Here is a 57,201-nt window from a genome sequence, read left to right on the forward strand (position 1 = left end):
GGCCGGGCCGGGCCGGGCCGGGCCGGGCCGGGCCGGGCCGGGCCGGGCCGGGCCGGGCCGGGCCGGGCCGGGCTGGCAACCGGCTCGGTACCGGCCGCTCAGTCGTGCGGCGGCAGCCCGCTGATCTGGTGGTCGGCGACATTGAGCGCCTCGTTGACCAGCCGGCGCAGATGCCCGTGCCGCAGGGCGTAGACCACGCGGCGCCCGTCCTTGCGGGTGGTGACCAGGCCCGCCAGCCGGAGCTTGCCCAGGTGCTGGCTGACCGACGGCCGCGCGGCGCCGCACGCCTCGGTCAGCGTCGTCACGTCCGCCTCGCCCTCTCCGAGGCGCTGCATCAGCGCGAGCCGGGTGCGGTCGGCGAGCAGTGCGAGGATGGCGGCCGCCGTCTCCAGCCGCTCGTCGTTCCCCGGCTGTCCGGTGCCACCGGGCCGCCCGTCGTCGCCGGGCCGCGACTCAGTGCCAGGCGGCTGCTCAGCACCAGGCAGCTGCTCGTCGCCCGGCCGCTGCTGGTCGCCCGGCCGCTGCTGGTCGCCCGGCCGCTGCTGGTCGCCCGGCTGCTGCGACCGATGTGCACCTGATAGCCGAAGGCTCCCGCTCATGGCCACATCGTAGAGGGCTCACCCGTACGGGCACGGCGCCGATCTCCGGTCGCGCGCCCCCGCCGCACCTCCGCACGCGTCGCGGCACCCGAATGCATCGCCGCCGGTCACCGGACCGGTTCGGGCCCGGAGCAACAATGAGTGCCCCATCACCCACCTTCCGGAGGCAACCCGTGCCCATGCTGGCGATCAAGGGAACGTACCGGCTCATCGGCAGCGAGCCCGACGGGGACACCGTGCACTTCCTTCCGCAGGATCCGGGCTTCTGGTGCGACGTGCCCGGCAAGAACCGGGTCGAACGCAACAGCCGCGGCGGCGGCAAGATCCGCATGGAGGGCATCGACGCCCTGGAGACCCACTACCCGGGTGTCAGCCCCGACCCCGTCCACCAGCCGATGGACCTGGGCGCCGCCGGCGCCCGCGACGAGCTGATCTCCTGGCTGGGCTTCAGCGACGTGGTCCGGGGCGAGGACGGGAAGGTCACCGGCTCGACCCCCGAGACCGTCCGCGGATTCGTCCTCGCCAGCGGTGCCGACACCTACGGCCGCTGTGTCGCGCTGGTCGGCCGGGGCGACCTCCCGGCGAACGTCCCGAACGGCCGGCGGATCGACGTGCCCCCGGCCCTGCTGCACCAGACCGCCAACCACCACCTGCTGGAACTCGGCCTGGTCTACCCGACCTTCTACAACAACCTCCCCGACGAGCTGCGCCTCGACATGACCGCCACCTCCCAGCAGGCGCGGGCGACGAAGGCGCCCACCAGCGTCTGGGCCCACGACGTCACCACCGACGGCGCCACCATCGACGACCTCGCCTCGATCACCGACCACCAGGTGATCCTGCCGAAGCTCTTCCGCCGCCTCGCGGACTACATCCGCCTCTTCGGGCCCTCCCTCACCTGCTTCCCCGCCTATCTGGCCGGTGCGGGCGAGGAGTTCTTCCTCCCCGAGCAGACCACCTCCGTCACCGGGCTCCAGCACGTCGTCGAGATCAACGGCAACACGATCAGGATGACCCGCAAGATCGAGGACATCGTCCTCGTCGAGAAGTGAGCGACGGCCTCCGACCGCGCCCGCGCGCCTGCGCCGCGACGCCCCCGCCGCACGCGCCCGCCCCGCTCACCGCTCCCGCAGGTCCGTCACCCGGCGGATCTTGCCCACCGAGCGCTCCAGCGTGTACGGGTCCACCACCTCGACCTCCACGGTGACGCCGACGCCGTCCTTCACGCCCCGGGCGATCGCCGACGCGGCGGCCTCCCGCTGCTCGGGCGCGGCGTCGGGGCGGGCCTCGACGCGGACCGCCATGTGGTCCAGCCGGCCCCGGCGGGTGAGGCGGAGCTGGAAGTGCGGCGCCACGGCGGGGGTGCGGAGCAGGATCTCCTCGATCTGGGTGGGGAAGACGTTCACCCCGCGCAGGATGATCATGTCGTCGCAGCGGCCGGTGACCTTCGCCATCCGCCGGAAGGCGGGCCGGGCCGTCCCGGGCAGCAGGCGGGTGAGGTCGCCGGTGCGGTACCGGATGACGGGCAGCGCCTCCTTGGTCAGCGAGGTGAACACGATCTCGCCGCTCTCGCCGTCCGGTAGCACCCGGTCCGTGAGCGGGTCCACCACCTCCGGGTAGAAGTGGTCCTCCCAGATGTGCAGCCCGTCCTTGGTCTCCACGCACTCCTGGGCCACACCCGGGCCCATCACCTCGGAGAGGCCGTAGATGTCGACGGCGTGGATGTCCATCCGCTCCTCGATCTCGCGGCGCATCGCCTCCGTCCACGGCTCGGCGCCGAAGATGCCGACCCGCAGCGAAGTACCGCGCGGATCGACGCCCTGCTTCTCGAACTCGTCGAGGAGGGTGAGCAGATAGGAGGGGGTGACCATGATGATCTCGGGCCGGAAGTCCTGGATGATCTGCACCTGCCGGGCCGTCATGCCGCCCGAGGCGGGGATCACGGTGCAGCCCGCCCGCTCGGCGCCGTAGTGCGCGCCCAGGCCGCCGGTGAACAGCCCGTACCCGTAGGCGACGTGCACCTTGTGGCCGCGCCGGCCGCCGGCCGCCCGGATGGAACGGGCCACGACATCGGCCCAGACCGAGAGGTCGTGGTCGGTGTACCCGACCACGGTGGGCCGGCCGGTGGTGCCGCTGGAGGCGTGGATCCGCCGGACCTCCTCCATCGGGACGGCGAACATCCCGAAGGGGTAGCCCTCCCGCAGGTCGGCCTTGGTGGTGAAGGGGAACCGGGCCAGGTCGGCGAGGGTCCGGCAGTCCTCGGGAGCCACCCCGGCCGCGTCGAACTTCCGCCGGTAGAGCTCGACCTGGTCGTACGCGTGGCGCAGGGTGGCCCGGAGGTGCTTCAGCTGGTGCTCCGCCAGCTCCTCGCCGGTCATCCGCTCCCCGGCGTCGAGCAGCTCGGCCGGGAGCGGCTCCCCCCGGCGCACATCCGAGCGGGCCGGTCCGGTCGCTCCAGCGCTCATCGCGTCTCCTTCGCCGTCTCCGCCCCACCTCAGGCACCGACCGATCATTCGGTCAGCGTTCGACAGGCCAAGTAATCCAGCACCCGAACCACCTGTCAAGGGACGCGGCCCTGGTCCGACCCCTGGTCCGGGGCCCGGTCCGGGGCTCTCGCAGCCTCCGGCGAACCGGCGGGCGGGGCCGGGCCGTCACCACGTCCGGGCGGCCGCCAGCAGGTGGTCACGGACCCGGGTCAGCTGCGGGCCCGCCTCCGCGCCGGGGCGCTGGACGAGGTAGCCGGTGTTGATCGGCGGGTCCTCCGGGTCCTCCAGCAGGACCAGCCCGCCGTCGGCCAGCCGGTCCGCGCAGAGGTAGCGCGGGACGACCGCGAAGCCCGCCCCGGCGGCGACGGCGGCGACGACGCCACGCAGATCGGGCACGGTGAGGGCGGCCCGGCAGCTGAGCCGGCGGCCGTACACGTGCCGCCAGTAGCGGCGGACGATCGGCAGGTCCTCGGCGTACGCGACCAGCGGCACCTCGTGCAGGGCGGCCGGGCCCTCCGCCGCGAGCCGCCCGCGCACGCGCTCGGCCCAGACCGGCGCGGCGACCAGCACGAACTCCTCGTCCCCCAGCGGCACGGCCGACAGGGTGCGCCCGCGCGGTCGGCTCGTCGCGATGACCAGGTCGTACCGGCCCGCGCGCAGCTCCTCCAGCAGCGGATCGGTCAGGCCCGCGGTCACCCGCAGCCGCACGCCCTCGGCGACCAGCGGGGCGAGCGCGGGCAGCACGAGCGTGCCGAGCAGTTCGGCGGGCCCGGCCAGGTGGACGGGTTCGGCCCCGGCCCCGGGGTGGACGCCGGTACCGGTGGCGGCCGCGAGCGCGTCGAGCGGCCCGGCGATCCGGGCGGCGAGCTCGTCCGCCACCGGAGTCGGGGCCACCCCGCGCGGCAGCCGTTCGAACAGCTCGCGCCCGCCCTGACGCTCCAGGGCGCGGATCTGGGTGGTCACCGTGGGCTGGGAGAGGCCCAGCACCTGGGCGGCGGCGGTGAACGACCCGGCCCGGTGGACGGCCAGGAAGGTGCGCAGCAGGTTGAGGTCGGCGGGCCCGGACGGCAGTGCCGGAGGAGGTGCGGGCCGCTCGGCGTCGGGGTGGTTCACCCGACCAGCCTAGTCCCCGAGACCCATTGGAATGCCTATGGCACTCATCGGATCTGCCATTGGTGACCGTCGGGGCGCCCGGCCTATCGTCGGGTCCATCGCCGAACTGACGGTCCGCACTCGGAACGTCAGTGGTTCCAGGGCGTCAGACCGTACTCCCGGGCCCGTCGGGCCCGCCCGCAGAGAAGAGCCCCCGCATGTCGAAGATCCTCTTCGTCGTCACCGGCGCCACCTACTGGACGCTCGCCGACGGCACCCGGCACCCCACCGGCTTCTGGGCCGAGGAGGCCGTCGCCCCCTACCGGGCGTTCAAGGCCGCCGGCCACGACGTCACCGTCGCCACGCCGGGCGGGGTCGTCCCGACCGTCGACCAGGGCAGCCTGGCCCCCGAGTTCAACGGCGGCCAGGAGGGCGCCGACGACATCGCGGCCGGCCTGGAGGCCTTCACCGAGCTCCGGCACCCCGTGCGACTGGAGGACGTGGACCTCGCCGAGTACGACGCCGTCTTCTACCCGGGCGGCCACGGCCCGATGGAGGACCTCGCCGTCGACCCCGTCTCCGGCCGCCTGCTGGTCGACGCCCTGGCCTCCGGCAAGCCGCTCGGGGTGGTCTGCCACGCCCCGGCCGCGCTGCTGGCCGCCGAGCTGCCGGACGGCGGCAACGCCTTCGCGGGCTACCGGCTGACCGGCTTCACCAACGCCGAGGAGATCCAGGCCGGCCTCGCCGACAAGGCGAAGTGGCTGCTCCAGGACCGCCTGGTCGCGGCCGGCGCCGACTTCCAGGAGGGCGAGCCGTGGGCCCCGAAGGTGGTCGTCGACCGCAACCTGGTCACCGGCCAGAACCCGTCCTCCTCCGCGCCGCTCGCCACCGAGCTGCTCAAGAAGCTGGCCTGACGGCCGTGGCCGCCGACCGGCTCGACGAGGTCCTCGACGCCGCCTACACCTGCCTCACCCGGTACGGCGTACGGCGCACGACGATGGACGACATCGCCGGCACCATGGGCGTGTCCCGGTCGGCGGTCTACCAGTACGTCCGCGGCAAGGACGACGCCTTCCGGCAGCTCGGCGAGCGCCTGCACCGGCAGGCGCTCGCGCGGGCCCGGCGGGCCGCCGCCGCACCGGGCGTCCCGCACGCCGAGCGCGTCCGCGGCGTCCTCGCCGCCAAGCTCGACCTCGCCCTGACCCTCGCCGGGGACTCCCCGCACACCGCCGAACTGCTGGACGGCGGGGCCCGGTTGTTCGCACCCGCGTGTGCCGCCTTCGGCAGCGAACTGCGGGAGCTGCTCACCGGGCTGTTCGCCGGCCTGTTCGGGGAGGCTGGCCCGCTCGGGGAGGCGGAGCGGGCCACCGGGGCGGGGCGGGCCGGGTGCGTCGGCCCGGGCGAGGCCGCCGAGATCGGTATCGCCCTGGTGCGCGGTCTGGAGCCGTCCCCCGGCGCCCGGGACCTCCTCGGGCCCGCCGCCGACGCACTCGTCACCGGCCTGCTGCACGCCCGCGCCGAGGCGGGCGCCCGCGCCTGAGCGGCACCGCAGCCGGCCCGCTCAGGCCCAGGCCCCGCTCAGACCCAGGCCCAGGTCCACGTCCAGCTCAGCTCAGGCGACCGCCGGGGCCCCGAACTCCCGGACGGCATCGGCCACGATGGCCTCCAGGGTGGCATGGTGCGCGCCCCGCCAGTAGGCCTGCCCGCAGTCGGTGCACTGCGCGAACGCGTCGTACGACCGCTCGGTACCGTCCTGGAGCTGGTCCTGCACCGAGGTCTTGGTGACGGTCCGGAGCGTCCCGTTGCAGGTGGTGCAGCGGCTCCACGGGGCGAGCGGGGGCGCGAACCGCGACAGGACGTCCCGCAGCTGGTCGGCGGGCCGGTGGCTGTAGACATAGGCGCCCGCCCAGATCTCGCGCCGCCGCAGCAGGCCCCGGTCGCGCGAGAGCAGCACCCGCTGCTCGGCGGCCGAGCGCGCGGCGAGCGCCGCGTCGCCGATGTCCGGGTTCTCGTAGGCGGCGTCGACGCCCAGCAGCCGCAGCCGGCGCGCGAGCGTCCCGAGGTGGACGTCGAGCAGGAACCGCGGCGGCTCGGCGAACGGTTGGGGCCTGCGCACGGCCTGCACCGAGATCAGCTCGCCGTCCACGGGAATGTGGGAGCCGGCCACCGGCCGGCCGTCCGCGAGCAGGGTGCCGACCTCGGTGAGCGGAACGCCGAGGGACTCCACCACGTGTCCGAGCGTCGAGGCCCCGTCGGTTCGCAGCGCGATCCGCTCCGACCTCCGCCCGGCGGCGAGGAAGACGTGCAGGTCGGGGGCGATGCTCAGCCAGATCTCCGGTCTCTCCACCCGGCCAGCATGCCAGCGGGAGCCTCGCCGCGGCCAGCACTTTTCCACGCCCGCGCGGGTGGCCCTCCGCGTCCTCCACGGGGGCCACCGCCGCGCGTGGCACCCCTGCTCGTCGTTCAGTCCGCCCGTACGGCGTGGATCGTGGTGAAGGCCAGCAGGGGCGCGGCGGTCCGGGGCGGATCCTCGAGGAGGGGTGAGTGTCCGAGACCGGGCAGCAACGCGACCGTCGCGCCCGGAACGGCGCGGTAGTCGGCGGGGCGACCCCGGCGACCGTGGCGGGCGAGCCGTTCCTCGCCGTCGACGACCTCGCCTGGCCCGGCCGCGGAACTCCCGGCGAGCCCCCTCGGTGGCCGGCGGCGACGCGGGCCTCGCGATCGGGTCCTGCCCGGCCGACCACGGCCTGAACGCCTCGGGTCCTGCCGGGCCGGATCGGCCGGACAGGACCCGGGGCGTGCTGGTCGTGCGCGGTCAGCGCTCGGCGAAGAACCGCTCGACCGTGCCGCGCCGCGCGGCGAAGGCGTCGAGCGGCTCGCCGACGATCCGGCCGGCCAGCTCGGTGGCGAGTTCGCCGACGTTCGCCTGGAGGGAGACCGCTGCCAGCGCCTGGTCCACGGCGAGTTGGGCGTGCGCGGTGGCGAGGAGTCCGGCCCGCTCGCGCTGGCCCTCCTCGCGGGCCGCGGCGAGCAGCGCGGCGCCCTGCTCGGCGGCCTCCTGGCGGATCCGGGCGGCCTCGTGGTGGGCGGCGGCGAGCTCCTGCTTGTACTCCAGGAAGGTGCGTTCCGCCTCGGCCCGAGCTGCCTCCGCGCGTTCGACCCCGCCCTCGATGGCGTCCCGTCGGCGGGCGAGGGTGCGTTCGAGGCGGGGCAGCAGGATCCGACCGAGAACGCCGAAGAGGAGGAAGAAGCAGATCAGGCCGACGGCCATCTCGGGATAGTCGGGCTTCAAGGGTCCCATACGCCTCATCGTACAATCCGCATGAATCCGGCCGAGATCTGGCTGTCCGTCAAGTCACTTTCCGGGCAAGGGTGATGGTCGATCCGGTCACCACCGCCGGACGACCCCGCAGTGCACCGGGAAGCGGAGCCACGGGCTCCGATCACCGGCACCCGATCGCGTCCACCGGCTCCGGCCGGGTCCGCCGCCGGCCCGGCGACGCCGGCCGTTCGCCGGCCGGCTTCACGCAGCGGCTACGGTCGTCGCCATGAGCGACTCCCCGTTCCACGAGGTCGTGGCCCGGCCCCGGACCGCCGCCGGCGTGCTCTTCTTCGACCCGGACCACCGCGTCCTCCTGGTGAAGCCGACCTACAAGCCCGGCTGGGAGATCCCCGGCGGCTACCTCCACGCCGGAGAGACCCCGAGCGAGGGCGCGGCCCGCGAGGTCGGGGAGGAGCTCGGCATCACCCCGCCGCTCGGCCGCCTGCTCGTCGCCGACTGGGCACCCCACCCCGACGAGGGCGACAAGCTCCTCCTCGTCTTCGACGGCGGCGTCCTCCCGCCCGACGAGCTGGACCGCATCGCCGTCGACCGGGTGGAGATCGGCGAGTACGCCTTCCACCCCACCGGCCGGCTCGACGAACTCCTCGTTCCGCGCCTCGCCCGACGCGTCCACGCCGCCTGCGCCGCCAGGACGCGGTCCGCGACCGTCTACCTGGAGCACGGAGCGGTCCGCCCGTAGCCGCTCCGGCCCCATCCCCGCCAGGACGGACGAAGCCCCCGGGCGGGGACCGGTCCGGCACGCCGTCGGCCTCCGTCCTCGCCGGGCGGGAGCCGGGGCGGGGGCGGAGGCCGACGGGGTGGCTCAGGAGGAGCGGCGGGGGCGGCCCTTGCGGGCGGCGCCGGCCTTGCCGCCGCCCGACTTCCCGGCGGCGGGCTTGCCGCCGCCGGACTTCCCGCCCCCGGACCTGCCGCCGGCGGCCGCCTTGCCCCCGGCGCCCGCCCTGCCCCCCGCCGCGGCCTTGCCGGAGCCGGCGCGCGGCCGGCCGGCCGCCGCGCCGGGCTTCTGCTTCGGCTGGTCGGCCGCGGGAGCCGTCTGGCCCCGTCCGCGCGAGCTGTTGACCGTCCGGCCCCGGACGATGCCGATGAACTCCTCGATCAGGTCGGTCGTCCGGTCCAGCTGCCAGGCCAGGGCGATCTGCGACTGCGGTGCGTCCGCCACCGTCCGGAAGGTGAGGTCCCGGCGGTGGTGCAGCCGGGCGAGCGACTGCGGGACGAGGAGGACGCCGACCCCCGCCGCCACCAGTTCGATCGCGTCCGCCGTGGTGGCCGGGCGCTCGATCGCCGGGCGTCCGGGCAGGCCCTGCCAGTCCAGGGTGTCGTCCAGCGGGTGGAAGACGACCTCCTCGGCGAGGTCGGTGACGGCCACCTCGTCGGCCGCCGCCAGCCAGTGGTCCTTCGGGAAGACGATCACCGTGGTCTCGGTGTAGAGCGGGATCGCGCTCAGGCTGTCCCGGTCGACCGGGAGCCGGACCAGCCCGGCGTCGGCGGCGTCCTCCAGCAGCGTCCGCGCGCCGTCCTCCACCGGTACCGCGACCAGGGTGAGCGGGACGTCGGGCAGCCGCTCCTCCCAGACGCGCACCCACTTACCGGGTGTCACGCCCGGAACGTATACCAGCCGGAACGAGGGGTTCGCCTGCATCTCTGTCACGCTGCAAGGCTACCGACCGTGATCGGGGCCGCCACTCACTCGCTTACCCTTATGACCATGACACCGCTCAAGTCGAAGACGACCCAGACCATGAAGCCGGCCACGGCCGCCAAGAAGCTGGGCATCTACCTCAACGCCGCCCCCGCCGAGTTCCAGGAGGGCGTGATCTCCCGCGAGGAGCTCAACACCCTGCAGGCCGACCCGCCCGCATGGCTCCAGGACCTGCGCCGCAACGGCCCGCACCCCCGCCCGGTCGTCGCGGCCAAGCTCGGCGTCTCCGTCTCGGGCCTGGCCCGCGGCGGCGTCACCGAGGCGCTCACCACCGAGCAGATCGAGGCCCTGAAGACGGAGAACCCCACCTGGCTGGAGCGCGAGCGCACCGTCCAGGCCGAGGTCCGCAAGGAGGCCGTGCGGATCAAGGAGAAGAACGAGCAGCAGGCCGCGACCCCGCCCGCCAAGACCGCCTGACCGGGAGAGCACGCTCCCGCTCGGCGGGGAACCCGGCCCCCGGTACCGAGGGGCGGGACACCCCCGCAGGGCAACCGGTGCGACGGGCGCAGCCGGGGAGCCGGTGGGTGACCTCGCCGTCCTCGCCGCCCTCGGGACGCCGCGGACCCCGGTGGCGTTCACACCCGACCGGAAGCGCGTCGTCACCGGCGGCCCCGGGAGGGACGGGCTCCGGCTGACGGGCCCCGTCGGACGCACGACCGCGGTGTTCGGCGGTGACAGCAGCGGTCCGGTGGTGCCGAGCCCCGCCGGGGCCACGATCGCCGTCGTCGCCTCCCCGCCCACCGACCTCGTCACCCGGACCGTGTCGCGGTCCGCGCGACCCGCGCCGCCGGCGCCACGCCGAGCCTCGCCGGGGACGGCGCGCACCGGGACCCCGCCCCGACCGCCCGGGCCCCGACCGCCCAACGCGCGGGCCGGCCCCGCCTCGGACCCGGCCCCCGGCCCGTCACGGCCCCGGCCGTCCGTGGTCGAGCAGGCGGCGCACCAGGCCGTCCAGGTCGACGTACTCGTGCTCCCGGCCGGGCGGGACGAGGCCGTCCGCGCGCCGGAGGAAGGACATGACCTCGGCGGCCCGGGCCCGCAGCACGACGCTGCCCTCGTCCCCGCCGAGCGCGACCAGGACGGTGCCGGCGTCCTCCCCGGTGCCCGGGCGGATCGACACGTCGCCGATGCCCACCTCCCGCGTCACCCCCGCCGCCAGCAGCTCCCGCGCGAACATCCAGGTGATCGGCTCGGCCCGGTCGACGTGGCTGTCCAGGTAGACCGCGTACGGCTCGGTCACGTCGTAGCGCAGGCGCGCCTTCACGCAGACGCTGAGCCCGGGGCAGACGACCGCCCGCAGGTCGAGGTCCAGGGCCGTCGCCTCCGCGCCGGAGCGCTGCGGGGGGACGTGCGGCGTCTCCCGCCCGGTCATTCCGGCTGCCCCGGGGCGACGAGGACGGGCGGGGAGAACCGGGGCGGCTGCACCAGCCGGTGCCATTCGTGGTCGACGTGGCCGGGCACCGTCCGCCCGTAGCCGATCCAGAGCGCGACAAGGTGCGTGAAGATCGGGGCCTGCTCATGAGGAATCGTTTCTTCACCCGCGATGGCGAAGGCCTGGAGGTCGTTTCTCATGCCTGGACAACGACGCGCCCCACCTGCGGTAACCCTCCACCGGCAGCGGACTCGTCCCCGCCACCGGCGCGAAGCGCCCCGAACCCGCGCCCCCGGCCCGCCCGGCCGACCCGCGTGCCCGGGGCCCGGGAGCGGCCGGATAGATTGCCGGGACCAGCCACCCCGCCGCCCCGGGAGCCCCTCGTGCTCGACACCACGGACGCCGCCCTCGTACGCGAACTCCAGCGCGACGGCCGCGTCAGCTACCAGCGGCTCGCCGAGTTGCTGGAGATCTCCCGGGAGGCCGCGCGGGCCCGGGTGCAGCGGCTGCTGACCCGGGGCGAGGTGCGGATCGTCGGCATCGTGCCGCCGGCCGTCGCCGGGATCACCACCGTCGCCCACGTCTCCCTGGACGTCGCCGGCCCGGCCTGGCCGGTGGCCGCGGCGGCGGCCGGGCGGCGGGCGGCCAGCTTCGTCTCCTGCACCGCCGGTCCGCAGGGCGTGGTGGCCGAGCTCAGGGTGGCCGACGACGCGGCGCTGGAGCGCGAGTTCGCCGCGCTGCGCGCGGTCGCGGGGGTGCGCGGCGTGGAGGTGTTCCGTTGCACCGAGCTGGTCCGGGACGCGTACGCGCAGGCCGCCCCGGCCCCGCGGACGGGCACGCTGCCCGCACTGGACGAGGCCGACCGCCGGCTGCTCGGGCTGCTCCAGGCGGACGGGCGGGCCAGCTTCGCCGCGCTGGCGGAGCGGATCGGCCTCTCCCAGCCGGCCACCCGGGCGCGGGTGCTGCGCCTGCTGGAGGTCGGCGCGGTGCACGTGACCGGCCTGGTGGAGTCGCGCGCGCTCGGCGTCCGGGAGGCCGCCGGGGTGGGGCTCGGGGTGCACGGGCCGGTGCGGGAGGTCGCGGAGGCCGCCGCCGCGCTGCCGGGCGTCAACTACGTGGCGTCCGGCTACGGCCGGTTCGACCTGGTCTGCGGGCTGGACGCCCCGGACCGCCCGGCGCTGCTGCGCGGCCTGGAGACGCTGCGCGCGCTGCCCGGTGTGACGCGCTCGGAGTCCTGGGTGCACCTCGACATCGTCAAGGAGTCCTACACCTACGATCTGCCCATCCGATAGGCATTCAGTAGGCTCCATGCAAGATCAGCAAATGATTCGCAGGCACCAGTCGATTCCTTGGGCGAAATGACAGCCCAAAGGCCTTGACGCCTTCTTTTCACCCACCCTTCAATGGTCGGACACCTTCCCCGTGAGAGAGTCCGGTCCCCCGATGGTCTCTTCCCCTCCCCCACAGCCCGCCGGCTCCCCCCGGCCCGCGGTCGAGGCGCTCCCCCGTTCACTGGGCGTCTTCGGCGGGGTCCTGCTGACCCTGTCCTGCGTCACCCCGGCCTCGTCGCTCTTCATCGTGGTGCCCCCGCTGCTGATGTCGCAGGGCAGCGGCGCCGTGATCAGCCTGCTGCTGGCCGCCGTGCTCTCGCTGGGCGTCGGCCTCTGCTACGCCGAACTCGGCACCCTGGTGCCCAGCGCCGGCGGCGAGTACTCGATCGTCGGCCAGGTGCTCGGACGGCTGGCCGGCTGGCTGGTCTTCATGATCTCGATCGTCTCGCTGCTGGTCATCCCGCCGATCATCGCGCTCGGCACCGCCGACTACCTCGGCTCGGTGCTCTCGCTGGACCCGGCGGTCGCCGGCGCCGCCGTGATGGCGCTGGCCGTCGCGGTCGGCGTCCTGGACATCAAGTCCAACGCCCTGATCACCGGCGTCTTCCTCGGGCTCGAAGTGCTCGCCGCCGGCATCGTCGCGGTGCTCGGCTTCACCCACGTCCACCAGCCGGTGTCCTCGCTGGTGCACGCCGTCGTCCCGGACGGGCAGGGCGGGACCGGGCCGTTCACCCTCGGGCTGCTGATCTCCGGGCTCGCGGTGGCGATGTTCACCTACAACGGCTTCGGCACCGCCGTCTACCTCTCCGAGGACCTGCGCGACCCGCGCCGCTCGGTCGCCCGTACGGTGCTCTGGTCGTTGCTGGCCGGGGTCGTGGTGATCACCGTCCCGGTCGTGGCGATCTGCCTCGGGGTCGACTCGCCCGACCGGCTGGCGGCCGGCGACCTGGTCGCCATCGTCGACTCCTGGGCCGGCAGCACCGTGGGCACCTTCGTCAGCCTCTGCATCGCCGCCGCCATCCTCAACGCCGTCATCGTCATGGTGATCCAGAACGGCCGGGTGCTGTACGCGTCGGCCCGTGACCGCACCTGGCCCGACCCGGTCAACCGGGCGCTCGGCACGCTGCACCCGCGCTGGGGCTCCCCGTGGGTCGCCACGCTCGCGATCGGCGCGCCCGGCGCCGTCCTGGCCCTGACCGTGCCGATCGACGCGCTGCTCGGCTTCACCGGGGTCGTCGTCGCCGTCATCTACCTGCTGCTCGGCGTCGCCGCGCTGCTCGCCCGGCGCGGCCGCCACCGGGGCGCCGCCGCCTGGCGGATGCCGCTGTGGCCCGTCGCCCCCGTGCTCACCACCGTGGTGCTCGGCTACGCGCTCACCCAGCAGGCCCCGCGGGACCTGCTGATCACCCTCGCCGTGCTGCTCGTCGGGGTCCTGTACTGGTTCCTCTACCTGCGCCCGCGCAGCGCGACCCACTGGGTGCTCAGCCTCCCGGCCGACCAGGCCGACGCCGGCCGCACCGACGCCGGCGGGCCCGACGCTCCCGCCGCGCCCGCCGACCGCACCCCCGCTCCCGCTTCCGCTTCCGCTTCCGCTTCCGCCACCGTTTCGGAGACCCCGTGAACCGCCCCGCCGACCTGATCGTCCACAACGCCCACGTTCACACCGTGGACGACCGCCGCCCGCGCGCCGAGGCGGTCGCCGTCCGCGACGGCCGGATCGTCCACGTCGGCGACGGCGAGGACTGGCGCGCCCTGGCCGGCCCGGACACCGAGGTGGTGGACGGCCGGGGGCGGCTGCTGGTGCCCGGCTTCGTCGACAGCCACAACCACGTCCGGCTCGGCTCCGACGCCGCCTGCGTCCAACTCGCCGGCGCCACCGACCTGCCCGAGATCGGCCGCCGGATCACCGAGTGGCTGGACCGCAACCCCGGCGCCGACTGGATCGAGGCCGAGGCCTTCGACTACACCGCCGTACCCGGCGGCCGGATGCCCACCGCCGCCGACCTCGACCCGTTCACCGGCGACCGCCCCGCCCTGGTCCTCAGCTACGACGTGCACACCGCCTGGCTCAACACCGCCGCGCTGCGCCGCCTCGGCATCACCGCCGACACCCGCGAACTCGCCTTCGGCACCGTCCGGAAGGACCCGGCCACCGGCGAACCCACCGGCTTCCTCACCGACTTCGCGGTGCGCGGCCTCTCCCGCGACGGGCACCGCGCGCTGCGCGCGGCCGGCGTGCCGTGGGCCGACCCGGACCGGCAGTACGGACGCCTCACCGCCAGCCTCGACCTGGCCGCCCGCTACGGCATCACCACCGTCGTCGAACCGCAGAACTCGCTCGACGACCTCGCCCTGTTCGAGCGGGCCATCGCCGAGGGCCGGCTGCGCTCGCGCCTGGTCGCCGCGCTGTTCCACCCGCGCGGCACCACCGGGGCGGAGCTCGCCGAGTTCGCCGCGGCCGCCCGCCGCCACACCGGCGACCGCTTCCGGGTCGGCCCGCTGAAGCTGTACATCGACGACGTGGTGGAGCCGCACACCGCCGCGCTGCTGGAGCCCTACGCGGGCCACCACAGCCACCGGGGCGAGACCTTCTACCCCGCCGAGGAGTTCGCCGAGCTGCTGACGGCGCTCGACGCGGCCGGCTTCCAGGCCTTCGTGCACGCGACCGGGGACCGCGGCATCCGCACCGTGCTGGACGCCGTCGAGCACGCCCGCCGGGTCAACGGCCCGCGCGACGCCCGGCACCAGGTCGTCCACGTCGAGTGCCTCGACCCGGCCGACGTGCCCCGCTTCGCCGAACTCGGCGTGGTCGCCTGCATGCAGCCCCGGCACTGCTCCCCCGACATCGCCGGCCCCGGCAAGGACTGGGCCGAGGCGGTGGGCGAGCGGCGCTGGTCCAAGGCGTGGCCGATGCGCAGCCTCCAGGAGGCCGGTGCGACGCTCGCCTTCTCCAGCGACTGGAACGTCGCCGAGATGGACCCGCTGGTCGGCCTCTACACCGCCGTCACCCGCCGGGGCCTGGCCGGCGGCGACCCGTGGATGGACGGTGAGACCGTCTCGCTGGCCACCGCCCTGCGCGGGTACACCCTCGGCAGCGCCTACGCCAACTTCCTGGACGACCGCCTCGGGTCGCTCACCCCCGGCAAGCTCGCCGACCTCGTCCTGCTCTCCGAGGACCTGTTCACCCTCGACCCGAAGGCGATCCTGGAGGCCCGGGTCGAGCTGAGCGTCGTCGACGGGGAGGTCGTGCACCGGGCGTCCTAGCCACCGGCACCGGCCCGGGTCTCGTAGCCACCGGCGCGGGCCCGGGCCTCGCGGCCGCCGGCGCGGGCCGCGCCACCGGCGGTCCGGCACGGTCAGCGGCCGACCTCCCGGGCCCGGTAGTCCTCGACGGTCTCACGGCGGATCAGCAGCCGGGCCCGGCCGTCCCGGACGGCCGCGACGGCCGGGCGCCCGACCAGGTTGTAGCCGGAGGCCATCGAGAGCTGGTAGGCCCCGGCCGCCGGGACGGCCAGCAGGTCCCCGGCCCGCAGGTCGGCCGGGAGGGCGGCGTCGCGGACCAGCACGTCGCCGGCCTCGCAGTGCCGGCCGACCACGTCCGCCCGGGCCGTCGGGGCGTCGGAGCGCCGGCCGACCAGCCGCACGGTGTACGGGGAGCCGTAGAGCGCGGGCCGCGGGTTGTCGCTCATGCCGCCGTCGACGGCGGCGAAGACCCGCCCGTCGGCGCCGTGCTTCACGGACAGCACCCGGTAGAGGGCCACCCCGGCCGGCCCGGCGACGGCCCGGCCTGGCTCGACCACCAGGCGCGGCACCGCGAGCCCGGCCCCGGCGCAGCGGTCGGCGAGCCGCTGCGGCACCCGGGCGGCGAAGTCGGCGAGGTCGAAGGCGTCGTCCCCGGGCAGGTAGCGGATGCCGTGGCCGCCACCGAGGTCCAGTTCGGGCAGCTCGACGCCGTGCCGGTCGCGCAGCTCGGTCAGGAACGCCACCACGGTGTCCACGGCGGCCAGGTAGGGCTCGGTCCCGGTGATCTGGGAGCCCAGGTGGCAGTGCAGGCCGACCAGTTCGAGCCCGGGCTGGGCCAGCACCCGGGCGATCGCGTCGGCCGCGTCCCCGCCCTCGATCGGGAAGCCGAACTTCTGGCCGCCGACGCCCGTGCGCACCGCCGCGTGGTGGCCGGCCGCGATGCCCGGGACGACCCGGACCAGCACCCGTTGCGGCGTGTCGGCGGCCACCAGGGCGGCCAGCCGGGCGATCTCCCCCGGCCCGTCGATGACGATCCGGCCGACCCGCAGCCGCCGGGCGAGCCGGAGCTCCTCCGGCGTCTTGGCGTTGCCGTGCAGCACGATCCGCTGCGCCGGGAACCCGGCCGAGGCGGCCAGCCAGAGCTCGCCGGAGGAGCAGACGTCCAGGCCGAGGCCCTCCTCGGCGACCCAGTCGGCCATCGCGCTGCAGAGGAACGCCTTGGCCGCGTAGAGCACGTCGGCGTGCGGCAGGGCCTGCCGGTAGGCGCGGGCGCGGGCCCGCACCTCGTCCTCGTCCAGGACGTACAGCGGGGTGCCGAACCGGTCGGCGGCCTCGGCGAGGCCGACCCCGCCGACCAGCAGCTCCCCGCCGGGGGCGGCGTGCGCCGAGGCCGGCCAGGGGGCGCCGAGCGGCTCGGCGGCCGCCGGCGGTGCGGCGACCGGTGCGGCGCTCGGCGCGGCGCTCGGCACGGCGGCGTGCGCCGAGGCCGGCCCGGCGCCCGGTACGGGGTCGGCCCGGCGGGCGGGGGCAACGGCGGGGGCGGGGACGGGGACGGGAAGGACGGCGAGCGGGGTGGCGGACGGCTTCGTCATGGCGTGCTGCTCCTGCGGGGAGGTCGGGGAGGGCGTCGCGCCGGCGGTGTCGCGCGCGGCGGGGGCGGCGTCAGTCGAGGTACTGCAGGGCGATCCGGCAGTGCGCGGCCCGACCGCGCGGCTGCCGGGCGGCGGCGCCGGACGGCTCGTCGTCGTCCTCGTCCCCCTCGGGCCGGACGGCGGCGACCGGCGCGAGACCGCGGCGGCGCGGCGGCAGGGCGTTGCGCTCGACGGCGGCGAGCGGCCGGGCTTCAGCGGCGCCTGCGGCGAGCGGCCGGGCTTCGGCGGCGCCTGCGGCGAAGGTGAAGAGGACCTGGGTGTCGCTCATGGCGGACGTTCCTTCCGGGTGACCGCGGGCCGCCGGTGCGGGCCCGCAGCTCCAGTGGAGCCCCGGTCCGCCGATGCCGCAGCCGGCCTTGACGCGGGGCCTACGCCCAACGGTCCCTCCTTGACGGCTTCCTGACGTCCGCCGGCGCGAACGGGTGCCTTCCCCGGGCCCTCCCGGCCGGCGCCGCCCGGGCCCGGACCGGGCCCGTGGTGGACGCCGGACCACAGCCCACTGGCGCCCGGGACCGTCCATCGGACAAGATATGTCGGCCGACTGCATATACTTTTGCTCGGCAGGTGCGATATACATACGGGGTATGCAAGCCAGGCCGGCCCGGAGGCGTCCCGCCCCGTCGGCCGAGGGCTTTCCACGCCCTATCTCTCCAAGGGGGACCCATGATCAAGAGCAGTCCGTCCAGGAACGGCACCGGCCCGGTGCTGCACCTGGACAACGTCACCCGGGTGCACGGCCGGGGCGCGGCCGAGGTGCACGCGCTGCGCGGGGTGGACCTCAAGGTGCAGGCCGGCGAGTTCGTCGCGGTGATGGGCCCGTCCGGCTCCGGCAAGTCGACCCTGCTCACGCTCGCCGGCGGCCTGGACGCACCGAGCACCGGCCAGGTCCTGGTCGAGGGCGTCGCACTGGGCGGCCTCAGCCGCAAGAAGCTCGCCGCCGCGCGGCGCCGCTCGATCGGCTACGTCTTCCAGGACTACAACCTGATACCGGCCCTCACCGCCGTCGAGAACATCTCCCTGCCGCGGGAACTCGACGGCGCCCCGGGGCGGGTGACGCGCCGCGAGGCACTGGCCGCGCTGGAGGAGCTCGGCATCCCCGAACTGGCCTCCCGCTTCCCCGACGACATGTCCGGCGGCCAGCAGCAGCGCGTCGCGATCGCCCGCGCCCTGATCGGCGACCGCCGCCTCGTCCTCGCCGACGAGCCCACCGGCGCCCTCGACTCCACCACCGGCGAGGCCGTCCTCGGCGTCCTGCGCGCCCGCTGCGACGCCGGCGCCGCCGCGATGATGGTCACCCACGAACCCCGGCACGCCGCCTGGGCCGACCGCGTGGTCTTCCTCCGCGACGGGCTGATCGTCGACGAGGGCTTCGGCCGCAGCGCCGAGAGCCTGCACACGATGGCCGCCCGCCACGGGAACCGGATCGAGGCCACCGGATGAAGCTCGGACCCCTGAAGGTCGCGCTGCGGATCGCCCGCCGCGACGCCCTGCGCGCCAAGGGCCGCAGCGCCCTCGTCATCGCCATGATCTCGCTGCCCGTCCTCGGCGTGGCCGGCGCCGACATCGTCTACCGCAGCGGCCAACTCGCCCCGGTGGAGCGGGTCGAGCGGCTGCTCGGCGGGGCCGACGCACTCGTCACCGCCTACCAGCCCGGCAGCACGGTCGAGCAGCTCCCCTTCGCCGAGGACGGCGCACTGGCCCTCGGCGTCAAGCCCGGCCAGGCACCGACTCCGGAGCAGGCCCGCAGCGCCGGCGCCGACCCGGCCGCCCTGCTGCGGGAGCTGCTGCCCGGCGCCACCCTGCTGCCGGCCGCCGCCGGCCTCAACGCGAGCGCCGCCTCGCCCACCGGCCTGCTGCGGACGGAGACCTCCGAGGCCGACCTCACCGACCCGGTCTGGAAGGGCCGGCTCGACCTGGTCGAGGGCCGCACCCCGACCGCCGCCCACGAAGCGGCCGTCACCCGGGAGTTCCTCGCCGAGTCCGGTCTGCGTCTCGGCGACACCACCACCCTCAAGGGGCTGGAGAAGACGCCGTTCACCGTGACCGGTGTCGTCGAGAACCCCGGTGATCTCGCCAAGGTCGAGTTCGTCGGCCGCCCCGGCGAGGTCGTCGCCCAGCTCGCCGCGGCCGCGCCGGCCGCCGCCAAGCCCCCGACCGGGGCCGGCGAGCGCTCGACCCCGGGCAAGCCGGCCTGGCTGATCCGGCTGCCTGGCGGGGCGTCCCTCGACTGGGAGGGCGTCAAGAAGCTCAACACGTACGGCTTCAGCGCGACCTCGCGCGCGGTGGCCCTCGACCCGCCACCCGCGTCCCAGGTGTCGTACAAGCGGCTGGACTTCGGCTCCACCAGCACGCTGCGCTCCGACAGCGCCGTCGTGGTGGCCACCGTCGCGGGCATGGCCCTGCTGGAGGTCGCCCTGCTCGCCGGGCCCGCCTTCGCCGTCGGCGCCCGCCGCTCCCGCCGCCAGCTCGCGCTGGTCGGTGCGAGCGGTGGCGACCGCGGCCACATCGCGGCCGTGGTGCTCGGCTCGGGCCTGGTGCTCGGCGCGGTCGGCGCGATCGCCGGCGTGACGCTCGGGACCGGCCTGGTCGCCCTGATCCGCCCGTGGATCGAGGAGACCGCCGGCAGCCGCTTCGGCCACTTCGGCCTCGAAGCGCCCGACCTGATCGCGATCGCCCTCGTCGGCGTCGTCACCGCCCTGCTCGCGGCGGCGCTGCCCGCCCTGCAGGCCGCCCGGCAGAGCGTCACCGCGGGCCTCACCGGCCGCGACACCGTCAAGCCGCCGAGCCGCTGGACCACCGCCGCCGGCGCGGTGCTCTTCGTCGCCGGTGCGGCCGCCGCGCTGCTCGCGGTGGGCACCAACGACGGTACCGGCCGCGGCATTCCGGTCTTCGCCGGCCTGGACGCGCAGACCCTGATGGTGCTCGCGGGCTCCGCCACCGCCGAACTGGGCCTGCTCGCGCTGACCCCGCTGCTGATCGCCCTCTGCGGCCGGCTCGCCCGCTTCCTGCCGCTCGGCGGCCGGCTCGCCCTGCGCGACTCGGCCCGGCACCGCGGCCGCACCGCCCCGGCCATCGCGGCCGTGATGGCCGCCGTCGCCGGCTCCGTGGCCGTCGGCCTCTACACCGCCAGCACCGAGGCCCGGGACGCCGCCTCCTACCGGCCGCACAGCCCGGTCAACTCCGTCTCGCTCGGCGTCCTCCCCGACGCCCCGCAGCTCCCCCAGCTGCGCGCGGCGATCGAGCAGGACCTCCCCGACCTCGGGGAGCGCGCCGACCTCTTCACCGCGGTCTACTCCTGGTGCCCCGAGTGCTCCAGCAACGTCAGCCTCAAGGACAACCTCGGACGCGGCGCGCGCACCCTCGTCGTCGGCGACGCCGCCGTGCTGCACAACGCCTTCGCCGTCCGCGACCAGGCCGCCGACCAGGCCCTCGCCGCGGGCAAGGCCGTCGTCTTCGACCGCGCCCAGCTCAGCGGCGACAACAAGGTCGTGCTCCAGCTGACCGGTGGCTTCGTCACCCCGCCGCAGCCGGGCGCCAACCCGACGCAGGACGTCCGGGAGATCGCCGTCGACGCCGTCCTGGTCGAGAACCCGGACGCCGCCCGGTACGGGACCGGCGTCATCGGCGCCAAGACGATCACCGGTCTGGGCCTGAGCACCAAGGCCAGCGGCTCCGTGTGGCTGCCGCCCACCGCACCGGACCGCAAGGCCGCGCAGCGGGCCGCGGCCACCGCCGACCGCATCCTGGGGAGCGCCACGCTCGACGTGGAACGCGGGTTCCAGCCGAAGGGCGACCTGCCGACCCTCGCCCTCACCGGCTTCGCCGCGCTGGTCGTGCTCGGCGCCGCGTGCATCGCCACCGGCCTCGCCGCCGCCGACTCCCGGCGCGACCAGGCGACGCTGGCCGCCGTCGGGGCGCCGCCGGGGATCCGCCGGAGCCTGTCCGGCATCCAGTGCGCGCTGATCGCCGTCCTGGGCGCCGCGCTCGGCACCGTCAACGGGTTCGTCCCGGCGATCGCCCTGCTCAAGGCCCGCGCCCTCGACTACCCCGGGGCCGTCGACCCGATCGTCGTGCCCTGGGCGGACGTCGCGCTCACGACCCTCGCCGTCCCGCTGCTCGCCGGGCTGCTGGCCGTCGTGTTCACCCGCTCCGACGCCCCGCTCACCCGCCGGCTCGGCTGAGTCCGCACCGGCCCCCCGGGCGCCGTCCCCCCGCACCGCGCGGGGGGACGGCGCCCGTCCGCGTGCCCCTGTCCCGCCCGGCGCCCCGGCACCGTCGTACGCTGACGATCACCCTCTCCCGGCCTTCCGAAGGTGGCGCAGTGAACCGACCGACCCCACCCGTGACCGCCCGCACGGCGACGTCCGCCGACGTCGACGCGATCGTCGCCACCCTGACGACCGCCTTCTTCGACGACCCGCTCTGGGGGCCGGCGTTCCCCGACCGCGAGCGGCGGGCGGCCCAGGCCTCCGCGATGTGGCGCCTGTTCGCCACCTCGGCGCTGCGCTACCCCTGGACGCTGGTGACGCCGAACGTCGAGTCCGCCGCGCTGTGGATCCCGCCCGGCGGCACCGACCTCAGCCCCGAGGAGCAGGAGACCTTCGAGGAGTTCATGCTGGGCGTCACCGACCGGGCCACCACCGACGGCCTGCTCGACATCCTCGGGCTCCTCGAAGAGGCCCACCCGAAGGGCGAACCGCACTTCTTCCTCAGCCTGCTCGCCACCCACGGCGACCACCGCGGCCACGGCCTCGGCATGGGCCTGCTCGCCGAGAACCTCGCCCGGATCGACGCCCTCGGCGGCGCCGCCTACCTGGAGTCCTGCAACCCCGCCAACAACGAGCGCTACGAACGGGCGGGCTTCAGCGAGCTCGACCGGGTCACCGTCCCCTCCGGCCACGTCGTCTCGACCATGTGGCGCCCGGCCCGCCGCTGAGCGGCCCCCGGCCGGGGGCCGTCCACCGGCCCCCGGCACCGCCCGCGGGCCCGGGTCTGTGGCCCCGCCGGCCGGGTGGTGGCAGAGTGGCGCCCATGTGCGGCCGCTTCGTCTCCACCACCACGCCCCAGGACCTGCTCGGCCTGCTCGGGGTGACCGGCTGGACGCCCGCCGAGACCCTCGCGCCGAGCTGGAACGTGGCCCCCACGGACCCGGTGTGGACGGTCCTGGAGCGGGTCGACCGCGAGACGGGCGAACTCGCCCGCCGGCTCCGCCCGGTGCGGTGGGGGCTCGTCCCCTCCTGGTCGAAGGACCCGGCCACCGGCGCCAAGCTGATCAACGCCCGGGCCGAGACGGTGCACGAGAAGCCCGCCTTCCGCTCCGCCTTCGCCAAGCGCCGCTGCGTCCTCCCCGCCGACGGCTACTACGAGTGGGTACCGGTGCCGGCAGCCGAGGGCCGCAAGGCCTACAAGCAGCCGTACTACCTCCACCCCCGCGCCGGCGGACCGCTGGTGATGGCCGGACTGTACGAGTTCTGGCGCGACCGCTCGCTGCCCGAGGAGGACCCGGCGGCCTGGCTCACCACCGCGACGATCATCACCACCGACGCCACCGACGCGGCCGGCCGGGTCCACGACCGGATGCCGCTCACCATCGGCCCGGACGACCTCGACGCCTGGCTCGACCCGGACCACACCGACCCGGCCGGCCTGCGGCGGCTCCTCCACACCCCGGCCGGCGACGAACTCGCGGTCCGGCCGGTCTCCACCGCCGTCAACAGCGTCCGCAACAACGGCGCCGACCTGCTGGAGGCCGTACCGGACCCGGTGGGCCGCGGCGACGGGCCCGGCTGACCGGCCGGCCCACCGACAACCCCCGGCCCGGGACCAGCGGCCCGGCCCCGGGTACGGGGCCCGGGACCGGCCCGGGCGGGGCCGGACGACGGCCGGGCGAAGAGACGGCCCGTGCCCCACGCGGCCGGGACAGCGGGTGGCGGAGCTTGGGTGACAAGCCCGGTACGCCGGGCGACGTCCTCCGACTTCGCCACCCGATGGGGATCCCACCATGTCCGCACAGTCCGTGCAGCTCACCGTCCACGACACCCGCCGCGCCCGCTGCCTGCCCGACCTGCTCGACCGGCAGGTGGCCGCCCGGCCGGACGCCGTCGCCGTGACCGGCGGCGGCGCACACCTCAGTTACCGGGAACTCGGCGCCGCCGCCACCGAGCTGGGCGCCCGCCTGCACCACCTCGGGGTGGGGGAGGACGACTGCGTCGGCCTCTACGTCGACCCCTCGGCGGAGCTGATGGTGGGGGCCTGGGGAATCCTCTACGCCGGGGCCGCCTACCTGCCGCTCTCCCCGGAGTACCCCGAGGACCGGATCCGCTACATGATCGAGGACAGCCGGACCGGGGTGATCGTCACCCAGGAGCACCTCCGGAGCCGGCTGGCCGCCCTCGCCCCGCCGGGCGTCCGGATCGTCACCCCCGCCGACCCGGACGGCGTCCACGACGTCCGGGGGGCCGACGGCGCCCACCCGTTCCCGCACCAGAGCCAGGGCCCGGGCGACCCGCCGCCGAGCCCCCGGCCGGAGTCGCTCGCGTACGTCATCTACACCTCGGGCAGCACCGGCCGGCCCAAGGGCGTGATGATCGAGCACCGCAGCATCGTGTCCCAGCTGCGCTGGCTGATCGCCTGCGGGCACCTCGGGACGGACGCCACCGTGCTGCAGAAGACGCCGATGAGCTTCGACGCGGCGCAGTGGGAGATCCTGGCGCCCGCCGGCGGCGCGCACGTGGTCATGGGCGCGCCGGGCGTCTACCGGGACCCGGAGGCCCTGATCGACACCGTCCGGGAGCACGGGGTGACCACGCTGCAGTGCGTGCCCACCCTGCTCCAGGCGCTGCTGGACACCGAGCGCCTCGGCGGCTGCGACACGCTCCGGCGGCTCTACTCGGGCGGCGAGGCGCTCTCCCGCCGGCTCGCCCGCGCGCTGGCCGCCGAGCTGCCGCGGACCACCCTGGTCAACCTCTATGGGCCGACCGAGTGCACGATCAACGCGACCGCCCAGCTCGTCGACGCCGCCGCCGTGGGCGGGGACGCCGGGTCGGTGCCGATCGGGGTGCCGGTCGACCGCACCCACTGCTTCGTCCTCGACGGGGACCTGGCGCCCGTCGGCCCCGGCGCGACCGGCGAGCTCTACATCGGCGGCGTCCAGCTCGCCCGGGGCTACCTGAACCGGCCCGATCTGACGGCGGAGCGCTTCGTCGCCTCGCCCCACCTCCCGGGCGAACGCCTGTACCGCACCGGGGACCTCGCCCACTGGAACCCGGACGGCACGCTCCACTGCGCCGGCCGGGTGGACAACCAGGTCAAGCTGCGGGGCTACCGGGTCGAGCTGGACGAGATCGCGCTCGCCATCGAGGAGCACACCTGGGTCAGCCGGGCGGCCGCGATCGTCACCGACGCCCCGCGGACGGGCCACCGGAACCTGGTGGCGTGCGTGGAGCTGAATCCCCGGGAGGCCGCCCTGATGGACCAGGGGAACCACGGCGGCCACCACCAGTCCAAGGCGAGCCGGCTCCAGGTCCGGGCGCAGCTGTCCGACCCCGGTGTGCGGGACGCCGACGAGCTGGCCGGCCGGCCGGTGGTGGCGCTGCCCGGGAGGCGGGAGAGCGCGCGGCAGCGGCGGGAGACCTTCGCCCGCAAGACCTACCGCTTCTACGAGGGCGGACCGGTCACCCGGGACGACCTGCTGGCGCTGCTCGCCCCGGGCCCCGTCCCGGGGCCCGCCGGACCGGGCTCCGCCGGACCGGGCCTCGCCGAACTGGGCCGGATCCTGAGGTGGTTCGGGCAGTTCCGCAGCGCCGAGCGGCTGCTGCCGAAGTACGCCTACGCCTCCCCCGGCGCGCTGTACGCCACCCAGCTGTACCTGGAGACCGGCGGCGGCCACGGGCTGGACGCCGGCGTGTACTACTACCACCCGGTCGAGCACACCCTGGTGCGGGTCGGCGACGGCCGCGGGGGCCCGGGCCCGACCGTCCACTTCCTCGGCAAGCGGCGTGCGATAGCGCCGGTGTACCGGAACAACATCCAGGAGGTGCTGGAGTTCGAGGCTGGCCACATGGTGGGCGTGTTCGAGGAGGTGCTGCCCGCCCACGGGCTGGCCATCCGCCCGCTCGGCCTCCTCCCCTCCGCCCGGTCCGGGCTGGACGTGGCCGAGGAGGACCACTACCTCGGCTCCTTCGGGATCGGCCCCGCCGACGGCCGGCCGCGGCCGGACCGCACCGAGTTCTACCTCCAGGCCCACCCCGGGGGCGTCGAGGGGCTGGCCGCCGGCCAGTACCGCTACGCGGACGGCGCGTTGGTGCGGATCTCGGACGAGCTGGTGCAGTCCAGGCACGTGATCGCGATCAACCAGCAGGTGTACGAGCGGGCCGGCTTCGGCATCACCGCCGTCGGCCGGGCCGACGAGCCGTGGCTGGAGTACATCGGCCTGGGGACGGCCCTGCACCGCTTGCAGCGCCGGGGCCTGGGCCTCGGCCTCGGGCTGATGTCCTCCGGCTACAGCTCGAAGTCCGGGCACCCGCTGCCGGCCGCGCGGCGGATCGACGCCGTCCTGGCCTCCTGCGGGATCGAGCCCGGTCCGTCGTACTTCTTCCTCGGCGGGAAGGTGAGCGAGGAGCAGATCCGCAGCGAGGGCATGATCGAGGACGCCGTCCACATGAAGGGGCCGGCCGAGATCGTCCGGGACGAACTGGCCGCCGTCCTGCCCGACTACATGCTCCCCAACAAGGTCCTCGTCCTGGACCGGCTGCCGCTGACCGCCAACGGCAAGGTCGACGCGAAGGCGCTCGCCGCCGATGCGGCGGTCCGCGGCGCCGACGCGGGCGGCCCGGACGTCCCGCCGTCGACGCCGACCGAGCACCGGCTGGCCGCGGCCTGGGGCGGGGCGCTGCGGTACGAGGACGTCTCGGTGGAGGACGACTTCTTCGCCGCCGGCGGCAACTCGCTGATCGCCGTGGCGCTGATCAACCGGCTCAACCGGGAGTTCGGCACCCGGCTGCCGCTGCAGGTCCTCTTCGAGAGTCCGAAACTGGCCGACCTGGCCGCCCGGATCGACGACGACGCGGGCGGGCCCGGCTCGCGGCTGGTGCCGCTGCACCGCGGGGGCACCGGCGGCCCGGTGTTCTGTTGGCCCGGGCTCGGCGGCTACCCGATGAACCTGCGCCTGCTCGGGAGTTCGGTGGGCCGGCCGTTCTACGGGATCCAGGCGCACGGCATCAACGCCGGGGAGACGCCGTACCCGACGATCCGGGAGACGGCCGCGGCCGACCTCGCCGAGATCCGCCGGGTTCGGCCCGAGGGGCCCTACACCCTGTGGGGCTACTCCTTCGGGGCCCGGGTCGCCTTCGAGACGGCCTGGCAGCTGGAGCAGGCCGGCGAGCGGGTGGCGGACCTGCTGCTGATCTGCCCCGGCAACCCGGAGCTGCGCCGGCTCGACGGCGGGCGCCACGGGCGCGAGGCCTCGTACCGCAACCCGGCCTACGTGGCCATCCTCTACTCGGTCTTCGCCGGCTCGGTCACCGGGCCCGACCTGGACGCGTGCCTGGCCGAGGCGCACGACGAGGACGGCTTCACGGCCTTCGTCCACCGCCTCCTGCCGGAGCTGGACGAGGAGTTGATCCGCCGGATCGCCCGGATCGTCGGGGAGACCTACGAGTTCGACTACAGCTTCGGCGAACTCGCGCGGCGGCGGCTGGACGCCCCGGTGACCATCGTCAAGGCCGCCGGCGACGACTACTCGTTCATCGAGGGGAGTTCGGGCTACTCGGCCGCGCCGCCGACCGTGCTCGAACTGGCCGGCGACCACTACGGCGTGCTGCGGGAGCGGGGCGTCGCGGAGCTGGTCGCCGCGATCCTGGCCCGGCCGGCCGGCTGAGCGGGCGTCGCTCCCGCGCGGCGGCGCGGCACCGCCCGGCGGTGCCGCGCCGCCGGGCGCTGCCCCCTTCACTGATTGACGATGACATGCCATGGTCGGGGCGACCGCCCGGACCGCCCGTCCGGGCCGAGGAGAGGGAGACCCTTGGCCGTCCACCCGCTGATCCGCCGCAGGCCCGCACCCGGCCGACCCGGCCGGCCCGCCCGCCGGAGCCCCGCCCGCCGGGCCGCCCGCCTGCTCGGCGCCGTCGTCCTCGCCCTCACCGGCGCGCTGACGGCCGCCGGCCCCGCGCACGCCGACTTCGGCACCGACTACCACGACCCGCTCACCGCGGCGAAGCCGCTCACCCGGCCGGACACCCGCAGCTGCACCGTCGAGGCGATGCACGACCGGCCGTTCCGCGACGGCTACGGCAACCCGCCGGACACCCCGTACACCGCCACCGTCACACCGCCCGCCGCGTGCGCCGGACCCTGGTCGGCGGTCGTGCTGACCCTGCACGGACAGGTCGCCGGGCGGCAGTTCGACCGCCTGTTCACCGTCCGGATCGGCGGCGTGCAGGTGCTGCTCTCCTCCACCCCCGAGCCGTCCGCGGACGGCATCGAGTGGACGGTCGAACGGGACGTCACCCGCTACGCACCGCTGTTCGCGGACGGCCCGCAGCCGTTCGCCTTCGACCTCGCCAACGTCACCGACGCCACCTACACCGGCGTCTTCCGGATCACCGCCGAGCTCACCTTCCACACCACCTCCGCCCGGTGGCCCGCCGCCCGCACCGCCGACCGGCTGCTCACCACCGGGCCGTTCGGTCTCACCCGGGACGCGCCGACCGCCAGCCGCGACCTCGCCTTCCCGCCGAACCTGGAACGCCTGACCGCCGAGGTGTACGCCCGCGGCGGCGGCGCCTGCGAGGAGTTCGCGTACGCCTCCGCACCGGACGAGTTCGTCCGCGCCAACCCCGGCCTCGGCGCCTGCGGCAAGGGCCCGTTCCGCGAGCTGCGGCTGACCGTGGACGGGCGGGTGGCCGGCGCGGTCTGGCCGTACCCCGTGATCTACACCGGCGGCTGGGACCCGTTGCTCTGGCGGCCCACCCCCGGCATCTTCGCCTTCGACCTGCCCGCCTACCGGCTCGACCTCACCCCGTACGTCGGCCTGCTGCTGGACGGGCGCCCGCACGCCGTCGGCATCACCGTCAACGCCGCCGAGGCGCAGAGCAACGACCTCTGGTCGGGCCAGGTCAACCTGTTCGCCGAGCTCGACCACGGCGCCGCCCGCACCACCGGGGCGCTCACCGAGTACCTGGTCGCCCCGGAGGCGGCCGTCTCCACCGCCCTGGCCGACCACGGCGGCGGCAGCGGCGACTGGGCCGTCACCGCGGGCCGGCACGACCGGGCCCGCGGCTGGGTGCAGACCTCGCACGGCCGGATCACCACCGAGGTCCGCGACACCCTCGCCTTCGGCTCGACCCAGCAGTTCCGGGACGGCGGCAACGACCTGACGCTGCACGACCGCACCGACCTGACCCGCACCAGCACCAGCTGGGGCGGCGGCCCGCAGCGGACCACCACCGTCCGCGAGGGCGCGCCGCTGGACGTCGAGTACCGCGTCACCCACGACGCGGCCGGCGCGAGCGACCAGCGCACCACCATGGACCTCGGCTACCACCGCGACGCCACCAGCAGTGTCGGCGGCCGGACCACCGAGCGCTCCACGGTGGACCACACCCTGCGCCCGACCGCCCACCGGCACGACGGCGACACCACCGTCCGCACCGGAGGATCCGTCGAGGACTACCGCAGCACCGGCCCCGAGGGCCCGTACCACCGCGCCATCACCACGGTGGACGGCTGGCCGACGAGCCGGTAGCGCCCTCGCGGACCGCACCGCTCAGCGCGCGCCGGCGGCGTCGATCTTCGCCTGCAGGGCCTCCAGCAGGCCCTGCAGGAGCCCGATGGTGGTCTCGTCGGTGAGATCGCCCGCGGCGTCGAAGCGCTCGTGCGAGCGGAAGACGACGACCTCGGGCTTGACCACGACGTCGGTGTCGGTCCAGACGAACACCTGGCGCAGCGCCAGCTGGGCGCGGACACTGCCGAAGTTGGTCGGGGCGGCGCCGAGGATCGCCGTGGGCTTGCGGTGCAGCGGCAGGCCCTCCGCCTTGGTCCAGTCGGTGCTCAGCCAGTCGAGGGCGTTCTTGAGCACGCCGGGGATCGAGTAGTTGAACTCGGGCGTGGCGATGAGCAGGCCGTCGGCGGCCAGCACGCGGCGGCGCAGGTCGTTCACGACGGCCGGCCGCAGCTCGGGGGTGTCGAGGTCCTGGTCGTACGCGGGGATGTCGCGCAGACCGTCGTAGATCTCGATCTCCTGACCGACGGGGCCGAACTTCCGGGCGGCGTGCAGCAGCCGGGTGTTGTGCGAGTCGGCGCGCAGCGAGCCGGAGATGGCGAGGATCGTGGCGGTGGCCATGGTGGCGCTCCTTCAGTCGTGCGGTACGGGAGGGGAGTTGTCGGCCGCTCCGGGAGCCGGGCGACCTCGACACCGAGGAAACTAAACCGATCAGTTCATCGTGTCAACCGAACGGTTCAGTCTTGACAGTGAACTGAATCGTGTAGTTCATTCGACCCATGACCACCACCACCGCCACGCGGTCCACCGTCCGGGTCGTCCGCCCCGTCCACACCTACGAGGGGGCGGGCTTCCCGGTCCGCCGGCCCTTCCCCACCGCCGACCTGCCCTTCCTCGACCCGTTCCTGATGGTCGACCAGGTCGGCCCGGTGGAGCTCGCGCCGGGCGAGGCCAAGGGCGCCCCGCCGCACCCGCACCGGGGCTTCGAGACCATCCAGTACGTCATCGCCGGCGACATCGCGAACGCCGACTCGCGGGGCCACCGCGCCGTCGTCCGCGCCGGCGGCGTGCAGTGGCTCACCGCCGGCTCCGGGATCGTCCACGAGGCGCTGCCCACCGAGGAGTTCCTCGCCACGGGCGGGCTGCAGCACCTGCTGCAGATCTGGGTCAACCTGCCGGCCCGCCTCAAGACCGTCCCGCCGCGCAGCCAGAACGCCGGGGCCGGCGACCTCCCGGTGGTGACCACGGACGGCGGCGCCGAACTCACCGTCCTCGCCGGCAGCACCCACGGCGTCACCGGGCCGTTCGCGACCCACACCCCGGTGCTCGTCGTGCACACCCGCCTGGCGGCCGGCGGTCGGGCCGAGTTCACCGCCCCCGTCGGGCACAACGCGATGCTGTACGTCCTGTCCGGCGAGGCCGCCACCCCCGACGCACAGCTCCCGGACGGCCATCTCGCGGTGCTCGCGCAGGACGGCGAGCGCTTCACCGTCGAGGCGCCGGGCGGGGCGGCCGAGGTCCTGGTGCTGGCCGGCGAGCCGATCGGCGAGCCGGTCGCCCGCAGCGGGCCCTTCGTGATGAACACCGTCGCCGAGCTGCACCAGGCCCAGCGGGACTTCGACCGCGGCCTGATGGGGCGGCTCCCGCGGTGAACCCACCCGGGCCCCGGTGAACCCCGCCCCGGCCCCGGTGAACCCCGCCCCAGCCCCCGGGCGGACCGGCGCCGCCGCCTTTGCGAACCAAACCGTTCAGTTCATACACTGGGGCACCCCGCATCCAGGACCAGACCCCAGAGGACACCGCCATGGGCGCCGACACAGCGGACGCGACGGACGAGTACGGCATCCCGATCATCCCGGACCCCACCGACGCCGCCCAGCGCAAGCGCCGCGCGATCATCGACTCGGCCCTCACCGAATTCCTGGCCGAGGGCTACTCGGCCGCGTCCATGGACGTGATCACCGGCCGCTCCGGCGTCTCCAAGGCGACCATCTACAAGCACTTCGGCAGCAAGGAGCGCCTGTTCCTGGCCGTCATCGGCGGCGTGCTGCCCAAGACCTACGCCGGGCTCGAGTCCTGCACCTCCACCCTCGTCCGGGCCCCCGACCTGCGGGAGGCCCTGATCGACCTCACCACCGCCTGGGCCCGCGTCCTGCTGCGCCCCGACATCATGTCGCTGCGCCGACTGGTCATCGGCGAGACGGAGCGCTTCCCGCAGCTGGGCCGGCTCTGGTACCGGCTCAGCTACGACATGATCAACGGGCCGCTGACCGAGGCGTTCACCGAGCTGGACCGACTCGGGAGGCTGACCGCCCCCGAACCGGAGCTCGCCGTCCAGCAGTTGGTGGCCGTCACGCTCGGCGTCCCCCAGCTGATGACGACCTTCGACTCCGACACCGTGCTCGACGACGCCCACCTGGCCACCCTGATCGGCTCCGGCGTCGACCTCCTGCTCGCCCGGTACGCGGGCCGCGCCGACGGCTGAACGGACCGCCGGGCGGCCCGGGGCCTACGCCCCGACCGAGGCCAGGTAGGCCGCGGTCGACTCCGGGGTGGCGAGCCAGGCGGCGTAGTCCTCCGGCTCCGCGTAGGTGTTGGCGAGCCGGCGGGCGACCGCCGGGTGCTCCGCGGCGGCGGCGAAGACACCCTGGAGGTGCTCCGGCGCCGCCAGCATCGCGGTGGTGAAGTCGACGGTGTGGCGGGCGTGCCGCCGCCAGAACTCCTCGAAGGTGTCGTGCATCCACGCGGCCGTGAACGGCGCCCCGCCGCGCTCGGTGATCGCCCGCAGATAGGCGTCCGCGGCCCGGGCGGCGCTGTTCGCGCCCTGGCCGGTGATCGGGTCGTTCAGCACCACCGCGTCACCGAGGCCGAGCACATGGACCTCCCCGGCGCCGCCGTCCAGCCGCGCCACCGGCCGGCGGACCGTCGGCGTGAGCGCCCCGTACAGGCCGGCCCCCGCGTCGGTCGGCTCGGCGGCGCCCCACAACCGCGCCTCCCACGGCAGGTACGCGCCCAGGACCTCGCGGATCCGGGCCAACTGCGCGGCGGGGCCCGGGCGGTCGGGGAAGCAGTCCAGCGGCCCGCCGGGCACCGCCTCCCAGAGCAGGATCGCGCACGGCCCCGAGAGGGTCAGCGCCGGCTGCAGGTACAACTCCCCCAGGCCGGGCAGCGCGTGCATCCGGGCGCTCGGTTCCGTCGCCGGGTCCGGCGAGCCGACGCCGTGCGCGTAGAGGCAGGACAGCACCCGCTGCGGCGCGTCGTGCGGCGAGCGCCGGGCGTCCCGCTCGAAGATCCCGGCGAGTTCGCCCCGGCCGGCGGCCACCACCGTCAGCTCGTGCCGCTCGGCGAGCTCCCGCAGGCCCGCGCGGTCCAGGGTGCGGTACTCCACCCAGCCGCCGCGCTCGGCGACCAGCTCCAGCCAGCGGGCCGTCTTCAGCCGCTGGTCCACCGACTGGGCCGGCTCGTCGAGCGTCATGGTGAACTCCAGCGCCCGGACCCCGGGCGGCGCCGCGAGCACCGAGCGGACCGAGGAGACCGCGGGCGTCCGGTCGGCCCACAGGTCCAGCCCCGCCGCCCGCTCGATCCGCAGCGCCGGACCGAACATCGCCTGGGTGGAGAGCACCGGACCGCCGCGCACCTGCGCCGGCGTCCGCGCCGCCACGACCGTCACCTCGTACCCGCCCGCGAGCAGTCCGAGCGCCAGCTGCAGGCCCGCCTGACCCGCTCCGACGACGGCGATCCGACGCATGAACACCTCCCGGGGACGAAGGTTCTGATGGTAGGTCAGACCGGCGTCCGACGGGGAGCCGAGGCGGGAGCGCTCCGGGTCGGGGCGCCCGATCCCGCTGGCGCGATCACCCGCACCACTGATAGCAATGTGACATGCTACATAACACCAGAGTCGCCCTCCGCGCCAGACACGACGCCGACGTCCCCGTCCTGCAGGCCGAGCTGTACGACGACGTCGCCACCCGCTCCCGGGCCGACTCCCGCCCCTGGCAGCCGATGTCACCGGGGGCGGCCGAGTCCCCGTACGCGGTCGCCGCGCCCTCGGAGGAGGCGGCCTGCTTCTCCGTCACCGCCCTCCCCTCGGGCGAGCTGGCCGGCGAGGCCCTGCTGTGGGGCATCGACACCCACAACCGCGGCGCCCACCTGGGCATCTCGCTGCGCCCGGCGTTCCGCGGCCGGGGACTGGCCCGCGAGGTGGTCACCCTCCTGTGCCACTACGGCTTCACCGTCCGGGGGCTGCACCGCCTCCAGGTCGACACCCTCGCCGAGAACCTGCCGATGATCGCCGCCGCGACCCGCGTCGGCTTCACCCTCGAAGGCACCCTGCGCCGCTCCGCCTGGGCGTACGGCGCCCACCGCGACGAGGTCGTGCTCGGCCTCCTCGCCGAGGACTGGACCGCCCCGGGCGACCTGGCCTGATGCCGCTCCGCCCCCACCGGGGCGGCGGGGGCGGGTGCCCGGATGCGGCCCGGGGGCTTTGCTGCGAGGGTTCCAGCGTGGGCCCCGTCCGAGCGGGCGGGTGGGGGCCGGGCAGCGGGCTGGAGGAGTCGGTGATGGACCTGCACCTGTCGGGCAAGGCCGCCGTGGTCACCGGGGCGGGCAAGGGCATCGGCCTCGCCGTCACCCGGGCGCTCGCCGCCGAGGGCGTCAGCGTGCTGGCCGCCTCCCGCACCGTGACCGAGGACCTCGCCGGCCTCAGCCGCAGTGCCGACGTCCTGCCCCTGCAGGTGGACCTCACCGCACCGGACGGCCCGGCCCGGGCGGTCGACGAGGCGGTCTCCCACTTCGGCGGGCTCGACCTGCTGGTCAACAACGTCGGCGCGGTCCGCCCGCGCCCGGACGGCTTCCTGTCCGTCACCGACGTCGACTGGGAGCAGGCCCTGGCGATCAACTTCCTGACCGCCGTCCGCACCACCCGGGCCGCGCTGCCCCACCTCCTCGAACGGGGCAGCGCCGCCGTCGTGACCATCAGCTCGGTCAACGCCGCGCTGCCCGACCCGGCGGTCATCGACTACAGCGCGGCGAAGGCGGCACTCGCCAACTTCTGCAAGTCCCTCTCCAAGGAGGTCGGCCCCCTGGGCGTCCGGGTGAACACCATCAGCCCCGGACCGGTCGAGACCGCCCTGTGGCTCGGCACCGAGGGCGTCGCCGCGACCGTCGCGAAGTCCGCCGGCGGCACCCCCGAGGAGGTCGTCCGGCAGGCCGCCGCCCAGTCGGCCACCGGGCGCTTCACCCGTCCGGAGGAGGTCGCCGACCTGGTCCTGCTGCTCGCCGGGGACCGCACCGGCAATGTGACCGGTGCCGACTTCCGCATCGACGGCGGGCTGATCACCACCCTCTGACGGCCCGGCCGCGGGGGCGAGGTCAGACCCGGCCCCCGGCGGCGGCACCGGGCAGGTCGTGAGCGGCGGATCCGGTGGCCGGCCCGGGTTCCACGGGCCGTTCGGGCGTTCCCCCCGTCGCACCGGAGCCCTCCGTCGCAGCGGAACCGTCCGTCGCAGCGGAGCCCTCCGTCGCAGCGGAGCCGTCCGGGCTCTCGAAGCGCACCACCGGCTCGAAGTTGGCACGGCGCGCCGCACGGCGGAAGACGGTGAGCACCGCGGGGCCGACGACGAGCACGGCGACGCCGGTGGTGACGGCGCGCCCGGTGTCCCAGCCGAGCGAGGTCGCCAGGTCGAAGAGCAGGTAGCGGTGCCACTGCTCGGTGAAGGGCAGCCCGGGCAGATAGGCGATCGAGCTGTTCGGGTCGGTCGAGAACGGCCAGAACGAGAGGTTCAGCAGGAAGCCGAAGAGGTAGCCCGAGCCCGCGCCGTAGACCGCCAGCACCGGCACCTCCCAGCGGCGCCGGAGCCCGGGCAGCAGCCCGGCGAGCATGCCGACGAAGGCGCAGCCGAACATCTGGTACGGCATCCAGGGGCCGACACCGCCGGTGAGGAGGGCGGAGGCGAACAGCGAGGTGCAGCCCAGGGTGAAGCCGAAGCCCGGTCCGAAGACCCGGCCGGCGAGGACGAGGACGAAGAAGACCGTCTCCACCCCGGCCGTCCCGGCGCCGAGCGGGCGCAGGCCCGCGTTGACGGCCGACAGGACGCCGAGCATGGCGAGGGCCTTGGCGTCGATGCCGCCGGCCGAGATCTCGGCGACGACGACGCCGAGCACCAGGATCAGCAGCGCGCCGAAGATCAGCGGCGGGGCGTAGGAGGAGCCGAACTTCCCGGGGGCCACGACGAACGGCCAGGTGAAGGCGACCAGGCCGATGAAGGCGGCCAGCGCCACGACGATGCGGGCCCGGCCGGGGATCCGGACGGCGACGCGGGTGGCGGTCGTCACCGGACGGCCTCCGCCGGTGCGAGGGCCGCGGCGACCTGGCGGGTGGTCAGGTAGGGCAGCGGGGCGAGGATCTTGGCGGTCTGCGGGGCGAAGGTGGGCGAGGCGACGATGACGTCGGCGGTCGGGCCGTCCGCGACGACCTCGCCCTCGGCCATCACCACCACCCGGTCGGCGGCGGAGGCGACGAACTCGACGTCGTGGGTGGAGACCACCACGGTGCGGCCCTCGGCGGCGAGTGCGTCGACGATGCCGGTCAGCGACTCCTTCGCGTGGTAGTCCAGGCCGCGGGTGGGCTCGTCCAGCAGGACCACCCGGGGGGCGGCGGCCAGCTGGATCGCCAGGACCAGGGCCAGCTTCTGGCCCTCGGAGAGGTCCCGGGGGTGGACCTCGTCGGGGATTCCCGGAGCCAGCCGGTCCAGGATCCGCCGGGCGGCCGGCCCGGTGCCGAGGTCGGCCTCCCGGTCGCTCTGGGCGAGTTCCTGGGCCACCGACTCCAGGTACAGCAGGTCGGTCGGGGTCTGCGGGACGAGGCCGACCAGGCGGCGGGCCTCGGCGGCCGAGGTCCGCTTCGGGTCCCGGGCCGGTTCGCCGGCGGTCCGGGCGACCCTGACGGTGCCCCCCTGGCGGGGGCCGGAGCCCTGCAGGGCCCAGAGCAGGGAGGACTTGCCGGAGCCGTTGCGGCCCATCAGCGCGGTGACCTGGCCGGCCCGCAGCTCCAGGGAGACCTCCCGGACGGCGGCCACCTGGCCGTAGCGGACGACGATCCGTTCGGCGGTCAGCACGGCCTCCCCCGCGACCGGTGCGCGACGCGGCGCCGGGGCGGGGAGGGCGGCCAGCCGCTCCCGGAGCGGGCCGGCCGCGCGGCGGGCGTCCCGGACGGACAGCGGCAGCGGGCGCCAGTCGGCCAGCCGGCCGAGGTCGACGACGGGCGGCGCGATCGTGGTGTCCCGGAAGACCTCGGCGGGCGGCCCGTGCACCACGGTGCCGTCGCCGGGCAGGTAGGCGACCTTGTCGGCGTACTGGACGACCCGCTCCAGGCGGTGCTCGGCGAGCAGCACGGTGACGCCGAGGTCGTGGACCAGACGGGTGATCGCGGCGAGCACCTCCTCCGCGGCGGTCGGGTCGAGCGCGGAGGTCGGCTCGTCCAGGACCAGGACGCGGGGGTGGGCGGTCAGGACGGAGCCGATGGCGACGCGCTGCTGCTGGCCGCCGGAGAGCTCGTGCAGCGCGCGGTGGCGCAGGTCGGCGAGGCCGAGCAGATCCAGGGTCTCCTCGACGCGCTTGCGCATGACGTCCGGCGGGACGGCCAACTGCTCCATCGCGTAGGCGAGTTCCTCCTCCACCGTGTCGGTGACGAAGCCGGCCGACGGGTCCTGCCCCACCACGCCGACCACGTCGGCCAGTTCGCGCGGCGGGTGGTGCGCGGTGTCCCGGCCGTCCACGCTCACCCGGCCGCGCAGGGTGCCGCCGGTGAAGTGCGGCACATGGCCGTTGACGGCGCCCAGCAGCGTCGACTTGCCGACGCCGGTGCGGCCCACCACCAGGCAGAGTTCGCCCTCCGGGATGTGCAGGTCGACGTCGCGCAGCACGGGGGTGGTCCGGCCGTCGTACACCACGCCGACCTGGTCGAATCGGATCACTTGGTCACCTCGGTGTGCGGGCGGTCGGTGCCGGTGCCGCGGGTCTCCCGGGCGGGACCGGCCGGGCGCTGCCCGGGGAGCACGGCGGGTTCGGGCGTGCGGCCGGGCGGTGGCGCGATGGCCCCGGCGGCGCCGGCCAGCAGCAGCGCGAGCACCGGGACGATCGGCAGGCTCGGCCAACTCAGCGGATAGAGGGAGGGGTTGAGGTCGGTCGCGGCATAGCCGACGGTGCCGAACAGCAGGACGGCGGCGGCCACGCCGCAGCCGGCGACGCCCCACTCGGCGGCCCGCCAGCGGTCCGGCCGGTACGTGGTGCGCCGCACCCGACGGCCGCCGAGGGCGAGGCCCGCCGCGCACAGCAGGGCGCCCGCGAGCAGCGCGGGCAGGCCCAGGGCGGCGGGGGCGGTGCCGTCCAGGAGCCCGTACACCCCGGCGCACAGGCCGCACATGCCGAGCAGCATCAGGGCGCCGGTGGTCCGCCGGGAGCGGCGGGTGGCGGTGCCCGAACGGCCGTAGCCGCGCGAGTCCATCGCGGCGGCCAGGTGCAGCGAACGCTCCAGCGCGTCCTCCAGCACCGGGACGACGATGCTGCGCAGGGCGCGGATGCCCTTGCTCTGCCCGGCGCGCAACCTCCGTGCCCGGGCGACGCGTTGGACGCTCTGCACCAGCTGCGGGGCGACGCTGAGCGACACCGTCACGGCGACGCCGAGCTCGTACAGGGCGCCGGGCAGGATGCGCAGGGCCCGCTTGGGGTTGGCCAGGGTGTTGGCGGCGCCGATGCAGCAGATCAGGCAGGCCAGGCGCAGCCCGTCGAAGGCCGCGGAGAGGGTGGCCTCCAGGGAGACCGGTCCGCCGAGCTGGATGCCCGCGTACCAGTCGGGCGTGGGGATGTGCGGCAGCGAGAAGAGCAGGTGGTCGTGCGGGGTGATGCCGGTGGCGAAGACGCACCGGAAGACCACCCGGATCGCCACCACGGTCAGGGCCAGCCACAGGTAGTAGGTGAACCCGCGCGCCCACGGGGCCTCCGTCCGGCGGGCGGTGACCACGTAGCCGAGCACGGCGAGGACGACGAGGAGGAGCAGCGGGTTGGTGGTCCGGCTGGCCGCGGTCGCCAGCGCGAGCGCCCAGGTCCACCAGGCCAGCGGGTGGAGGTTGCGCGGGCTCCGCCGGCCCCCCGCGGTCCGCCCGGGGGCGGCCGCCGGGGAGCCGGCGGAGCGCTTGTCGAGCACGGTCACCGGATCACTCGGCCTGTCGGCGGCGCCGGCGCGCGGCGACCACGGTGGCCACGCCGAGCGCCACCACCAGTGCGGTCCCGACCAGGGCGGGGACCATCGATCCGGCGTCGTGCGGGGCGTCGGCGGCCGGGGCCGCGTCCATCACCACCGGGCCGCCGGCGACCACGGGGGCGGCGGGGCTCTCGGTGACCGTGGGCGCCGCACCGGCGGTCTCGGTGGCCGGCGGGGCCTCCGAGGGCTGGGCGGCGGGCGTCTCGTCGGGCGTGGTGGGTGTCGTGGGGGCCTCGGGCTCGGGGGTGGTCGGCGCGGGGGCCCCGGCCGGCGGGCTGGCGGGTGCGGGGCGGCCGCCGGTGCTGCCGGTGCTGCCGGACGAGCCGCCCGTACCGGCGGCCGACGGCGGGCGCCTGGTGGCACCGGTTGCCGCGCCCGAGCTGCCGGTGCTGGTGCCACTGCTGCTGCCGCCGGTGCTCGTGCCGCCGGTGCTGCCGCTCGCGGAGCCCGAGCCGGTGCTGCCGCCACCGCCCGTGCTGCCGGAGCCGCCGTTCGTGCCACCGGCACCGCCCGTGGACCCCGACCCGCTGCCGCCCGCCGTCCCGCCGTCGGCCGGCGGCGGGGTGACGGCCGGCCCGCCGCCCGGCGTGATGTTGTGCGCCCGCACGGTGTCGGGCGAGAAGGTCGGCCGCCCTTCGGTGCCCTCGATGTTGGTACCGCCGAAGATCCACAGGTCGACGCTGCCGGGCTTCGGCTGGTAGCTCATCGCGCCGAGCTGGCTGTAGGACCAGCTGTTCTCCCCGGGGTCGGCGTGCCAGTACGACCAGTAGGCCGTGGCCGGGGGCGTGAGGACGCACTTCTCCTGGTCCGGGGTGGGGTACTGCTTGCCGCCCTGGAAGCCGCTGTAGCCGATGCGGCAGATGAAGGCCGGGCCGTCGTGCCCCGTCCCGGCGGTCTTCCAGCCGCCCTGGTTGAGCAGGGTGTAGCCGGTCGTCGGGGTGGTTCCGCAGGAGCGCAGCAGCGGGCCGCCCCACTTGCTGAAGTCCACCGCGAGCACCACGCCGGAGGTGGTGGTGCACTGTTCGAGCGGCAGCGACGTCGCGGCCGCCGGGGTGGCGCCCGCCCCGACCCCGCCGAGGGTCAGGGCGAACGTCACGGCGGCGGCGCCGAGCAGCCGGCCGGTCCGCCGGATCACCGGTGCCGCCCCGGGGCGGCGGCCGCGCGGCGGCGGGCGGCGAGGACGGCTGCGGCGCCGGCGGCGGTCAGCAGTCCGGCGGCCAGGGTCAGGCCCAGGGCGTCGGTGCCGGTGCGGGCGAGGCTGTCGCCGTCCGCCCGGACGGCGGGGGCGACGACGCCGGCCCCTGCGCCCCGCACGGGCGCGCCGTTGTCGGCGGGGGTCTGGGCGCCGGGCACCTGGGCGCCGGGGTTGCCCCCCGTCACCTTGCCGGTGGGCGCCGGGACGAGCGTGGAGGTGCCGGTGGGTACGGGGGTGCCGGTGCCGGTGCCGGTGCCGGTCGCGGACGCGGTCGGTGAGGGCGAGCCGGTGGCGGTCGGCGAACCGGTGGGCGTACCCGTCGCGGTGGCGGTCGCCGTCGCGGTCGCCGTGGCGGTGGGCGTGGCGGTGGGCGTGGCGGTGGGCGTCAGCGTAGCCGTCGCGGTGGCAGTGGGCGTGGGCGTCGCGGTGGCAGTGGGCGTCGCCGTGGCCGTCGGCGTCGGCGTCGGGGTGCTGCCGAGGTCCCGGCGCAGCGTGCCGAAGGAGGTCCCGGTGGCGCCGCCGAGTGCCTGGGTGGAGGCGCGCACGTCCGAGCCCTGCTGCCCGGCGGAGGCGACGTTGAAGCCGCCGTCGCCGTTCTGCTGCCCCGCCAGGAAGTCCCGCGCCTTGGCGATCTGCCCGCTGTAGGCGGACTGCCGCAGGGTCATGCCCTGGACGGCGAGGGCCGCCGAGTTGGTCGAGTCACCGGCCGCACCGGGGAAGCCGCCGTCGGCCAGCTGCCGGCCGGCCAGCCAGGCCAGCCCCTTGTCGACCGCCTGCGCCGCGTCGTCCCCGGGGACGAGCGCGAGCGCCATCACGGCCATCGCGGTGCTGTCCACGTCGGAGTCGCCGGTGGCGGGGATCAGGCTCGGCCAGGAGCCGTCGGCGTGCTGGAGGCTCTTCAGGTAGGCGATCGGAGCGGCCGAGTCCGCGGTCGCGCCGGCGCGCAACTGGGCCATGATGCCGAGCGACTGGGAGAACACCGAGGTCGCCCAGGTGTAGTTGCCGGGTGCCACGCAGCCGGTGTCCGGGTCGGTCGCCCGGCAGACCGCCGCGGTGAGGGCGGCGATCAGGTCGTGGCCGCCGAAGGCGCGCGGGTTGCGGCCGACGACCTCGGCCAGCAGTGCCTCCTTGCCGATCGAACCGCCACCGGCGTACTCGGTGCCGATACCGGTCCAGTCGTTGACGGTACGGACGTTGGGGTCCTTGCCCTGTTGGTCCAGGAAGTCGACGATCCTGCGCAGGGCGGCGTCGTCGGTGCCGGTGGCGGCGAGGGCGTAGGCGCCGTCGATGGTGAGGCCGAAGTCGGCGAAGGTCGGGAAGGCCTCGTAGTAGTGGCCGTCGATCAGGTGCGCCGGGTCGGTCAGGTAGGCACTGCCCCTGGCCAGGTCGGGGGACTTGCCGGCGGGCCGGGTCGGCGTGGTGGTGGCGCCGTCCGGGTTGTGCCGCACGGCGGTCAGGTCGGTGCCGGTCAGGGCCAGCACGGCCTGCTCGGTGGCGGCCGTGTCCGCGTCGGTGGTCGACTCGTCGGGACCGAAGCCGCCGTCCTTGCCCTGGCGGGCGGCCAGCCAGGCCTTGGCGGCGGCCTGCCGGGTGTCCTGGCCGACGGCCCGGAGCGTCTGGGCCGCACCGGCGGTGCTGAGGGTGTCGCCGGGGGCGCCGGCGTAGGGGACGTAGGAGCCGTCGGCCTGCTGGCTCGCGGCGAGCTGCTCCGCGGCCCGCTTCGCCGTCGGCTCGTAGCCGGCGGCCTTGCGCAGGGCCAGGACGGCGAGGGCGGTGATGGTGGGGTCGGACTCGCAGTAGCCGCCCGCCACGATCATCGACCCGGCGATCCCGCCGTCGGCGCACTGGAGCACCGTGAAGCGGGCGAGCGTCGCGGCGGGCGGCGTGACACCGGCGCGCTGCAGGGCGATGACGCCCAGCGACTGGACCCAGGGCGAGGCCGCGCCGTAGAAGTCCCCGGCGGCCGTGCAGTTGCCGTTCTCGCCGGCCGCCGTGCACACGTGGTCGGTGAGCGCGGCGATCAGGTCCCGGCCGCCGAAGGCCCGGGGGTTGCCGTCGGTGCTCTCGGCGACCAGGGCCAGCAGCGCGGCGGCCCGGGTGTCGGGCTTGCCGGCCGGCCCGTCCGGGAGGAGGAAGGCGTCGGTGTGGGCGGTGAGGAAGGCGACCACCTTGCGCAGGGCCGGGTCCTGGGTGCCGGCGGCGGCGAGCGCGATCGCGGTGAGGGACGTCCGGGGGTAGTCGGGCCCCTCGAAGGCCCAGTTCTCCATGTGGTCGCCGTCGACGAGCCGGCCGGCCAGCCAGGCGGCCGCGGCGGCGGGGTCGCCGGCGGGCGGCGGACCGGTCGGGCTCGGGGAGGGCGAGGGGGACGCGGACGGCGAGGCGGACGGCGAGGGGCCGCCGTTCCTGGCGCGGACCGAGTCCGGGGTGAAGGTCGGTGCCCCGCTCGTGCCGCCGATGTCGGTGCCGCCGTACACCCAGGCCTCGACCTCGCCGGGCTTGGGCTTCTGCGTCCCGGCCCCGTACTGGCTGTAGGACCAGGACTGCTGGCCGGCCTCGGCGATCCAGTACGACCAGTACGCGGTGGCCTGCGGGGTGTTGACGCAGGGTTCCTCGGCGGCGGTCGGGTACTGGGTGCCGCTGTCGAAGGTGCCGTTGCCGAGCCGGCAGATGAAGGCCGGGCCGTCGTGCTCGGTGCCGGTGGTGGTGAAGCCCGCGTTGCGCAGCAGGTTCATCCCGGTGGTGGGGTGGGCGTCGCAGCCGCGGACGACCCCGCCGCCCCAGTGGCCGAAGTCGACGGCGACGATCGCACCGCTCGTGGCGGTGCACTCCTCGATCGGGTCGGCCGCGGCGCTCCCGGGGTGCCCGAGCAGGACGGTGCCGCCCGCAGCGATCGCGACGGTTCCGGTGACCAGCAGGGATGCGAGGTCCCGGCCTCTGTGACGTGTGCGACTGCTGCTGACCCTCACCGGCGACTCCCTGGTCGGTCGACGCGGGAACCACGGCGCAGCCGGCAGACCCCGCCGAGGGGGGCTGCCCGGACCGCGTCGTAGTCCGCGACGACGCATGTGTTGCTGACGAACTCCACGGCGCAGGTATTCCGGCTCATCCACCCCGGAGGGGCGGATCTACGGTTGCGGGTCAGCGCCGGAGTCGGACCGGCTTCCCCTGACCGCCGAGGATGAAAAACGGTTCATCAGACCATGCAGGCTGAAGCAGCGTCAACGAGTCGTCATGTCGCCTTCGCCACCTCGTGGGCCCGACGCCGGTGCGGTAGCGTCCGCGATGGCCGCGTGGGGGAACCCGGTGCGAATCCGGGGCTGACGCGCAGCGGTGTGGGGCGGCGGTGGCGCCGCCCCGAGCCCGAATGCCCGCCCGGCCGCGCAGCACCAGCGAAAGCCAGCCCACGCGATCCGGGCGGCGCCCGCTCCGGCCGTCACGCTCCCGAACGAGTGCCGGGCCCGGGGAGGTTCGGCGCCCGTCACCCCAAGGAGCCCGCCCCGTGTCCGTCCTGCCCTCCTCCCGAGTCCCGTCCGCCGCCGTCGTCGCGCTGGCCGCCGGCGCCCTCCTGCTGTCGGCCGTCCCCGCCGCCCACGCGACCGCCACCCCGACCCAGACGGCCACCTCGAAGAGCACCGGCGTCACCTATCTGAAGTCCCTCCAGGCCGCCGACGGCAGCTACGTCACCGGTGGCGGGCTCTCCAACGAGTGGGCGTTCAGCGCGCTGGCGGCCGCGGGCACCGCCGCTGCGGACGTCACCCCGGGCGGCGACACCACCAAGAACGCCCGGCTCGTCTACCGCAACCAGCTCGCCGCCACCACCTGGCCGAGCGGCACCCCCGTCGCCACCGACTACCAGCGCGGCACCCTCAACGCCTACGCGGCGGGCATCGACCCGGCCCGCGTCGGCCCGGGCCGCAACCTGATCGCCGACACCGTCGCCTACTGGCAGACCGCCGAACCCGGCTACTACGGCCCGTCCGCCAACTTCAACGGCACCGTCTTCGGTCTGCTCGCCCTCGCGGGCGCCAGGACGCAGACCGGCACCCAGCGCGTCCCCGCGGCACTGGTCGACGCCTCCGTCACGGCGGTGCGCGCCAACCAGCACAACGACGGCGGCTGGAACTACAGCAAGGCGGCCGGCAACCCGACCGCGCTCGCCCAGGGCAGCGACATCGACATGACCGGCGCCGCGATGGCCGCGCTGTGCAGCGGTGGCGTCCCCAGCACCGACACCGCGATCGTCGCCGCCAAGAACTTCCTCAAGGGCAAGCTGATCGCCTCCGGCGCCTTCACCTCCATGTTCGGCGCCAACACCGACTCCAACGGCTGGGCCGTCTCCGGGCTGAACGCCTGCGGGATCAACCCGCAGGGCGCCGACTTCACCAGCGGCTCCGGCAAGACCCCGATCGACTTCCTGATCGCCCAGCAGTTCAAGCCCGGCGGCGGCTTCAAGTACCTGTCCACCGACACCGTGCCCTCCCCCTACGCCTCCGTCGACGGCCTGCGCGCCGTCGCCGGCGCCGGCTTCACCGCCACCCCGCCCGCCCCGACCGCCGCCGGCGAGCCGGCCTGGGCCGCCAGCACCTCCTTCACCCCCGGCACCGCCGCGCGGCTGGCCCTGGTCGTCGACAACGGCGCCGCCCCGCTGAAGGTCTGCGCGGTCACCCTGACCCCGACCGGCGCCACCACCACGCTGGGCGACGTCCTCGACGCCGCCGCCACCGCCACCCCGAGCGGCTGCGTCACCGCCGTCACGCCGTCCACCGGCGGCGGCACGATCACCGCGGTCAACGGCACCGCCAACGGCGGTGGGTCCACCTGGAAGGTCGCCCTGGACGGCGCCACCGCCACCGCGGCCACCCGCGCCACCGTGGTCCACGTCGGCGACACCGTCTCGCTGCGCTACGGCAGCTGACCGCCCGGCAGGACCAGGCGCCGGTGGCGGCCGCGCGTGTCCGGGCCCGGGGCCCGGGGCCGAACGCGCGCGGACCGGCCCGCTCCGCTCCGCCGAGCGGCCTCCGGTCAGCCCGCCGCCGCGCGCAGGGCCGCCTCGACCCGGACGGCGTCGGCGGTGGCCGGGACGTCGTGCACCCGCACGGCCCAGGCCCCCTGGGACGCCGCCAGCGCGGACACGGCGGCTGTGGCGGCGTCCCGGGCGCGGGCGGACCGGGGTTCACCCGTCGCCGGATCCGTCAGCAGCGTCCCGAGGAAGCGCTTGCGGGAGGCCGCGACCAGCACCGGGCGGCCGAGCCCGCTCCACGCACCGAGCCGCGCGAGCAGGGCCCAGTCGTCCTCGCGGCCCTTGGCGAAGCCGAGTCCGGGGTCCACGATCAGCTGGTCGGGGTCGAGCCCGGCCGCGACGACCGCCTCCACCTGGCGCTCGACCTCCTCGATGACCTCGGGCACGACGTCCCCGTACTCCGCGAAGTCCTCCATCGAGGCGGAGTGCCCGCGCCAGTGCATCACCACGAAGGGCACCCCCGTCGCGGCCGCCACCGGCACCATCCGGGCGTCCGCGCGACCGCCGCTGACGTCGTTGATGATCCGCGCACCGCACGCCACGGCGGCCTCCGCGACGGCCGCCCGCATGGTGTCCACGCTGACGGTCACGCCCTCCGCCGCGAGCCCGCGCACCACCGGGAGCACTCTCCTCAGCTCCTCCTCCGGCGGCACCCGGACGGCTCCCGGACGGGTGGACTCGCCGCCGACGTCCACGATGTCGGCGCCCTGCGCCACCAGCCGGAGCCCGTGGGCGACCGCCCGGCCCGGGTCCAGCCACAAGCCGCCGTCGGAGAACGAGTCGGGGGTGACGTTGACGATTCCCATCACCGCGCAGCGACCCCGGTCGGAGAGTCCGGGAAGCTGAAATCTGGGTACATTCATGGGCCCATTGTTGCGCGTTCCGGAGCCGCCGGGAGACGGCCCGCGAACCGGCTCCGCGTATCAGAAAGCGGACACGGCTGACAAAATCCCGTCGGCGGCCCGACAATGGGCCCATGGCTCTCGGAACCCCAAGCACCAGGACCGATCGGGCACTCTCCATTCGCGAACTCCTGGCGACCGGGAAGCGTTCGCACTCCTTCGAATTCATGCCGCCCCGCAGCGCGCAGGCGGAAGCGGGCCTGTGGGACGCGATCCGCAGGCTGGAGGCCCTGTCCCCCACCTTCGTCTCGGTGACGTACGGCGCGGGCGGGTCGACCCGCGGCCGGACGGTCGCCGTCACCGGCCGGATCGCGCAGGAGACCACCCTGACCCCGGTCGCCCATCTGACGGCGGTCGACCACAGCGTCGCGGAGCTGCGGAACATCCTCGGCCACTACGCGGACCAGGGGGTTCGCAATGTCCTGGCACTGCGCGGCGACCCGCCGGGCGACCCGCTCGGCCCGTGGGTGCGCCACCCGGACGGCGTCGGGTACGCGGAGGAGCTCGTCCGGCTCGTCAAGGAGTCGGGCGACTTCTGCGTCGGCGTGGCCGCGTTCCCGGAGATGCACCCCCGCTCGCCGGACCGGGCGAGCGACCTCCGCCGCTTCGTGGCGAAGTGCCGGGCCGGCGCGGACTACGCCATTACCCAGATGTTCTTCGACGTGGACGACTACCTTCGCTTCCGGGACGACGCGGTGAAAGCGGGCTGCGAAATCCCGATCATTCCCGAAATCATGCCGGTGACCACCATCCGGTCGCTCAACCGCATTCCGAGCCTCAGCACCGCGGCCATTCCGAAGGATTTCTCCGAGCGGATGAACGCCGCCCGGGACCGGCCGGCGGACGTCCGCGCCATCGGAATCGACCACGCGACCCGGATGTGCCGGCGGCTGATCTCCGAGGGAACTCCCGGCCTGCATTTCATGACCATGAACTTCTCCACCGTCACGCTGGAGATCCACCAGAACCTCGGGCTGAACGACCAGGCCTGAGCCGGGCCGCCCGCGGGAGACCGCGGGCGGCCCTCACCCCGGCGCGGCGGTCAGCCCCCCAGCTCGGCGCGGACCAGGCGGGCGGCCTCGACGAGGTGCTCCAGCGAGGCGCGGGTCTCCGTCCAACCGCGGGTCTTCAGGCCGCAGTCGGGGTTGACCCAGAGCCGCTCCGCCGGGATCGCGGCCAGCCCGGCGCGGAGCAGGGAGGCCGCCTCCTCGGTGCTCGGCACCCGGGGCGAGTGGATGTCGTAGACACCCGGACCGACCTCGCGCGGGTAGCCGGCCCCGGCCAGCTCGTGGGCGACCTCCATGTGCGAGCGGGCCGCCTCCAGGGAGATCACGTCGGCGTCGAGCTCGTCGATGGCGGTCATGATCGCGCCGAACTCGGCGTAGCACATGTGGGTGTGGATCTGGGTGTCGGCGCGGACACCGGAGGTGGAGAGCCGGAACGACTCGGTGGCCCACGCCAGGTACCCGGGGCGGTCGGCCGCCCGCAGCGGCAGGGTCTCGCGCAGCGCCGGCTCGTCGACCTGGATGACGGACGCGCCGGCCGCCTCCAGGTCGGTCACCTCGTCGCGCAGGGCGAGGGCGACCTGCCGGGCGGTGTCGCCGACCGGCTGGTCGTCCCGGACGAAGGACCAGGCGAGCATGGTGACCGGACCGGTGAGCATGCCCTTGACCGGGCGGTCCGTCAGGTCCGCCGCGTAGCGGTACCAGTCGACGGTCATCGGGTGCGGGCGGGAGATGTCGCCGGCCAGCACCGGCGGGCGGACGTAGCGGGTGCCGTAGGACTGCACCCAGCCGTGCTGGGTGGCCAGGTAGCCGGTCAGCTGCTCGGCGAAGTACTGGACCATGTCGTTGCGCTCGGGCTCGCCGTGGACCAGGACGTCGATGCCGGCCTTCTCCTGGTAGGCGATCACCTCGCGGACCTCGGCCCGCATCCGGTCCTGGTAGGTGCCGTCGTCGATGCGGCCGGCCCGCAGGTCGGCACGGGCCGTGCGCAGCTCGGTGGTCTGCGGGAAGGAGCCGATGGTGGTGGTCGGCAGCAGCGGCAGGTTCAGGCGGGCCCGCTGCGCCTCGGAGCGCTCGGGGTAGGCCTGGGCGCGGCGGGCGTCCTCGGGGGTGGTGGCGGCCACCCGGGCCCGGACGGCCGGGTCGTGGGTCAGCGCGGAGGCGGCCCGGGAGGCCAGGTCGGCCCGGTTGGCGGACAGTTGGGCCGCGATGGTGTCGGTGCCGTGCGCCAGGCCGCGCGCGAGGGTGGCGATCTCGGTGGTCTTCTGCCGGGCGAAGGCGAGCCAGCGGGCGACCTGCGGGTCGAGGTCGCGCTCGGCGTCGGCGTCGAGCGGGACGTGCAGGAGCGAGCAGGACGGCGCGACGTCGACCCGGTCGGCCAGGCCGAGCAGCGTGCCGAGGGTGGCGAGCGACTTCTCCAGGTTGTTGATCCAGATGTTGCGGCCGTCCACCACGCCCGCGACCAGGCGCTTGCCGGGCACGCCGCCGACGGCGGCGAGGTCGTCGAGGTTGGCGGCGCCCGGGCCGGTGAAGTCCAGGCCGATGCCCTCGACCGGGGCCTTGGCCAGCACCGGGAGGGCCTCGCCGAGGCGGTCGAAGTAGCTGGCGACCAGCAGCAGGGGGCGGTCGGTGAGCGCGCCCAGCTCGCGGTAGACGCGGGCGGCGGCGTTCAGCTCGGCCGGGGTGCGGTCCTGGACCAGGGCCGGCTCGTCGAGCTGGACCCATTCGGCGCCCGCGGCGCGCAGGTCGGAGAGGAGCTCGGCGTAGACCGGCAGCAGCCGGTCCAGCAGGGTGATCGGCCGGAAGTCGGCGGCCACGCCGGGGGCGGGCTTGGCGAGCAGCAGGTAGGTCAGCGGGCCGACCAGCACCGGCCGGGCGCGGTGGCCGAGACCGAGGGCCTCCCGTAGTTCGGAGACCGGCTTGGCGGAGTTCGCGGCGAAGACCGTGTCCGGGCCCAACTCGGGCACCAGGTAGTGGTAGTTGGTGTCGAACCACTTGGTCATCTCCAGCGGCGCGACCTCCTGGGTGCCGCGGGCCATGGCGAAGTAGCCGTCCAGCGGGTCGGCCTCGACGGCGGCGCGGTGGCGGGCCGGGATCGCGCCGACCGCGACGGTGGTGTCCAGCACGTGGTCGTAGAGCGAGAAGTCGCCGGTGGGGACTTCGGTGACGCCGGCGTCGGCCAGCCGGCGCCAGTTGTCACGGCGCAGTCCGGCGGCGGTGGCGTGCAGGGCGGCGGCGTCGACCCGACCGGCCCAGTACCCCTCGACGGCCTTCTTCAGCTCCCGGTTGGCACCCTGCCTCGGGTAGCCGTACACGGTGGCCTGCGGGGTGGTGGAACTCGATGACACGGAACTCTCCTTCGCGAGTCGCGCTGCGATCCCGGGAGAGCGCGACGGCGTGGAGGTACGACAGTGGGGGCACGGCACCAGGATGGGCCCGCCCGCTCCGCCGACCCGCCCTCGAGGTCACCGAGATCACCGCGTGCGGGGTGCACGCGGGCAGTGGCAGGTCTTCGGACTCGCGGGCACGTCCACCTGTGGAACCAGGGCGGACACCTACTGGCCGTCGCTTCCCGGGCCCCCGCTGGGGCCCAGTGCATGTGACGGCGGTCGTTCCCACTCACCGCTGCGGGGCAGTCCCGGATTCCCACCGGGTTCCCTCTTGCGACGCCATGGCTGGAGGTCATGGCGAACCGACTGCACCGCCCAGCCTAGGCCCATCGACGGCGTCGCGTCAGCGATTGTCCGGATCGCGGATGGTGGCGTGGACGGACGGTCCGGTCGCGGACCGGATGCCCCGGCCCCGCTCCTCCCCCTCCGCTCACCGCCCCCCGGGGGGTGGCCCGCGCCCGTGAGGGGGAGGACGATGGCCGCACGGGGGGCGCGTGCCGCCCGCAGGCGCGGAGCAGGGGGACGGGGTTCTGATGGGTGTTTCCGGGTGGGTGTCCGGATGGGTGTCCGGGCGGGGTTCCGGGTGGGCGGCGGGCTGCTACGTCGCCCTGGTCGGCGCACTGGCGGCCCTGGGCGGGCTGACCGGGAACGGGCGGTTCCACCTGGCGGCGATCGTGTTGACCCTGCCGCTCGGGCTCGTCGCGCTGGTGGCCGTGTACGTCGTGCGGGGGGCGCTGACGGGCATCGGCGGGCTGTTCACCGCGACGAGGCTGCCCGACGGCGGCGACCCGGCGTGGCTGTCCACCGCGGGGACGGTGCTCGACACCGCGCTGTTCACGGCCGCGGCGGTCGCCACGGTGCTGCTGGCCGAGCGGGTCGCCCGGCGCCGGCGGGCGCCCCGCGCCGCCTGAGCGGCCTTCCGGGCGGCCCCGGCTCCGCCGCCCGGGCCGCCGCTACCCGAACTGCCGCCGCCCGGGCCGCCGTTACCCGGACCGCCGCCGCCCGGCCCCGCCGTCGGTGGCCGGCCCGCCCGACCGCGCGCCGTGGGCGGCGCCGCCGCCCGCAGCCGCGAAGTCGCCCACCCGCGGCGCCGGTTCGACCCGGACGGGGTAGGGGACGAAGGTGCTGGTGTGCTCGTCGACCGCCAGCGGGAGGCCGACCGCGGGTGCGGCCCGCTGCGGGCAGGCGGGGCGCTCGCACACCTTGCAGCCGAGGCCGATCGGGGTCGCCGCCGCCTCGTCCCCGAGGTCGAGCCCGGCGGAGTACACCAGCCGCCCGGCGTGCCGCAGTTCGCAGCCGAGGCCGATGGCGAAGGTCTTGCCCGGCCGCCCCCAGCCGCCCGGTGAGCGGGACACCGCCCGGGCGGTCCAGAGGTAGCGCCGACCGTCGGGCATCGCGGCGACCTGGACGTGCACCCGGCCGGGGGCGGCGAAGGCCTCGTAGACGTTCCAGAGCGGGCAGGTGCCGCCGGTGCGGGAGAAGTGGAAGTCGGTCGCGGACTGGCGCTTGGAGACGTTGCCGGCCCGGTCGACCCGGACGAAGGAGAACGGCACCCCGCGCAGCCGGGGCCGCTGGAGCGTGCTGAGCCGGTGGCAGACGGTCTCGTAGCCGAGCCCGAAGTGGTCGGCGAGGTGCTCGATGTCGTAGCGCGCCGCCTCCGCCTCGGCGTGGAAGACCGGGTAGGGCAGCACCAGGGCGGCGGCGAAGTAGTTGGCCAGCCCGATCCGGGTCAGGGACCACGCCGTCGTGCCCGGCTCGCTGTCCTCGGCGGCGAGTTCGCCGAGCAGCGCGTCGTGTTCCAGGTAGGCCAGCTGGGTCGCCATCCGGAACGCCTGCTGGCCCGGGCGCAGCCGGTCGGACAGCCGCAGCACCCGGCTGCCCGGGTCGTAGGCGTGCAGGCTCTCTCCCCCGCCGGCCAGCCGGACGTGGTGCCGGGCCGCCAGCCGCTCGGCGAGGACCGCCCTGACCTCGCCCCGCCTCATGCCGATGGTGGCGGCCAACTCCTCGGCGGCGAGGTCGAGTTCATGGACATAGTTGCGGCGGCGGTAGAAGAACTCGCGGACCAGCTCGTGCGGCGTGCGGGCCGTGTCGGCGGCCGGGCCGCGGTCCCCGGTGAGGACGGCGAGTTGCTCGGCGACCGCCCGGCGGCCGCGGCCCAGGTCCATCAGCACCCGGGCGACGGCGGGCAGCCGGACGGCGAGGTCGTCCAGGTCGCCCGCGGTGAGGCGGCCGGCGGCGAGCTCCTCGCCGAGCGCGTCGCGCAGCTCCGCGGTGAGCCGGGCGGTGTCCGGCGGGGCGAAGTAGCCGGCGTCGACGCCGAAGGCCTCGGTGAGGCGCAGCAGCACCGGGACGGTGAGCGGACGGGCGTCGTGCTCCAGCTGGTTGAGGTAGCTGGGGGACAGTTCGAGCAGCCGGGCGAGCGCGGCCTGGCTGAGCCCGCGGTCCTCGCGCAGCCGGCGCAGCCGCGCGCCCGCGAAGGTCTTTCCCATCCGGCCGTCTCCCCTCGCCGTCGACCTGTCCGGTGCCCGGCAGCATAGCCGGACGCCCGGCGCCGGAGCCTTCGCAGGCTTCGCGGATTCGCAGGATCGGCTTCGCAGAACTTGGCCGCCGTCCAGCGGTGACGGCGGCGGGCGGGGGTGCCAGAGTCGGTGCTGCGGCCGGAAGGCGCACCACGAACCCCCCTCTCCACCGGGCTTTTTGAGGCCCGGTGGCGGGGGCCCTGGGGGCAACCACGTCCCGGCGGCCCAGGCCGCCTGCCCGGCGCCCCGGCCGCACTCCACCCGCGAGGTGAAAACCCTCACACCCTTCGCAACGAGCATTCCCGGGAGCGGATCATGACGCAGTCGGTTCGGCAGCAGCAGGAGCAGCAGGCGGCGGAGCTGGCCGCCCGGTGGGCCGCCGACCCCCGCTGGGCGGGTGTCGAGCGCAGCTACACGGCGGCCGACGTGGTCCGGCTCTCCGGGACGGTGCGCGAGGAGCACACGCTGGCCCGGCGCGGCGCCGAGCGGCTCTGGAAGCAGCTGCACGAGCAGGACTACATCCACGCGCTCGGCGCGCTCACCGGCGGCCAGGCCGTGCAGATGGTGAAGGCCGGCCTCCAGGCGATCTACCTGTCCGGCTGGCAGGTCGCCGCCGACGCCAACCAGGCCGGCCAGACCTACCCGGACCAGAGCCTCTACCCGGCCAACTCGGTGCCCCAGGTGGTGCGTCGGATCAACAACGCGCTGCTGCGGGCCGACGGGATCGACGCCGCCGAGGGCAACGACGGCCCGGACTGGCTGGTGCCGATCGTCGCCGACGCGGAGGCCGGCTTCGGCGGTCCTCTGAACGCCTTCGAGCTCACCAAGGGCATGATCGCGGCCGGCGCCGCCGGTATCCACTACGAGGACCAGCTCGCCTCCGAGAAGAAGTGCGGCCACCTCGGCGGCAAGGTGCTCGTCCCCACCTCCCAGCACGTCCGCACCCTCAACGCGGCCCGGCTGGCGGCCGACCTCGCGGACGTGCCGACCGTGATCGTGGCCCGCACCGACGCGCTCGCCGCCAATCTGCTGACCACCGACGTGGACGAGCGCGACGCCCGCTTCTGCACCGGCGAGCGCACCGCCGAGGGCTTCTACCGGGTCGAGCCGGGCATGACGCCGGTGATCTCGCGCGGCCTGGCCTTCGCCCCGTACGCGGACCTGCTCTGGGTGGAGACCGGCACCCCGGACCTCGCCCAGGCCCGCGAGTTCGCCGAGGCCGTCAAGGCGCAGTACCCGGACCAGCTGCTCGCCTACAACTGCTCGCCGTCGTTCAACTGGAAGGCGGCCCTGGACGACGACCAGATCGCCAAGTTCCAGGGCGAGTTGGGCGCGATGGGCTACCGCTTCCAGTTCATCACGCTGGCCGGCTTCCACGCGCTGAACCACTCGATGTTCCAGCTCGCCAAGGGCTACGCGGAGCACGGCATGACCGCCTACGTCGACCTCCAGGAGGCCGAGTTCGCCGCCGTCCCGGACGGCTACACGGCGGTGAAGCACCAGCGCGAGGTCGGCACCGGCTACTTCGACGCGATCAGCACCGCGCTCAACCCGAACGCCGAGACGCTCGCCCTGACCGGCTCCACCGAGGCCGAGCAGTTCCACTGAGCCGACCCGGCCGGCCGGCTCCCCCCACGGCCGGCCGCCCGTGTGACCCCCGCCCGGGGCCCCGTTGAGGGACGGGACCGGGTGGCCGCCACCGCCCGGGGCCGCGTCGGGGAGACGCGGCCCCGGGCCCACCTTCCTGGAGAGCCGGATGACCCTGACCAGCCGTATCGAGATCCTCGGCGAGCACGAGGAGCGGTTCGAGGAGATCCTCACCCCCGAGGCCCTGCAGTTCCTGGTCCGCCTGCACGACGCCTTCGCCGGGCGCCGCGCGGAGCTCCTCGCGGAGCGCGGCCGCCGGGCCGCCGAACTCGCCGCCACCGGCACCCTCGACTTCCTGCCGCAGACCCGCGCCGTCCGCGAGGACCTCGGCTGGCGGGTCGCGCCGACCGCGCCCGGCCTGGCCGACCGCCGGGTGGAGATCACCGGCCCGCCCGAGCGCCGGATGACCGTCAACGCGTTGAACTCCGGGGCGAAGGTGTGGCTGGCGGACTTCGAGGACGCCACCTCCCCCACCTGGCACAACCTCGTCTCCGGGCAGCTCAACCTGCTCGACGCGATCGAGCGCCGGATCGACGACACCACCCCGGAGGGGAAGCGCTACCGGATCGGCGACACGCCCGCCACCATCGTGGTCCGCCCGCGCGGCTGGCACCTCGACGAGGCCCACCTGCTGGTCGACGGCCACCCGGTCGCCGGCGCCCTGGTCGACTTCGGCCTCTACCTCTTCCACTGCGGCAGGCGGCAGATCGAGCGCGGCAGCGGCCCGTACTTCTACCTCCCCAAGCTGGAGAACCACCTGGAGGCCCGCCTCTGGAACGACGTCTTCACCTTCGCCCAGGCCGAGTTGGGCATCCCGCACGGCACCGTCCGGGCCACCGTGCTGATCGAGACGATCACCGCCGCCTTCGAGATGGACGAGATCCTGTACGAGCTGCGCGAGCACGCCGCCGGTCTCAACGCCGGCCGCTGGGACTACCTGTTCAGCCTGATCAAGAACTTCGCCGACCAGGGCCCCCGCTTCGTGCTGCCCGACCGCGCCCAGGTCACCATGACGCAGCCCTTCATGCGCGCCTACACCGATCTGCTGGTCCGCACCTGCCACCGCCGCGGCGCCCACGCGATCGGCGGCATGGCCGCCGCCGTCCCCAGCAAGGACCCGGCCGCCAACGAGGCCGCGCTCACCAGGGTCCGGCTCGACAAGGAGCGCGAGGCCGGCGACGGCTTCGACGGCTCCTGGGTCGCCCACCCCGGCCTGGTCGCCACCTGCCGGGCCGTCTTCGACGCCGTGCTGGGCGAGCGGCCGCACCAGCTCGACCGCGGCCGCGAGGACGTCGAGGTCACCGCCGTCGACCTGCTCGCCGTCCAGCGGCTGTCCGTCGGCCTGCCCACCGAACAGGGCGTGCGCTCCAACGTGGCGGTGGCCCTGCGCTACCTGACCGCCTGGCTCGGCGGCACGGGCGCCGTCGCCGTCTTCGGCCTGATGGAGGACGTGGCCACCGCCGAGATCGCCCGCTGCCAGCTGTGGCAGTGGCAGCACCACTGCTCCCGGCTCACCGGCGGCTCGCTCGCCACGCCGGACATGGTGCGGCGGCTGATCGACGGCGAGCGGGCCGCGCTGCTCGCCGAGGGCGCCGACCCCGCCCTGGTCGACGACGCGGTGCGGATCCTGGAGGAGACCGCCCTCGGCGCTGACCTCCCCGCCTTCCTCACCACCGAGGCCTACGCCCGCCACCTGGTCCGCGTCCGCACCGCGGCCTGAGCCGCCCCAGCAAGGAGACAGCGCCATGAACGAGATCCGACGGGTGGCCGTGGTCGGTGCCGGGCAGATGGGCTCCGGCATCGCCGAGGTCTTCGCCCGCGCCGGCCTGGACACCGTGGTCTGCGAGCGGGGGTCGGACGCACTGCGCGCGGCCCGCGCCCGGATCGACCGCTCCCTGCACCGCGCGGTCGACCGCGGCCGGCTCAGCCAGGGCGGGCGCGAGGACGCCTGGGCCCACCTGCTGTTCGCCGACGACCTGGAGGCCCTGGCCGACCGTCAGCTGGTCGTCGAGGCCGTGGTGGAGGACGAGGCGGTGAAGACGCGGGTGCTGGAGACCCTGGACAAGGTGCTCGCCGACGAGCAGGCCGTGCTCGCCACCAACACCTCCGCCATCCCCGTCACCCGGCTCGGCATCGCCACCGGCCGCGCCTCGCACGTCCTCGGCCTGCACTTCTTCAACCCCGCGCCGGTCATGCCGCTGGTCGAGGTGGTCGCCTCGCTGCACACCGACCCGACCGTGCTCAACCGGGTGGAGGGCTTCGCCGCGGACGTCCTCGGCAAGCACGTGGTGCGCTCCCGGGACCGGGCCGGCTTCGTGGTCAACGCCCTGCTCGTGCCGTACCTGCTGTCCGCGATCCGGATGGCCGAGGCCGGCCACGCCACCGCGCAGGACATCGACGCCGGCATGGTCCACGGCTGCGCCCACCCGATGGGCCCGCTCGAACTCGCCGACCTGATCGGGCTGGACACCGTCCAGGCCATCGCGCAGTCGCTGTACGACGAGTACAAGGAGCCGCTGTACGCGCCGCCGCCGCTGCTGGCCCGGATGGTCGAGGCCGGGCTGCTCGGCCGCAAGGCCGGCCGCGGCTTCTACCCGCACCGGGCGGCCTGAGCGCGCCGGTGCCCCGGTCTCCGTCGCGGAGGACCGGGGCACCGGCGTGCTCGGGGGCGGTCAGGGCGTGGTCAGGCGCGGTCAGGGCGCGGTGATGCCCGGCTGGGCGCCCGCGCCGAAGGACCAGCCCTCGACCTCGCCCGGCGCCGGGTCGTAGCTGCCCGCACCCAGGTTGCTGTACGACCACGGGCCGCCGTGCTGGGCGTGCCAGTACGACCAGTAGGCGCTGCCGGTCGGGTTGGTGCAGGTCGCCGGCAGGGCGTTGATCTTGCAGACGAAGCCGGGGAACCGCGGGTGGAAGGCGTACGAGAATCCGGCGCCGGTCAGCGCGGCGAGCCCGCTGGCCGGGTCGCCGGGGGCGCAGCCGGTCTGGATGCCGCCGCCGACGGCGGTGAAGTCGACCACGACGGTGACGCCGGTGGTGCCGGTGCAGGCGGCCGCCTGCGCCTGCGGGGCCTGCACGGCGGAGGCGCCGAGCAGGCCGGCGGTGAGGGCCGCGGCGGCGGCGATCGAGCCGAGGGTGCGGCGGGCCGGCCGCGCCGGGGCGAGGGTGTCGGTCATCGGGGTGCTCCTGGGGGTGTCGGTGCGTTCGGCGTTCAGTGCGCGGCCGGGCAGGCCGCGGTGGGCGCGGCCGGACGCGCGCCGGCGGCGGAGAGGGTGGCCAGCGGAGTGCCGGCCAGGCCGAGGACGGCCTGCGCGGTGGCCCGGGCGCCGTTGGCCGGGTTGAAGCCGGACGCGTCGTAGGCGACCGCCCCGCGCACGGCCGGAGCGGCCGCGCAGCCCTGCTGGAGCTTGACCAGGCTGCTCCAGCCCTTGAGGCCGGCGACGAGGCGGCCGCCGGAGAACAGCGCCTGGGTGGCGAGGCCGGTGGTGTTGGCGTTGGAGGCCGTCGCCCCGGCGGCCGCGAAGCCGCCGTCGGCGTTCTGGTGGGCGGTCAGCCAGCCGAGCCCGGCGTTCGCCTTGGCGGTGCGGCCGGTCGCGGCCAGGGCCTGGGCGGCGAGCGCGGTGGCGTCGGGGTCGCTGGTGCAGGTGGCCTGGCCGAAGGAGACCGGGAAGCCGCCGTCCGCGCACTGGCTGCCGGCGAGGAAGTCGACGGCGGCGGCCGGGGCGCCGCCGGGGGCGCGGTGGAGCGCGATCAGGGCCAGCGACTGCCCGAACGCGTTGCTGTAGTCCCCCCACTGCGACCGGTCGGAGAACCGGCCGCTCGGGCTCTGCAGCGAGCGGAGCCGGGCCGGCAGGTCGACGCCGCCGAAGGCGGCCGGGTCGCCGCCGCGGACCTCGACGGCGAGCAGCAGCTTGGCCGTCGCCCCGGCGTACGCCTCGGTCGAGCCGTCACCGAGGTAGCCGCCGATGACCTCGGGCCTCGCCAGCCAGGCGGTGGCCCGGGCGGCGGCCTGGTCGGAGCTGCGGGAGGCGGCGAAGGCCAGCACGGCGTCGATGGTCAGCCCCTGGTCGGGGTAGGCGGTGCCGTCGAAGACCGACTCGAAGTGGTCCCCGTCGACGAGCTGGCGGGCCAGCCAGCCGGCCGCGGCGGCGTCCGGGCGGTGGGTGCCGGCGTCCTGTGCCGGGGCGGCGGTGGCCGGGGCCGGCGCGGCCTGGGCGGCGGCCGCCGGGAGCACGGTGGCGAGGGCGAGCGCGGGTATCGCGAGCAGGCCGAGGGAGCGGCGGAGCACGGGCACGGGAGGCCTTTCCGGGCCTGGACGCAGGGGCCCGGAGAGCCTCGGCACCGCGCCGGCCGACCCTCGGAGCTCCGGCCCGCAGACCACGACGGGAGGAGTGGACACCTCTCCGCCGCCGGGTACTCGGGCTCGCCGCCGACAGCCGTCGGCGGCCTACCGTTGCGGGTCAGCGCCGGATTCGAACCGGACTTCCCCCGACGGCGGAGTCAGAACATGACGGCTCATCATGGCGACGGCGAAAAGGCCGGGTCAAGGGTCCGTGCGTGACATCACAGCGCTCGCGGACCGGTCGTCGGCGACCGACCCGTCGCCCGCCCGGCAGGGCCGTGCCGGGTCCCGTCCGGGCGGCTCGTGCGCCCGGACGGACCGGCCGCCTGAGCACGGTCACCGCGGGCGGGCGGCACAATCACTGGCATGCAGCACATCTTCCTCATC

The 57,201-nt window shown here is 75.4% G+C and carries 47 protein-coding genes, 1 pseudogene and 4 riboswitches (1 of these 52 only partly in view); of the genes and pseudogenes, 26 read left to right on the forward strand and 22 right to left on the reverse strand.

Translation table 11 applies throughout. The features are described 5' to 3' along the window. Positions 1-98 precede the first annotated feature (98 nt). Complete coding sequence (locus ACWDRR_RS03635) at positions 99-392, reverse strand: ArsR/SmtB family transcription factor (RefSeq protein ID WP_387886677.1); 294 nt, start codon at positions 390-392, stop codon at positions 99-101. 386 nt (positions 393-778) lie between these two features. Between ACWDRR_RS03635 and ACWDRR_RS03640 the strand changes: the two genes are divergently transcribed. Next, positions 779-1,651 carry a nuclease gene (locus tag ACWDRR_RS03640; protein ID WP_449770796.1) on the forward strand — a complete coding sequence of 291 codons (873 nt, stop codon included), beginning with the start codon at positions 779-781 and terminating at the stop codon, positions 1,649-1,651. A gap of 66 nt (positions 1,652-1,717) precedes the next feature. On the opposite strand, the gene paaK is transcribed toward ACWDRR_RS03640, so the two are convergent. Together paaK and ACWDRR_RS03650 are read right to left on the reverse strand one after the other, a co-directional pair. Continuing rightward, entirely contained in the window at positions 1,718-3,064 is a 1,347-nt protein-coding gene (gene paaK / locus ACWDRR_RS03645; RefSeq protein WP_449770536.1) for a phenylacetate--CoA ligase PaaK, read from the reverse strand. Between the two features lie 186 nt (positions 3,065-3,250). Continuing rightward, a complete protein-coding gene (locus tag ACWDRR_RS03650; RefSeq protein WP_449770537.1) occupies positions 3,251-4,198 on the reverse strand; it encodes a LysR family transcriptional regulator in 948 nt (315 codons plus the stop codon). 197 nt (positions 4,199-4,395) lie between these two features. Between ACWDRR_RS03650 and ACWDRR_RS03655 the strand changes: the two genes are divergently transcribed. Continuing rightward, positions 4,396-5,091 carry a type 1 glutamine amidotransferase domain-containing protein gene (locus ACWDRR_RS03655; protein WP_449770538.1) on the forward strand — a complete coding sequence of 232 codons (696 nt, stop codon included), beginning with the start codon at positions 4,396-4,398 and terminating at the stop codon, positions 5,089-5,091. Between the two features lie 5 nt (positions 5,092-5,096). Then, complete coding sequence (locus tag ACWDRR_RS03660) at positions 5,097-5,717, forward strand: TetR/AcrR family transcriptional regulator (protein ID WP_449770539.1); 621 nt, start codon at positions 5,097-5,099, stop codon at positions 5,715-5,717. Between the two features lie 72 nt (positions 5,718-5,789). Here the strand turns inward: ACWDRR_RS03660 and ACWDRR_RS03665 are convergent, their stop codons facing one another. After that, positions 5,790-6,524, reverse strand: coding sequence for a Mut7-C RNAse domain-containing protein (locus ACWDRR_RS03665; RefSeq protein WP_449770540.1), 735 nt, complete (start codon positions 6,522-6,524; stop codon positions 5,790-5,792). Between the two features lie 254 nt (positions 6,525-6,778). On the opposite strand from ACWDRR_RS03665, the pseudogene ACWDRR_RS03670 reads away from it, so the two are divergent. Then, positions 6,779-6,928, forward strand: a pseudogene (locus ACWDRR_RS03670) (AraC family transcriptional regulator); the annotation flags it as partial. Positions 6,929-6,992: 64 nt separating this feature from the next. Here the strand turns inward: ACWDRR_RS03670 and ACWDRR_RS03675 are convergent. Further along, positions 6,993-7,478, reverse strand: a complete 486-nt coding sequence (locus ACWDRR_RS03675; protein WP_449770541.1) for a F0F1 ATP synthase subunit B family protein — start codon at positions 7,476-7,478, stop codon at positions 6,993-6,995. Between the two features lie 247 nt (positions 7,479-7,725). Between ACWDRR_RS03675 and ACWDRR_RS03680 the strand changes: the two genes are divergently transcribed. Continuing rightward, entirely contained in the window at positions 7,726-8,199 is a 474-nt protein-coding gene (locus ACWDRR_RS03680; RefSeq protein WP_449770542.1) for an NUDIX domain-containing protein, read from the forward strand. Positions 8,200-8,322: 123 nt separating this feature from the next. Here ACWDRR_RS03680 and ACWDRR_RS03685 read toward each other — a convergent pair whose 3' ends face one another. Further along, positions 8,323-9,168: a LysR family substrate-binding domain-containing protein gene (locus ACWDRR_RS03685; protein ID WP_449770543.1), complete on the reverse strand. Its 846-nt coding sequence runs from the start codon at positions 9,166-9,168 to the stop codon at positions 8,323-8,325. Positions 9,169-9,225: 57 nt separating this feature from the next. Here ACWDRR_RS03685 and ACWDRR_RS03690 point away from each other — a divergent pair, with 57 nt between their 5' ends. After that, positions 9,226-9,636 (forward strand): DUF5997 family protein, encoded by a 411-nt coding sequence (locus ACWDRR_RS03690; RefSeq protein ID WP_449770544.1) that lies wholly within the window; start codon positions 9,226-9,228, stop codon positions 9,634-9,636. A gap of 487 nt (positions 9,637-10,123) precedes the next feature. Here ACWDRR_RS03690 and ACWDRR_RS03695 read toward each other — a convergent pair whose 3' ends face one another. Continuing rightward, positions 10,124-10,591 (reverse strand): SsgA family sporulation/cell division regulator, encoded by a 468-nt coding sequence (locus ACWDRR_RS03695; RefSeq protein ID WP_449770545.1) that lies wholly within the window; start codon positions 10,589-10,591, stop codon positions 10,124-10,126. Then, positions 10,588-10,791, reverse strand: coding sequence for a hypothetical protein (locus ACWDRR_RS03700; protein ID WP_449770546.1), 204 nt, complete (start codon positions 10,789-10,791; stop codon positions 10,588-10,590). Before ACWDRR_RS03700 ends, ACWDRR_RS03695 begins: the two co-directional genes overlap by 4 nt. 183 nt (positions 10,792-10,974) lie before the next feature. On the opposite strand from ACWDRR_RS03700, the gene ACWDRR_RS03705 reads away from it, so the two are divergent. The 3 genes from ACWDRR_RS03705 (at position 10,975) to ACWDRR_RS03715 (ending at position 15,186) form a co-directional block, all read left to right on the forward strand. Next, entirely contained in the window at positions 10,975-11,883 is a 909-nt protein-coding gene (locus ACWDRR_RS03705) for an Lrp/AsnC family transcriptional regulator (RefSeq protein ID WP_449770547.1), read from the forward strand. 151 nt (positions 11,884-12,034) lie between these two features. Next, on the forward strand, positions 12,035-13,543 hold the full coding sequence (locus ACWDRR_RS03710) for an APC family permease (RefSeq protein WP_449770548.1): 1,509 nt from the start codon (positions 12,035-12,037) through the stop codon (positions 13,541-13,543). Further along, on the forward strand, positions 13,540-15,186 hold the full coding sequence (locus ACWDRR_RS03715; protein WP_449770549.1) for an amidohydrolase: 1,647 nt from the start codon (positions 13,540-13,542) through the stop codon (positions 15,184-15,186). The genes ACWDRR_RS03710 and ACWDRR_RS03715 overlap by 4 nt, the downstream gene beginning before the upstream one ends. A gap of 92 nt (positions 15,187-15,278) precedes the next feature. Here ACWDRR_RS03715 and lysA read toward each other — a convergent pair whose 3' ends face one another. Further along, complete coding sequence (lysA, locus tag ACWDRR_RS03720) at positions 15,279-16,757, reverse strand: diaminopimelate decarboxylase (protein ID WP_449770550.1); 1,479 nt, start codon at positions 16,755-16,757, stop codon at positions 15,279-15,281. Positions 16,758-16,827: 70 nt separating this feature from the next. Next, positions 16,828-17,085 carry a hypothetical protein gene (locus ACWDRR_RS03725; protein ID WP_449770551.1) on the reverse strand — a complete coding sequence of 86 codons (258 nt, stop codon included), beginning with the start codon at positions 17,083-17,085 and terminating at the stop codon, positions 16,828-16,830. Positions 17,086-17,480: 395 nt separating this feature from the next. On the opposite strand from ACWDRR_RS03725, the gene ACWDRR_RS03730 reads away from it, so the two are divergent. The 6 genes from ACWDRR_RS03730 (at position 17,481) to ACWDRR_RS03755 (ending at position 28,560) form a co-directional block, all read left to right on the forward strand. Next, the gene (locus tag ACWDRR_RS03730; protein ID WP_449770552.1) at positions 17,481-18,257 is read left to right on the forward strand and encodes an ABC transporter ATP-binding protein; all 777 of its coding nucleotides are present in this window, start codon (positions 17,481-17,483) and stop codon (positions 18,255-18,257) included. Next, positions 18,254-20,998, forward strand: a complete 2,745-nt coding sequence (locus tag ACWDRR_RS03735) for an FtsX-like permease family protein (RefSeq protein ID WP_449770553.1) — start codon at positions 18,254-18,256, stop codon at positions 20,996-20,998. The genes ACWDRR_RS03730 and ACWDRR_RS03735 overlap by 4 nt, the downstream gene beginning before the upstream one ends. Positions 20,999-21,138: 140 nt before the next feature. After that, positions 21,139-21,753 carry a GNAT family N-acetyltransferase gene (locus ACWDRR_RS03740; RefSeq protein ID WP_449770554.1) on the forward strand — a complete coding sequence of 205 codons (615 nt, stop codon included), beginning with the start codon at positions 21,139-21,141 and terminating at the stop codon, positions 21,751-21,753. Positions 21,754-21,848: 95 nt separating this feature from the next. After that, a complete protein-coding gene (locus ACWDRR_RS03745) occupies positions 21,849-22,607 on the forward strand; it encodes an SOS response-associated peptidase (protein ID WP_449770555.1) in 759 nt (252 codons plus the stop codon). A gap of 211 nt (positions 22,608-22,818) precedes the next feature. Then, positions 22,819-26,694: an amino acid adenylation domain-containing protein gene (locus ACWDRR_RS03750; protein WP_449770556.1), complete on the forward strand. Its 3,876-nt coding sequence runs from the start codon at positions 22,819-22,821 to the stop codon at positions 26,692-26,694. Between the two features lie 144 nt (positions 26,695-26,838). Beyond that, on the forward strand, positions 26,839-28,560 hold the full coding sequence (locus ACWDRR_RS03755) for a peptide-N4-asparagine amidase (protein ID WP_449770557.1): 1,722 nt from the start codon (positions 26,839-26,841) through the stop codon (positions 28,558-28,560). A 21-nt stretch (positions 28,561-28,581) separates the two neighbouring features. Here the strand turns inward: ACWDRR_RS03755 and ACWDRR_RS03760 are convergent, their stop codons facing one another. Next, positions 28,582-29,157: an NADPH-dependent FMN reductase gene (locus ACWDRR_RS03760; RefSeq protein ID WP_449770558.1), complete on the reverse strand. Its 576-nt coding sequence runs from the start codon at positions 29,155-29,157 to the stop codon at positions 28,582-28,584. Between the two features lie 158 nt (positions 29,158-29,315). Between ACWDRR_RS03760 and ACWDRR_RS03765 the strand changes: the two genes are divergently transcribed. Next, positions 29,316-30,188: a pirin family protein gene (locus tag ACWDRR_RS03765; protein WP_449770559.1), complete on the forward strand. Its 873-nt coding sequence runs from the start codon at positions 29,316-29,318 to the stop codon at positions 30,186-30,188. A gap of 152 nt (positions 30,189-30,340) precedes the next feature. Next, positions 30,341-31,021: a TetR/AcrR family transcriptional regulator gene (locus ACWDRR_RS03770; RefSeq protein ID WP_449770560.1), complete on the forward strand. Its 681-nt coding sequence runs from the start codon at positions 30,341-30,343 to the stop codon at positions 31,019-31,021. Positions 31,022-31,045: 24 nt separating this feature from the next. On the opposite strand, the gene ACWDRR_RS03775 is transcribed toward ACWDRR_RS03770, so the two are convergent. Next, the gene (locus tag ACWDRR_RS03775) at positions 31,046-32,284 is read right to left on the reverse strand and encodes a styrene monooxygenase/indole monooxygenase family protein (RefSeq protein ID WP_449770561.1); all 1,239 of its coding nucleotides are present in this window, start codon (positions 32,282-32,284) and stop codon (positions 31,046-31,048) included. Positions 32,285-32,418: 134 nt separating this feature from the next. On the opposite strand from ACWDRR_RS03775, the gene ACWDRR_RS03780 reads away from it, so the two are divergent. Further along, positions 32,419-32,964: a GNAT family N-acetyltransferase gene (locus ACWDRR_RS03780; protein ID WP_449770562.1), complete on the forward strand. Its 546-nt coding sequence runs from the start codon at positions 32,419-32,421 to the stop codon at positions 32,962-32,964. A 134-nt stretch (positions 32,965-33,098) separates the two neighbouring features. Further along, the gene (locus ACWDRR_RS03785; RefSeq protein WP_449770563.1) at positions 33,099-33,887 is read left to right on the forward strand and encodes an SDR family oxidoreductase; all 789 of its coding nucleotides are present in this window, start codon (positions 33,099-33,101) and stop codon (positions 33,885-33,887) included. Between the two features lie 22 nt (positions 33,888-33,909). Here the strand turns inward: ACWDRR_RS03785 and ACWDRR_RS03790 are convergent, their stop codons facing one another. Genes ACWDRR_RS03790 through ACWDRR_RS03810 form a run of 5 tightly spaced genes read right to left on the reverse strand, consistent with a single transcriptional unit; the run spans position 33,910 to position 41,959 of the window. After that, positions 33,910-34,872 (reverse strand): ECF transporter S component, encoded by a 963-nt coding sequence (locus ACWDRR_RS03790; RefSeq protein ID WP_449770564.1) that lies wholly within the window; start codon positions 34,870-34,872, stop codon positions 33,910-33,912. Beyond that, positions 34,869-36,512, reverse strand: coding sequence for an ABC transporter ATP-binding protein (locus ACWDRR_RS03795; RefSeq protein ID WP_449770565.1), 1,644 nt, complete (start codon positions 36,510-36,512; stop codon positions 34,869-34,871). Before ACWDRR_RS03795 ends, ACWDRR_RS03790 begins: the two co-directional genes overlap by 4 nt. Further along, on the reverse strand, positions 36,509-37,741 hold the full coding sequence (locus ACWDRR_RS03800; RefSeq protein WP_449770797.1) for a CbiQ family ECF transporter T component: 1,233 nt from the start codon (positions 37,739-37,741) through the stop codon (positions 36,509-36,511). The genes ACWDRR_RS03795 and ACWDRR_RS03800 overlap by 4 nt, the downstream gene beginning before the upstream one ends. Before the next feature lie 10 nt (positions 37,742-37,751). Continuing rightward, complete coding sequence (locus ACWDRR_RS03805; protein ID WP_449770566.1) at positions 37,752-38,933, reverse strand: hypothetical protein; 1,182 nt, start codon at positions 38,931-38,933, stop codon at positions 37,752-37,754. Then, on the reverse strand, positions 38,930-41,959 hold the full coding sequence (locus ACWDRR_RS03810; protein WP_449770567.1) for a prenyltransferase/squalene oxidase repeat-containing protein: 3,030 nt from the start codon (positions 41,957-41,959) through the stop codon (positions 38,930-38,932). Before ACWDRR_RS03810 ends, ACWDRR_RS03805 begins: the two co-directional genes overlap by 4 nt. A gap of 104 nt (positions 41,960-42,063) precedes the next feature. Further along, positions 42,064-42,209: riboswitch (cobalamin riboswitch) on the reverse strand. Positions 42,210-42,287: 78 nt separating this feature from the next. Continuing rightward, a riboswitch (cobalamin riboswitch) is annotated at positions 42,288-42,362 on the forward strand. 130 nt (positions 42,363-42,492) lie between these two features. On the opposite strand from ACWDRR_RS03810, the gene ACWDRR_RS03815 reads away from it, so the two are divergent. Then, the gene (locus ACWDRR_RS03815; protein ID WP_449770568.1) at positions 42,493-43,908 is read left to right on the forward strand and encodes a hypothetical protein; all 1,416 of its coding nucleotides are present in this window, start codon (positions 42,493-42,495) and stop codon (positions 43,906-43,908) included. Positions 43,909-44,015: 107 nt separating this feature from the next. Here ACWDRR_RS03815 and folP read toward each other — a convergent pair whose 3' ends face one another. Then, entirely contained in the window at positions 44,016-44,876 is an 861-nt protein-coding gene (folP, locus tag ACWDRR_RS03820; RefSeq protein ID WP_449770569.1) for a dihydropteroate synthase, read from the reverse strand. Between the two features lie 113 nt (positions 44,877-44,989). Here folP and metF point away from each other — a divergent pair, with 113 nt between their 5' ends. After that, complete coding sequence (gene metF / locus ACWDRR_RS03825) at positions 44,990-45,907, forward strand: methylenetetrahydrofolate reductase [NAD(P)H] (protein ID WP_449770570.1); 918 nt, start codon at positions 44,990-44,992, stop codon at positions 45,905-45,907. 50 nt (positions 45,908-45,957) lie between these two features. On the opposite strand, the gene metE is transcribed toward metF, so the two are convergent. Further along, complete coding sequence (gene metE, locus ACWDRR_RS03830) at positions 45,958-48,267, reverse strand: 5-methyltetrahydropteroyltriglutamate--homocysteine S-methyltransferase (RefSeq protein ID WP_449770571.1); 2,310 nt, start codon at positions 48,265-48,267, stop codon at positions 45,958-45,960. A gap of 138 nt (positions 48,268-48,405) precedes the next feature. Further along, positions 48,406-48,632: riboswitch (cobalamin riboswitch) on the reverse strand. A gap of 240 nt (positions 48,633-48,872) precedes the next feature. Between metE and ACWDRR_RS03835 the strand changes: the two genes are divergently transcribed. After that, complete coding sequence (locus ACWDRR_RS03835; RefSeq protein WP_449770572.1) at positions 48,873-49,220, forward strand: hypothetical protein; 348 nt, start codon at positions 48,873-48,875, stop codon at positions 49,218-49,220. A 72-nt stretch (positions 49,221-49,292) separates the two neighbouring features. Here ACWDRR_RS03835 and ACWDRR_RS03840 read toward each other — a convergent pair whose 3' ends face one another. Next, entirely contained in the window at positions 49,293-50,798 is a 1,506-nt protein-coding gene (locus tag ACWDRR_RS03840; protein ID WP_449770573.1) for a short-chain fatty acyl-CoA regulator family protein, read from the reverse strand. 345 nt (positions 50,799-51,143) lie between these two features. Here ACWDRR_RS03840 and aceA point away from each other — a divergent pair, with 345 nt between their 5' ends. The 3 genes from aceA to ACWDRR_RS03855 all read left to right on the forward strand — a co-directional run bounded on the left by aceA (position 51,144) and on the right by ACWDRR_RS03855 (position 55,087). After that, positions 51,144-52,436: an isocitrate lyase gene (gene aceA, locus ACWDRR_RS03845; protein ID WP_449770574.1), complete on the forward strand. Its 1,293-nt coding sequence runs from the start codon at positions 51,144-51,146 to the stop codon at positions 52,434-52,436. Positions 52,437-52,584: 148 nt separating this feature from the next. After that, positions 52,585-54,195, forward strand: coding sequence for a malate synthase A (aceB, locus tag ACWDRR_RS03850; RefSeq protein WP_449770575.1), 1,611 nt, complete (start codon positions 52,585-52,587; stop codon positions 54,193-54,195). A gap of 25 nt (positions 54,196-54,220) precedes the next feature. Continuing rightward, the gene (locus ACWDRR_RS03855) at positions 54,221-55,087 is read left to right on the forward strand and encodes a 3-hydroxybutyryl-CoA dehydrogenase (RefSeq protein WP_449770576.1); all 867 of its coding nucleotides are present in this window, start codon (positions 54,221-54,223) and stop codon (positions 55,085-55,087) included. Between the two features lie 81 nt (positions 55,088-55,168). Here ACWDRR_RS03855 and ACWDRR_RS03860 read toward each other — a convergent pair whose 3' ends face one another. Beyond that, the gene (locus ACWDRR_RS03860) at positions 55,169-55,648 is read right to left on the reverse strand and encodes a flagellar hook-length control protein FliK (protein ID WP_449770577.1); all 480 of its coding nucleotides are present in this window, start codon (positions 55,646-55,648) and stop codon (positions 55,169-55,171) included. Positions 55,649-55,683: 35 nt separating this feature from the next. Further along, positions 55,684-56,766 carry a peptidase gene (locus tag ACWDRR_RS03865; protein WP_449770578.1) on the reverse strand — a complete coding sequence of 361 codons (1,083 nt, stop codon included), beginning with the start codon at positions 56,764-56,766 and terminating at the stop codon, positions 55,684-55,686. A 97-nt stretch (positions 56,767-56,863) separates the two neighbouring features. Beyond that, positions 56,864-57,018: riboswitch (cobalamin riboswitch) on the reverse strand. Positions 57,019-57,180: 162 nt separating this feature from the next. On the opposite strand from ACWDRR_RS03865, the gene cobF reads away from it, so the two are divergent. Then, on the forward strand, positions 57,181-57,201 hold the start of the coding sequence (gene cobF / locus ACWDRR_RS03870; RefSeq protein ID WP_449770579.1) for a precorrin-6A synthase (deacetylating). 738 nt of this gene lie beyond the right edge of the window; 21 of the gene's 759 nt are visible here — the first part of the coding sequence; it begins with the start codon at positions 57,181-57,183; its stop codon lies beyond the right edge, outside the window.

This window comes from Kitasatospora sp. NPDC003701, from assembly GCF_053587085.1.

Coding starts and splice junctions, on each gene's coding strand:
- ACWDRR_RS03675 (WP_449770541.1), bottom strand. CDS start 7,478: ATGGGACCCTTGAAGCCCGACTATCCCGAGATGGCCGTCGGCCTGATC.
- aceB (WP_449770575.1), top strand. CDS start 52,585: ATGACCCTGACCAGCCGTATCGAGATCCTCGGCGAGCACGAGGAGCGG.
- ACWDRR_RS03860 (WP_449770577.1), bottom strand. CDS start 55,648: ATGACCGACACCCTCGCCCCGGCGCGGCCGGCCCGCCGCACCCTCGGC.
- ACWDRR_RS03690 (WP_449770544.1), top strand. CDS start 9,226: ATGACACCGCTCAAGTCGAAGACGACCCAGACCATGAAGCCGGCCACG.
- ACWDRR_RS03640 (WP_449770796.1), top strand. CDS start 779: ATGCTGGCGATCAAGGGAACGTACCGGCTCATCGGCAGCGAGCCCGAC.
- ACWDRR_RS03765 (WP_449770559.1), top strand. CDS start 29,316: ATGACCACCACCACCGCCACGCGGTCCACCGTCCGGGTCGTCCGCCCC.
- ACWDRR_RS03700 (WP_449770546.1), bottom strand. CDS start 10,791: ATGAGAAACGACCTCCAGGCCTTCGCCATCGCGGGTGAAGAAACGATT.
- ACWDRR_RS03735 (WP_449770553.1), top strand. CDS start 18,254: ATGAAGCTCGGACCCCTGAAGGTCGCGCTGCGGATCGCCCGCCGCGAC.
- ACWDRR_RS03680 (WP_449770542.1), top strand. CDS start 7,726: ATGAGCGACTCCCCGTTCCACGAGGTCGTGGCCCGGCCCCGGACCGCC.
- ACWDRR_RS03785 (WP_449770563.1), top strand. CDS start 33,099: ATGGACCTGCACCTGTCGGGCAAGGCCGCCGTGGTCACCGGGGCGGGC.
- ACWDRR_RS03655 (WP_449770538.1), top strand. CDS start 4,396: ATGTCGAAGATCCTCTTCGTCGTCACCGGCGCCACCTACTGGACGCTC.
- ACWDRR_RS03770 (WP_449770560.1), top strand. CDS start 30,341: ATGGGCGCCGACACAGCGGACGCGACGGACGAGTACGGCATCCCGATC.
- ACWDRR_RS03710 (WP_449770548.1), top strand. CDS start 12,035: ATGGTCTCTTCCCCTCCCCCACAGCCCGCCGGCTCCCCCCGGCCCGCG.
- folP (WP_449770569.1), bottom strand. CDS start 44,876: ATGAATGTACCCAGATTTCAGCTTCCCGGACTCTCCGACCGGGGTCGC.
- ACWDRR_RS03695 (WP_449770545.1), bottom strand. CDS start 10,591: ATGACCGGGCGGGAGACGCCGCACGTCCCCCCGCAGCGCTCCGGCGCG.
- ACWDRR_RS03750 (WP_449770556.1), top strand. CDS start 22,819: ATGTCCGCACAGTCCGTGCAGCTCACCGTCCACGACACCCGCCGCGCC.
- ACWDRR_RS03730 (WP_449770552.1), top strand. CDS start 17,481: ATGATCAAGAGCAGTCCGTCCAGGAACGGCACCGGCCCGGTGCTGCAC.
- paaK (WP_449770536.1), bottom strand. CDS start 3,064: ATGAGCGCTGGAGCGACCGGACCGGCCCGCTCGGATGTGCGCCGGGGG.
- metF (WP_449770570.1), top strand. CDS start 44,990: ATGGCTCTCGGAACCCCAAGCACCAGGACCGATCGGGCACTCTCCATT.
- ACWDRR_RS03840 (WP_449770573.1), bottom strand. CDS start 50,798: ATGGGAAAGACCTTCGCGGGCGCGCGGCTGCGCCGGCTGCGCGAGGAC.
- ACWDRR_RS03775 (WP_449770561.1), bottom strand. CDS start 32,284: ATGCGTCGGATCGCCGTCGTCGGAGCGGGTCAGGCGGGCCTGCAGCTG.
- aceA (WP_449770574.1), top strand. CDS start 51,144: ATGACGCAGTCGGTTCGGCAGCAGCAGGAGCAGCAGGCGGCGGAGCTG.
- ACWDRR_RS03780 (WP_449770562.1), top strand. CDS start 32,419: ATGCTACATAACACCAGAGTCGCCCTCCGCGCCAGACACGACGCCGAC.
- ACWDRR_RS03745 (WP_449770555.1), top strand. CDS start 21,849: ATGTGCGGCCGCTTCGTCTCCACCACCACGCCCCAGGACCTGCTCGGC.
- ACWDRR_RS03855 (WP_449770576.1), top strand. CDS start 54,221: ATGAACGAGATCCGACGGGTGGCCGTGGTCGGTGCCGGGCAGATGGGC.
- ACWDRR_RS03725 (WP_449770551.1), bottom strand. CDS start 17,085: ATGAGCGACACCCAGGTCCTCTTCACCTTCGCCGCAGGCGCCGCCGAA.
- ACWDRR_RS03760 (WP_449770558.1), bottom strand. CDS start 29,157: ATGGCCACCGCCACGATCCTCGCCATCTCCGGCTCGCTGCGCGCCGAC.
- lysA (WP_449770550.1), bottom strand. CDS start 16,757: ATGACGAAGCCGTCCGCCACCCCGCTCGCCGTCCTTCCCGTCCCCGTC.